We start from the raw sequence: 57,671 nt of genomic DNA, 5'->3' as shown, positions 1-57,671 counted from the left end.
ACCGTCTGCGGTCCAGCGATCGGGATCTGGACTGTGTCCGATCAGCGCGAGGCCGTAGGCGATCGACTCGAACTGGTCGCCCGACATCAGCCGCTCGTTGCCGAACCGGTCGGCGAACAGCTTTCGGACGGCGGGGACGAACGATGTGCCGCCGGTCAGAAACACCTTCTCCACCTCGCGCGCGGTGATGCGGGCTTCGCCCAGCACCTTGTCGACGGTCGCCCCCAGCCTGGCGATATCGTCGGCAATCCAGGATTCAAAATTCTTCCGCGTGATGGTCGAGCCGATATCGACGCCGCCGCCCTTGAAACGGAAGTCCACCTGATCCTGCGCCGACAGCGCGACCTTGGCGTTCGACACCGCGCGGTACAGCGAAAAGCCGAGGTCGAGATCGACGATGGTGATGAAATCCTCGAGCAGCTCCGGCTTCAGCGCGCTGCGCGCAAGCTCGCGGAGCTCGCGCAGATCGCCGTTGCTCTTCATCATCGCGAGCTGATGCCAACGCGCGAGGTTGGTGTAGTGGCCGCTGGGAACCGGCAGCACCTTGTCGAACGAGCGGAAGCTGGAGCCCTTGCCGAGCCGCGGCGAGACGACGTGGTCGACGATGCGGTAATCGAACGTGTCGCCCGCAATGCCGATGCCGGCATGACCGAGCGGCTCGGCGCGCAAGGCGCCGCCTTTGCGCGAGAAGCGCATCACGGAGAAGTCGCTGGTGCCGCCACCGAAATCCGCGACCAACACGGTGGCATCGCGCTCCAGCCGGCGGGCGAAGGAGAACGCGGCGCCCACGGGCTCGTAGACATAGCGCGCGTGGCCGGCGCCCAGGCGCTCGAACGCGGCCCGGTAGCGCTGCATCGCCAGCGCCTCGTCGGGATTGCCGCCGGCGAAGCGCACGGGACGGCCGACCGTGATCGTTGACGTCTCGAAGCCGAACCGGTCGCCGCCATGGCGCGCCAGCGTGCGCAGGAACGCCGCCAGAATATCCTCGAACTTGTAGCGCTGCCGGAACACCTGGGTGGTGTTGAAGCTGCTGCTCGCGGCGAAGGTCTTGAACGACTGGAGGAAGCGGTAGACGTGGCGTCCTTCGAGAAACTGCTCGATCGCCCACGGGCCGCCCTCGGCCTGGGCGCCGGCTCCCGGCCGGTCCTCCCAGAAGCACAGGGCCGACACATAGACGCTGTGGCGCTGTCCGCCGTGATCGAAGCGGATGGCCTCGACCCGGCGGTCGTCCGCCGCGAGGGCAATGACCGTATTGCTGGTCCCAAAATCGATGCCGATCGAGACGGCGGGCGAGGCGCTCGACATGAACCACTCTGACAGATGATTGGAAGGGGGCAGACCACTAGCGGCTTTGACTTGCCGTGCCAAGACCCGGCCCGCGGCTTGCCCCCGCCGGAATTCGTGCCCGTAGGGCGACCGTTTAAGCCAGTTGCGGCGGCAAACTGGGGCATTTCGGAGCCGGCAGCGCATTTCGGCTGCCCTTCCAGCAATTTTAGGCCCGGTGCGGCCCCTTTAACGGAGCATTATGCTGCAATGCGGGATGACGCATGCTGCTATGCAATGGCATGCATAGACATTGGCATCTGGTATACATAAATTCCCTTTCGAAATGAGACAGCGCTACTGACCGTCTCAAGAAAGGAATTCCGATGTCCAAGACCGCTTCCGTCGCCCTCGCCCCCTCCTCCACCCTGTTCGCGCGTTTCATGGCCGCGGTCGACCGCTTCCTGATGGCCAGCGCCGAGATCTCGAATCACAACGGCGACCTGCCGCGTTTCGGCCTGTAAGCGCGCGCTTCCTGCGCCGCGGGAGCCGCACGCCGGTTTCACAGGTGCCGACATGCTACTTTTGATGAATGGCCCCGCAGGACGGGGCCATTTCTACTTGTGCTGTCCTGAGTCACTGCCGCGGCCGGAGAAGGGTCCTGCGGCATTTGCGCACGGTGACCGGACCAGCGCTTGAACCTTGGCATAATGAATACAAGAATGCCTCTCCAGCGCTCGCAGAAAAATTAGAGGCGCCACGGGAGGCTTTATGACGGACATGGTGCAGGCAACGGCCCCTACAACCGCGCGCGTTAGCGACACGTATCGCTGGGCGCAATTGGCGATCGGTGTAGCGGCGATGGTGATGATCGCCAACTATCAATATGGCTGGACGTTCTTCGTCCCCGACATCCAGAAAAAGTTCGGCTGGGATCGCGCGTCGATCCAATGGGCCTTTACTCTCTTCGTGCTGTTCGAGACCTGGCTGGTGCCGGTCGAAGGCTGGTTCGTCGACAAATACGGTCCGCGCATCGTCGTGCTGGTCGGCGGCGTGCTCTGCGCCATGGGTTGGGCGATCAACGCACAGGCCACCACGCTCAACGGCTACTATCTCGGCATGATCATCGCAGGCATCGGCGCCGGCGGCGTCTATGGCACCTGCGTCGGCAACGCGCTGAAATGGTTTCCCGACAAGCGCGGTCTCGCTGCGGGCATCACGGCGGCCGGCTTCGGTGCAGGCTCCGCGCTGACGGTCGCGCCGATCCAGGCCATGATCAAGGACAGCGGCTTCCAGACCACCTTCCTGTATTTCGGCCTCGGGCAAGGCCTCATCATCTGCATCCTCGCCTTCTTCCTGCTGGCGCCGAAGCCTGGCCAGGTGCCGGTCGTCGTGGCGAACGCCGCGCTGGTGCAGACGCGTCGCAACTACCAGCCGACCGAGGTGCTGCGTCAGCCGATCTTCTGGCTGATGTACTTCATGTTCGTGATCGTCGGCGCCGGCGGCCTGATGGTGACGGCCAATTTGAAGCCCATCGCGGTTGACTGGAAGGTCGACAGCGTTCCGGTGACGCTGATGGCGGTGACGATGACCGCGGTGACCTTCGCAGCCACGATCGACCGCGTGCTCAACGGCCTGACGCGTCCGTTCTTCGGCTGGATCTCCGACATGATCGGCCGCGAGAACACGATGTTCATCGCCTTCGGCATGGAAGGTGTTGGCATCTGGATGCTCTACCTCTGGGGCCACGATCCCATCTGGTTCGTGCTGCTCTCGGGCTTCGTGTTCTTCGCCTGGGGTGAGATCTACTCGCTGTTCCCCTCGACCTGCACCGACACGTTCGGCGCCAAGTTCGCGACCACCAATGCGGGCCTGCTCTACACCGCAAAGGGCACGGCCGCGCTGCTGGTTCCGATCGCCAATTACATGCAGCAGTCGTCGGGGACCTGGGACAGCGTGTTCATCATCGCAGCCGGCGCCAACATCATGGCCTCGGCGCTGGCGATCGCGGTGCTCAAGCCCTGGCGCAAGGTCGTGGTGGCGAAGTCCACGGTCTGACGCGCTTCACCACACTTCATTCTGACGGGACGCCCGGCCTTATGGCCGGGCGTTTTCGTTTCGAGGATTCGGAACCCGTGTCCGAATGGAACTGCCGATTTTGTAACGGGCGAGCCAAGATTGGGCTTGCATTCTGGGATATGGTATACCAAGCTTCGGGCCGCGCTTGCGACGATAAGCCACAATATTTGCGACATCAGGTCATCTTGGCAACCGGTGTCGACCAGACAAGCGCGTTGGGAGGTTCTTGATGATTTCCAGCACGGACGGCGCCGTCACGGCCGCGCCTCTTCGCACAGGTTTCCGTTGGTTCCAGCTTGCCATGGGCATCGTCTGCATGGCGATGATCGCCAACCTGCAATATGGCTGGACGCTGTTCGTCGATCCGATCGATGCGGCCCACCATTGGGGACGCGCCGCGATCCAGCTCGCTTTCACCATCTTCGTCGTCACCGAAACCTGGCTGGTGCCGGTCGAGGCCTGGTTCGTCGACAAGTACGGCCCCCGCATCGTCATCATGTTCGGCGGCGTGATGATCGCGCTGTCCTGGGTGCTCAACTCCTACGCCGACTCGCTCACCCTGCTCTATGCGGCCGCGATCGTCGGCGGCATGGGCGCGGGCGCCGTCTACGGCACCTGCGTCGGCAACGCGCTGAAATGGTTTCCCGACCGCCGCGGCCTCGCCGCCGGCGCGACGGCCGCCGGCTTCGGCGCGGGCGCCGCGCTCACCATCGTGCCGATCGCGACCATGATCGCCGCTAGCGGCTATCAGAGCGCGTTCTTCACCTTCGGCATCGGCCAGGGCCTGATCGTCTTCGTGCTCGCCTTCTTCATCCAGCCGCCGCGGATCTCGATCCCGCCGAAGAAGAAGCAGCTCAACCTGCCGCAGACCAAGATCGACTTCACCCCGCCGCAAGTGCTGCGCACCCCTATTTTCTGGGTGATGTACCTCGTCTTCGTCATGGTCGCTTCCGGCGGCCTGATGACCGCGGCGCAGATCGGCCCGATCGCACACGACTTCAAGATCGCCGACACGCCGGTGACGCTCGCCGGCTTCCAGATGGCGGCGCTGACCTTCGCGATCTCGCTCGACCGCATCTTCGACGGCTTCGGACGTCCGTTCTTCGGCTGGGTCTCCGACACGATCGGCCGCGAGCACACCATGTTCATCGCCTTCGGCACCGCCGCAGTGATGCTGCTGACGCTGTCGGCCTACGGCCACGTTCCGATCGTGTTCGTGCTCGCGACCGCCATTTACTTCGGCGTGTTCGGCGAGATCTACTCGCTGTTCCCCGCGACCTGCGGCGACACTTTCGGCTCGAAGTTCGCGACCACCAACAACGGCATGCTCTACACCGCGAAGGGCACCGCCTCCCTGCTCGTTCCGCTCGCAAGCGTGATCTCGGCAACGTACGGCTGGAAGGCCGTGTTCGTGGTCGCGGTCGCCTTGAACGCGACGGCGGCGCTGACGGCGCTGTTCGTGATCAAGCCGCTGCGCCGCTCCTTCATCCTCGGCAAGGAAGCCGAGAGCGCAAGCCCTGCAACGGGCGACGCCAAGACCGAGACGGCGTGACAAGCCACAGACTTTGCACGGTTGAAAAAGGGGCGCAGAATGCGCCCCTTTCTTTTTGGCCAAGGTTTTTTGGCCGAGGCCGGAGGCACCGCAAACGTCAATAATGCTGTCGCAAGATTTTTCGGATCCGCCAAATCCAGCGCTTGACGACTGGCATTATGTATACCACACTTACCTCGTCATTCACCTAGGGAGGTTGCAATGCTGGTCGGAGACATTCTGCGCAAGAAGACGCCGCGCGTTGTCACGGTGCGAATGAACGAAACGGTGGGTATCGCCGCCAAGCTGATGCGCGCCAACAACATCAGCGCCCTCGTGGTGAAGGACGTGGTCCGATCCGAGGGCAACACCGCGGTCGGCATGTTCACCGAGCGCGACGTGGTGCGCGCCGTCGCCGAGCACGGCGCCAATGCCATCAACGTCAAGGTCTCGCAGCTCGTGTCGGTGCAGCAGCTCGTCTCCTGCACCTCGAGCGATACGATCGAGCACGTGCGGCATCTGATGAACCGTCATCACATCCGCCACCTGCCCGTGATCGACGATTACAGCCTCATCTCCGTCATCAGCATGCGCGACATCGCCGCTGCCGTTGACGAGGCGATCAACGGCACGCCGCAAGCAGCAGCTTAAAGCGCCACGACCCTTCCCCTGCGACTACCGGCCCCGGCTCGGATCCCTCCGCGCCGGACCGGATCCTTCGTCCCAAAATTCCGGTCACCCGCGAGGATTTCATGAAGATCTGCATCTACGGCGCCGGCGCAATCGGCGGATATCTCGGGGTTCAGCTGGCGCGCGCCGGCGCCGACGTCAGCCTGGTCGCACGCGGCGCGCATCTCGCCGCGATGCGCGAGCGCGGCCTGACGCTTCTCGCGGGCGACGAGACGCACACCGTGCATCCGCGCTGCACCGACGATCCCGCCGAGCTCGGCGTGCAGGACTACATCATCATCACGCTCAAGGCGCATTCGATCACCGGCGTGATCGAGAAGATGCAGCCGCTCTTGGGCCCGCACACCCGCATCGTCACCGCGGTCAACGGCATCCCCTATTGGTACTTCTACAAGCACGGCGGCAAATACGAGAATTCGACGCTGGAGAGCATCGACCCCGGCGGCCGGCAATGGCGCGAGATCGGCGCCGAGCGCGCCATCGGCTGCATCGTCTATCCCGCCACCGAGATCGAGGCGCCCGGCGTGATCCGCCACGTCTACGGCAACAATTTCCCGCTCGGCGAGCCCTCCGGCGAGATCACATCCGACGTGCAGCGCCTCGCCGATCTCTTCGTCGCCGCCGGCCTGAAGGCCCCGGTGCTCGACCGCATCCGCGACGAGATCTGGCTCAAGCTCTGGGGCAACGTCTGCTTCAACCCGATCAGCGCGCTCACGCACGCAACGCTCGACGTGATCTGCACCGATCCGGCCACGCGCGCGCTGTCGCGCGCGATCATGGTGGAGACCCAAGGCATCGCCGAGACGTTCGGCGTCAAATTCCGCGTCGATGTCGAGCGCCGCATCGAGGGCGCCCGCAAGGTCGGCGCGCACAAGACCTCGATGCTCCAGGACCTCGAGCGCGGCCGCCCGATGGAGATCGACCCGCTCGTCACCGTGGTGCAGGAGATGGGCCGCCTCACCGGCATTTCCACGCCCGCACTGGACTCGGTGCTGGCGATGGTGACCCAGCGCGCCCGCATCGCCGGTCTCTATGACGGTGTCTCCACGCCCACCGATCCCCGCGCGCTGGCGGTGGCGTGATGACCGGCGAGATCAGGAAATGGCTGCGCTTCCGGAATAATGGCACGACCGGTTTCGGCACGCTGACCTCATCCGGCATCAGCGTGCACGAGGGCGAGATGTTCGGCCGCCATGCAGCTACCGGCAGGACGCTGGCGCTGTCGGAGGTCGAGCTGCTCGCACCCTGCGCACCCAGCAAGATCGTCGCGCTCTGGAACAACTTTCACGCGCTCGCGGCCAAGCTGAACCAGCCCGAGCCGCCGGAGCCGCTCTACCTGCTGAAGGCCACGACCAGCATCGCGGCCCCCGGCGCGGTGATCCGCCGTCCCTCTTATTACGACGGCAAGACCACCTATGAGGGCGAACTCGGCATCGTCATCGGCAGGACCTGCGCCCGCGTCTCGCCTGGTGAGGCCGACAGCTTCATCTTCGGCTATACCTGCGTCAACGACATCACCGCCAACGACATCCTGACCAGCGATCCCACCTTCCCGCAATGGGCCCGCGCCAAGGGCATCGACGATTACGGCCCGTTCGGCCCCACCATCGCGACCGGCCTCGATCCGGCCAAGCTCGTGGTCCGCACCATCCTCAACGGCGCGGAGCGGCAGAACTACCCGATCTCGGACATGATCTTCAGCGCGCAGGAGCTGGTGAGCAGGATCTCCCACGACATGACCCTGCTCCCCGGCGACCTCATCGCGGTCGGCACCTCGGTCGGCGTCGGCGTGATGAAGGAGCCGGTGAATACGGTCACCGTCGCGATCGACGGGATCGGCGAGCTCACCAACGAGTTTCGGCTCTAGCTCTCCGTCATTCCGGGGCGGCGCAAGGCGCCGCGCCCGGAATCCATTTATCCGCAGTCTCTGCCGCCCGATGGATTCCGGGCTCGCGACTTCGTCGCGCCCCGGAATGACAGCGAAGGGCCGCAGCCCCCTCGGGAAAACTCGGCACCTCATGCCGCTCTCCACCGTTCAGCTGATGCAATCAGTCGTGGATCGCGCGGCCGGATACATACCGCTCCCCCGCGCGCCCCTTGATCTCGGTTCCGCTCTCCAATAGCAATCATGGCGAAAATGTGTGCCGGCGTGAGGAAGTCACGATGTGGCTGTTTTTCCTGGTTGCCTGGTTCGTCCTGCTCGCTGCCATCGCGATCTTCGCCCAGCAGGCGTTCGGTTACGACGTCACCCACCTGCCCGCCTTGTTTGCGGGCCTTCCCATGCCGCAGCGCATCGCGACCGGCGCGCTGCTGGCCGTGGCGCTGGCGCTGATCGGCGCAACCGCCTTTCGGCTCTCGCGCCAGGATCGGCGACTGGGCAAGCTGCGCGACCGCCTGAAGAAGACCCGCGAAGACGTCGTCGTCGCGCACGCCCTGCAAAACCACCTCGACGCCACCGTCCAGCACCTGATCGAGAGCGACCCGAGGGAGGCCGTCTCCGCCCTCCACGACAAGCTGGGCGAGACCGAGCAGCGCGCCCTGCTCCAGCAGGGCCGCAACGAATCCACCGACATGCACGACCAGCTCGCCGAGATCCGCCGCCGCCAGCAGGGCCTGCGCGAGATGGTCGGCAAGGTCGCCGAGCAGCGCCGCGCGGTTGAGCCGATTTTCACCGAGATCCGCGACCGCCAGAACCAGCTCGAACGGTCGCTCCACGACCTCGAGACCGACGACCGCAAGAACAACCTCGCCGACCGGCTCAAGGACATCGCGCACGACATCTCGGCGCTGCTCGCGCGGGTGAACACGGTCCAGGACACGTTCGCGACCCTGAACCAGTACAAGGAAGATCTGGCGAAATCCCACGCCGAGCTCATGCCGCTGCGATCGACGGACGCCGGTATCAACGCGCTGATCAGCGAGCTCGGCCTCAGCCACGACCGCCTCGCCAAGAGCATCGACGAGCTCGAGACCGGCGGCGAAGCGCCGCTCGGCACCCGCGTCGAGACGCTGTCGAAGAACAGGATCGAGATCGAGCAGCGCCTCGCCCGCATCGACGACAGCTTCAACATCCTCAAGACGATCCGCCTCGACTTCGAGGAGCTCGGCCAGCGCCAGGCCCAGCTCGAACGCTCGCTTGCGGAGATCGAGACCGATCCCGACGGCACGACCCTCGTCGACCGCCAGAACGCGCTGAACGATTTCGTCATCCAGTCGCGCCAGCGCCTCGGCGCGTTGCAGGAGACGCTGGCGACGCTGAACGCCTTCAAGACGGACTTGTCGAAGTCTCAGGCCGACCTCGTCCCGCTGAAGGCCCCGGTGTTCGGCATCGAGGCGCTGATCGCGGAAGTCGGCACCACCCGCGACCTGCTCGCCAAAACCGTCGGCGAGATCGAGGCGAACGGCGGCGTGCCCCTCGCCTCGCGCGTCGACGCGCTGGCGAAAAGCAAGCGCGACGTCGAAGACCGCCTCGCCCGCATTTTCGACAATTTCAATGCGCTCGATGCCTTGCGCAAGGACATCGGCGGCATCTTCTCGACGATCAGGAACAGCCTGAACCGGATCGGGTGAGGAAACGCTCGCGGCCGTGGACGCTGCCGAAACATCCAGACACATCACATCTCCGCGCGCCCGACATATGCCGCCAACATGTCCCGCGCGCGCCGCAACTTGGACGCATTCGGCCGCCCTTCTGTGAGGTGTGTCTGGGGGCACGGCACCGCCGTGTTTGGACCAAACCTTCAGGGGTATGACTGTGAAGAAGATTGTATTTGTTCTGGGTGCGACGCTTGCTCTGGTGACGGCTGCGAACGCTGCCGATTTGCCGCGCCGGCAGCCCGTGCCTGTCTATCCGGCGGAGCAGGCGCCGATCGGCAAGATGCCGATTGGCAAGAGCCCGGTTGGCAAGGCCCCGATCGGCAAGGCGCCCGGCCCGGTCGCGGCGCGCTACTGACGCACGGCGACATACGCGCAGCATCTGCGTAAGCGGCCGACAGTCGAGGGGGCACAGCGTGACGAACAAACCTGATCGATCGGGATCCTGCATCCTTGCGGGGTTCGCGCTCGCGGCGATGATCGCGTGCACGACGCCCTCGGCCTCGGCCCACGAAGCGAACAAGCGCATGGCCGACGCCAATGCGCTTGCGACGACCGACACCGCATCGCGACCGGCGCCGCAGTCGCGGCGGCCCGTCGCGCGTGCGGAGAAAGGCCCCTACTACGTCGACTTCCGCGCCCGGACGGCGGCGAGCTGGGGCCACGCCTTCGTCTGGTACGGCAAGACCAGCGAGCGCGCCGTCGAGGTCGCGGGCCTGACGCCCGCCGGCGACACCCTTGCTTACGTGCTCGGTCACCTCACCTGGGTGCCGTCAGAGACCGGCGCGAGCTACGGCGATCTCGATCCGGAATATCTGACCGCGAGCTATCGCGTCTATCTGAACGAAGCCGACGCCAAGCGCGTGTTCGCCTACATCAAGAAATTGCAGTCGAGCTCGCCGGTCTGGAACGCCGAGACCACCAACTGCACCGGCTTCATCGGCGACATCGCCGAGTTCATGGGCTTGAAGGTCCCCTATCGCTGGCAGCGCCCGGAGAACTTCGTCAACAGCCTCAAGGAAATGAACGGCGGCCGACAGATGGTGCGGCTGTCGGCGGAGTAGCCGAAGCCTCAAAGCCCTTGCGGGCTACGACATCTCGCGAACATTCGGGTCCCGTTATCACCCCCTGGCTGTCATTGCCCGCGAAGCGAAGCAATCCAGTATTCCAGAGGCGGCGCGGTAACACGGAGACGCCGCGGCGTACTGGATGCCCCGGTCAAGCCGGGGCATGACAGCGTAGGGTGGAGCGGCACCTCGCCCGTCGGGCAAGACACCCCGCACAAATCTCCCGCCTCGCCTGTCAATCCGCCGCCGCAGATATATTCCACTTTACCGAAATTCGGATTTATCGTACACACGAAACACCCTGGCCCGAGACAAGGGGCGGATCGCGATCGTCACGAACCGCGGGCCGGGCAGCGATGGACGCGACGGCGTCGGGCGCGGGCAGCATTGCAGGGCGGGAAACCGTGAGCAAGGCGCGCTCGCACGAACGACACGGCGCCGACAGCGTCTTCGCATGGCTTCGGGCGCGAGCACACGCCAGCTCTCGAAGTCCCAGCGAGGACGTGCGCGGACGGCGAAGTCGTGTGGTCCTGACGCCCGGGGTCTGTGCGTCAAGTCTTGTGGTGATATGCGCGGCCCGACCGGACCGCGTGCATCAGCCATCCGCAAGGCGACGGGGGCAATAGTGCATCGCTCCCCGGGGAGAGCACGAAGTAAGCCGTAACCCATCGCGCAGGGAAGGCCGGGCGTCCGGCGAGACCTGTGGTCCACCCCGTGTGCATCTTTTGTAGCGCACGGACTTGCGGGTGCCAGCCGCGCCCGGCCTTCCCTGCGCCCTTGTTCCGATGAGGGCAATGCGATGAAGCAAAGCTCGGGCGGGATGCGCCGCGAGAAGGCGAAGGTGTGCCTTGCGGTACGGGAGCGAGTTGCGGCCGCGAGCTCAATTTTATGACCGTCATGACGGGACGAATACTGCAGCCCCCCAATTATCCGCCCCACGGAATCCCCCCGCCTCCCGCATGATCGCCCCGCCGTCACCGCACGCTCCCGCAATAGACTTTTCGCGACCTCGGCGGCATCCTGCCGCCATCAATCGATAACAGGGCCTGCCACGCAGGCGGGGGAAACGCATCATGTTGCAGACACGGTTCACCAAGCTCGTCGGCGTCGAGCACCCGATCGTCCAGGGCGGCATGCAATGGGTCGGGCGCGCCGAGCTGGTCGCCGCCGTTGCGAATGCCGGCGCGCTCGGCTTCATCACGGCGCTGACCCAGCCGACGCCTGAGGATCTGACCAAGGAGATCGCGCGCTGCCGCGACCTCACCGACAAGCCGTTCGGCGTCAACCTCACCATCCTGCCCGCGATCAAGCCGCCACCCTACGCCGAATACCGCGCCGCCATCATCGAGAGCGGCATCACGGTGGTCGAGACCGCCGGCAACAAGCCGCAGGAGCATGTCGACGAGTTCAGGAAGCACGGCGTCAAGGTCGTGCACAAATGCACCAGCGTTCGCCACGCGCTCTCCGCCGAGCGCATGGGCGTCGACGCCATCTCGATCGACGGGTTCGAATGCGCCGGCCATCCCGGCGAGGACGATACGCCCGGCCTGATCCTGATCCCGGCCGCCGCCAACAAGGTCAAGATCCCGATGATCGCCTCCGGCGGCTTCGCCGACGCGCGCGGCCTCGTCGCGGCGCTGGCGCTCGGCGCCGAGGGCATCAACATGGGCACCCGCTTCATGGCCACCAAGGAGAGCCCGATCCACCAGTCCATCAAGGAGAAGATCGTCGCCAATGACGAGCGCGAGACCGAGCTGATCTTCCGCACCATGCGCAACACCTCCCGCGTCGCCAGGAACGCGGTCTCGACCAAGGTCGTCGCCATGGAGAAGGAAGGCGCCAAGTTCGAGGACATCCGCGAGCTCGTCGCCGGCGCCCGCGGCAAGATGGTCTATGCCACCGGCAACTCCGACGAAGGCATCTGGTCGGCCGGCCAGGTCCAGGGCTTGATCCACGACATCCCGAGCTGCGCCGAGCTCGTCTCCCGCATCGTGTCCGAAGCGCAAGCCATCATCAGAAGCCGGCTGGAGGGAATGGTCGTTCAGCCGCAACGCGAAGCGGCGGAATAATTCGCTGAAGTGATTTGAACACGACGCCCGCCACGCCGAAGGTATGCTCCCTCGCCCCGCTTGCGGGGAGAGGGTTGGGGTGAGGGAGAGTCTCCGCGCTGACGGTGACAATTGGACTCGCGGAGACTCCCCCTCACCCGCCGCGCGTTCCGCGCGTCGGCCTCTCCCCGCAAGCGGGGAGAGGCGAAGAACGGCTCCGCTCTTCACCTACAAACTCAATTGAGCTCCGAGGTAATGCATGAAGGCTTACGTCTACGGCCCTGAGGGCGCTAGGATTTCCGACGTCGCTCAACCAAAACCTAAGGGCACACAGGTGCTCGTCCGCGTCCGTGCCTGTGGCTTGAACCGTGCCGACACCGGCATGCGCAAGGGCCACGCCCATGGCGCAGCGGGCGGGGTCGGAACCGTGCTCGGCATGGAATGGGCCGGCGAGGTCGCCGAGCTCGGACCGGATGCCAAGGGCGTGAAGGTCGGCGACCGTATCATGGGCTCGGGCGGCGCGGCGTTTGCCGAGTACACGCTGGCCGATCACGGCCGGCTGTTCCGCGCGCCCTCGAACATGAATTTCGAGGAGGCCGCCACCCTGCCCGTCGCGCTCGCGACCATGCACAACGCGGTCGTCACCGTCGGCGGCGTGCAGGCGGGCCAGAGCGTGCTGATCCAGGGCGCCAGCTCCGGCGTCGGCCTGATGGCGATGCAGATCGCCAAGCTCAAGGGCGCCAAGCTGGTGATCGGCTCGTCGACCGACGCCTATCGGCGCGGCCGGCTGACGGAGTACGGCGCCGACCTCGCCGTCGACTCCTCCGATCCCAAATGGGTCGAGGAGGTGCTGAAGGCGACGAACGGCGAAGGCGTCGATCTCATCGTCGACCAGGTCTCCGGCAAGGTCGCCAACCAGAACCTCGCCGCCACCAGGATCAAGGGCCGTATCGTCAACGTCGGCCGGCTCGGCGGCACCCATGCCGATTTCAACTTCGACCTGCACGCCGCGCGCCGCATCGACTACGTCGGCGTCACCTTCCGCACCCGCACCATCGAGGAAGTCCGCGAGATCTTCGAGGAGGTCCGCAAGGACATCTGGGGTGCGGTGGAAGCGCGGAAGCTGCAACTGCCGATCGACAGGGTGTTTGGATTCGCCGACATCGACAAGGCGTTCGAGCACATGGAAGCGAACAAGCATCTGGGGAAGATTGTCGTGACGGTGTGAGGGTGGCCGTCATTCCGGGGCGGCTCGAAGAGCCGAACCCGGAATCTCGAGATTCCGGGTTCGCCCTTCGGGCGCCCCGGAATGACATCGTGACCGCTCCTGCAACTCACTAGCGACTACTCCTGTGGATCATCGCTTGATGTCCCGCGCCGGGCTGCTAAATCCCCCGCCATGACCTCCCAGCACAACAAGACCTCGGTCGCGGCCATCTCGATCTTCGCCAGCGGCGGCATGGCGGCGGCGAAGTTCGTGGTCGGCGTGGCGATCGGCTCGCTCGCGCTGATCTCGGAAGCCCTGCACTCCTCGGTCGACCTGGTCGCGACCATCATCACCTGGGCGGTGGTGCGGGTGTCCGACAAGCCGGCCGACGACGAGCACCATTACGGCCACGGCAAGCTGGAGAGCATCTCCGCGCTCGGCGTCACCGCCCTGCTCTACGTGCTCGCCGGCGGCATCCTGGTCGAGGCCTACAGCCGGCTGCGCGAGGGAACCCCGCCGCCGACCATTTCGGCCATACCGTTCGTGGTGCTGGTGATCGACATCGTCGTCAACCTGTGGCGCGCCCGCGCCCTGCACCGCGCCGCGCGGGAGACGCGCAGCCAGGCGCTCGCCGCCGACGCGCTCCACTTCGCCTCCGACGTCATGGGCTCCTTCGCCGTGATCGTGGGCCTGATCCTCGCCGCTCTCGGCTTCTGGTGGGGCGACGCGGCGGCTGCCGCGGCGGTCGCGGTGATGATCGCGGCGCTCGGCCTGCGCATGGCCGGCTCGACCGTGCAGACGCTGGTCGACCGCGCGCCGGAGGGCGCGCAGGAGAAGGCCACGGCCGCGATCCGCAGCGTCCCCGGCGTGATCGGCGTCGAGCGGCTGCGGGTGCGCATGGTCGGCGCGACCACCTTCATCGACACCATCGCAAAGGTGCCGCGGACCTATCCGATCGACCGCGTCGAGGAGATCAAGCGCAAGGTGCAGGCCGCCGTCGACAAGGCATTCGGCGATGCCGACCTCACCTTCACCCCGGTCCCCGTCGCCCGCGACAACGAGACCGTACGCGACCGCATCATGGTGATCGCCCGCAATTCGAGCCTCGCCGTCCACCACGTCACGGTGCACGACCTCGGCGCCAAGCTGATCGTCAGCATCGACCTCGAGGTCGACGCCGGCATGCGGCTCGACGCCGCCCACGACGTCGCCAACACGCTGGAGCGGAACATCCAGGAGGAGTTCGGCGCCGACGTCGAGGTCGACGTCCATATCGAGCCTCTGGAACCGGAACTGCCGTTCGGCGTCGATGCCACGCCGGAACGGGTGCAGACCATCGCCGCCGCGTTGGCCGAATTCGCCGGCGAGGGCGAGATCCACGACATCCACAATGTGCGCGTCCGCAACACCGATGCCGGCGAGATCGTCAACTTTCATTGCCGCGCCACGCCGTCGATGAGCGTGATCAAGGTGCACGAGCATGTCGACGCGATCGAGCGCGCGTTGCGCCGCGCGTTCCCGAGCGTGAAGCGCGTGATCAGCCACGCCGAGCCGCCGCGCACGTGACGCAGAATGTGCGAGGAGTCACACGTTCTCGTTTCGGACTCGTCACGCACGTGAGTTTGCGGGCATGCGACGCGCAAACTGCTCATTGGATAAGAATAAATTCGCGTTAACGATTCGTTGACTCTCGACAGCCCGGCAAAACTGGATTCAAATCGGTGTGATTCGGAAGCGATGTGGGGCTGCTTCCGAACTCAAGTTGCAAGCAAGTTTTCCAGGGGGCCGAAGGCATGTCGCGTGCAGACGCCGCGAACGCGTGCGTCCAATCCGATTCGATCAAAGGATTGGCGCAATCGATCGCGAAACCTGCCTATCACCGGCTGCTGATCGCGGAGCCGGCGCTGCGTCGCGCCGTGCCGACGCTCATCATCGCGTTCCTGATCACGATCTGCCTCGGCGCGTTCGTGCAGGTCGTCGACCAGACGCGCCAGAAGCGGCTGGTGATCCGCCATGACATCTCGGCACTCGCCGATTTGCTCGCCGAGCGCATCGACCGCCTCACCTCCTCGCGGCAGGAACGGCTGAAGAACATCGAAAGCCTGCCGGCGCTGCTGCCCGACCTGATCCCGTCCTGGGGCACGGCCACGGGCCGCCATGTCATAGTCACCTCGGCCGGCGTCGACCGCCGCATCCTCGCCCGCATTCCCGTCGACAGCGATCCCTCGGGCAACGATCGCCTGCTCGATTCCATCACCACGGCGCAGTTGCTCGCGGCGCCGCCGCGCGACGGCAACATCTCCGACATGACGCTGCCGAACGGCAACGCCGCGATGGCGATCTCGCGGCAGATCAAGTCGCTGCCCGGCTTCGTCACCGTGATCCAGGAGCGCAACGAGCCGATCTGGGGCTCGGACGCCGCGCTCTCGGTGACGCTGTCGGCCACCACCGGCTTCGTCGTCCTGATCCTCGGTTTCGCCTTCCACTGGCAGTCGACCCGCGCCCGCGAGGGCGATCTCATCAACGACGCGGTGCGCGGCCGCATCGACACCGCGCTCAACCGCGGCCGCTGCGGCCTCTGGGACTGGGACCTGTCGCGCGGCCGGATCTTCTGGTCGCAGTCGATGTTCTCGATGCTGGGCCTCGACGGCCGCAACGAGCTCCTGACCTTCGGCGAGGTCAACGCGCTGGTGAAGTCCGACGACATCGACCTGTTCGAGATCGCCGACCAGCTCATCTCCGAGAAGATCGACCACATCGACCAGACCTTCCGCATGCAGCATGTCGACGGTCACTGGATCTGGCTCCGTGTCCGCTGCGAAAAGACGAGCGGTGCGACCGACTCCAGCGTTCACCTGATCGGAATCGCCGTCGACATCACCGAGCAGAAGAGCCTCGCCGAGCGCACGGTGGAAGCCGATTTGCGCCTGCGCGACGCCATCGAGACCATTCCGGAGGCCTTCGTGCTGTGGGACGCGAGCGACCGCCTCGTGCTCTGCAACTCGCACTTCCAGCGCCTGCACAAGCTGCCCGACAGCGCCGTCATTCCCGGCACCTCCTACGAAACCGTGCTCGAGGTCGGCCGCATGCCGGAGGTGCGCACCCGCCACAACGAGACGGCTGCCCAAGGCCCGGGCGCGCGCACCTTCGAGGCGCAGCTCGACGACGGCAGCTGGCTGCACATCAGCGAGCGCCGCACCAAGGACGGCGGCTACGTCTCGGTCGGCACCGACATCACCCGCATCAAGGAGCACGAGCAGAAGCTGGTCGACAACGATCTGCGCCTGCGCGCCACCGTCATCGACCTGAAGCGCTCGCAGGCCGCGCTCGAACGCCAGACCAACGAGCTCGCCGACCTCGCCGAGAAGTATCAGCGCGAGAAGACCCGCGCCGAGGAAGCCAACCAGACCAAGTCGAAATTCCTCGCCAATATGAGCCACGAGCTGCGCACGCCGCTCAACGCCATCATCGGCTTCTCCGAGATCATGGGCTCGGGCCTGTTCGGCGAGCTCGGCAGCGAGAAGTACCAGGAATATTGCCAGGACATCCTGACCAGCGGCCACTACCTTCTCGAAGTCATCAACGACATCCTCGACATGTCCAAAATCGAGGCCGGCCGCATGAAGCTCGACATGGAGGAGCTCGACCTCGCGCGGACGCTCGCGGAATCCCTGCGCGTCGTCTCCGGCCGCGCGCAGGACAAGCACCTGACGCTCGATGCCGATATCGAGAAATCGATCTCCGTCGTCGCCGACCGCCGCGCCACCAAGCAGATCATCGTCAACCTGCTCTCGAACGCGGTGAAGTTCACGCCCGACGGCGGACGCATCGTGGTGCGCAGCCGGCAGCTCGACGACAGGATCGTGCTGATGATCGCCGACACCGGCATCGGGATCGCCCCGCACTCCCTGGCGCGGCTCGGACGCCCGTTCGAGCAGGTCGAGAGCCAGCTCACGAAGACCTATCACGGCTCGGGGCTGGGCCTCGCCATCGCCCGCTCGCTGGCGCAACTCCACGGCGGCTCGATGCGGCTGCGCTCGAAGATCGATGTCGGCACCGTCGTCCGCGTGACGCTGCCGCGCGACGCCGTCAAGGCGGCGTCCGGGATATCGGCCGCGGCCTGAAGCTACAATTGCAGCGTCGGCGCGACCTCGCGCGCGACATTGACCAGCGCCGCGATCAGCGGCGTCATCGGATCGCGCTGCGGGATCACCATGCCGATGCTGTAATTGACCTCGGGGTCGACAATCGGGATCGAACGCACGGTATCGGACAGGCCAAGCGTCTCGGCGAGCTTGGCCGGCATCACGCTCGCCCAGCGTCCCGTCTTCACGTGCGTGAACAGCACGAGCAGCGAGTTCGAGGTCAGCGTCGGCGTCGCCTCCGCGCCGACCGAGCGCAGCGCGCGGTCGATGATGCGGCGGTTCTGCATGTCGGGCGTGAGCAAGCACAGCGGCACCTGCCCGACCTCGGTCCAGGTCACCGTCTCGCGATCACCGAACATCGCATCAGGCGCGGTGAGGAGGCGATAGCTCTCGTTGTAGAGCGGAATGGTGCGCACCTTGCCGATCGGCTCGTTCTCGATATAGGTCAGCCCCGCGTCCACCTCGAGATTTTCGAGCAGCCCGAGCACCTCCGATGACGTTGTGGACTGGATCCGGAAGCGCACCTCGGGATGCCTGGCGCGGAACGGCGTCGTCAGCGCGGCAACCATGCCGAGCACGGTCGGGATTGCCGCGATGCGGATCTCACCGGAGAGCTTGTCCTTCAGCGAGTTGATCTCCTGGCGCATCGCGCGGGCATCGCCAACGATCCGCCGCGCCCAGTCCAGCGCCCGCTCGCCCTCGGGCGTAAAGCCCTGGAAGCGGGACCCGCGCTGGACCAGCATCACGCCGAGGATCTCCTCAAGCTGCTTGAGCCCGGTCGACATCGTCGGCTGGGTGACCCCGCAGGCTTCCGCCGCGCGTCCGAAATGCCGTTCCTTCGCCAGCGCCAGCAGCAGTTCAAGCTTGTCGATCAACCGGACGTCCCCTCGAATTCTGTCGTGGCATGCAAGCTAGCACGGCAGGTCCTTGCCAACACGGAAAAACCGGCAGGCGAAATGCGATTAATTGCACTTCCGTATCGATCGATTGCATCCGCCAATCGATCTGAATTCGCAATCGCAGCATGAGACAGCTTTATTGATCTTCGAATGATTCCAAATAGTTTGCGAGGCAGGAACGCTCAGGTTGAGAACAAAGAATGACAGCGACTTACGAGCCTTGTTACGAGCCTTGGGACGAGACGCGCGGCGCCGAGATCATCGCCGAACATGCAAGGCAGGAGGGCGCGACGCTGGTCATCCTGCATGCGCTCCAGGAGGCGTTCGGCTACGTGCCGGAGGCCGCCATTCCCATGGTGGCGCAAGCGCTCAATCTGTCGCGCGCCGAGGTGCATGGCGTATTCACGTTCTATCATGATTTCAGGCACAAGCCGGCCGGCCGCCACGTGCTGAAGCTTTGCCGCGCCGAGGCCTGCCAGGCTGCGGGCGGCGATGCGCTGGCCGCGCGTGCCGAGGCCAGGCTCGGCGTGTCGCTTGGCAACACGACGGCCGATGATCGCGTCACGCTGGAGCCGATCTACTGCCTCGGACTCTGCGCGACCGCACCGTCCGCGATGCTCGACGGCCGCCTCGTCGGCCGGCTCGACGAGAAGCGTCTCGATGCGCTGGTTGCGGAGGCACAGCGATGAGCATGCGTCTCTTCGTCTCACGCGACGCGGGTGCGTTGGCCGTCGGCGCCGACGAGGTTGCGCTGGCGCTGGAACAGGCTGCGGCCAAGCGCGGCGTCGCCGTCGAGATTATCAGGACCGGCTCGCGCGGCATGTACTGGCTGGAGCCGCTGGTCGAGGTCGCGACGCCGCAGGGCCGGATCGCGTTCGGCCCGGTCACCGAGACCGATGTACCCTCCCTGCTCGACGCGCTCGCCAGCAATACGCCGCATCTGCTGCGGTTAGGGGCGACCGACGAGATTCCCTGGCTGAAGCGCCAGACCCGCCTCACCTTCGCCCGCTGCGGCGTGATCGATCCGCGCTCGCTCGAGGACTACCGCGCCCACGGTGGCTACAAGGGCCTGGAGCGCGCGCTGTCGCTCGGCTCGGAGGCCATCCTCACCGAGGTCACCGCATCGGGCCTGCGCGGCCGCGGCGGCGCGGGCTTTCCGACCGGCATCAAATGGAAGACGGTTGCCCAGGCCAAGGCCGACCGCAAGTTCATCGTCTGCAACGCCGACGAAGGCGACAGCGGTACCTTCGCCGACCGCATGATCATGGAAGGCGATCCCTTCCTGGTGATCGAGGGCATGACCACCGCCGGCATCACCGTCGGCGCGACCAAGGGCTACATCTACATTCGCAGCGAATATCCGCACGCGGTCGAGGCGATGAAGGCCGCGATCCAGGCTGCGAAGCGCGGCGGTTATCTCGGCGACAAGATCGGCGGCTCGACCTACAGCTTCGACCTCGAAGTCCGCGTCGGCGCCGGCGCCTATGTCTGCGGCGAGGAAACATCGCTGCTGGAGAGCCTCGAAGGCCGCCGCGGCATCGTGCGCGCCAAGCCGCCCCTGCCGGCCCATCACGGCCTGTTCGGCAAGCCGACCGTGATCAACAACGTGCTGTCGTTCGCGGCGATCCCCTTCATCCTCGCCGAAGGCGCCAAGGCCTATGCCGATTTCGGCATGGGCCGCTCGCGCGGCACGATGCCGATCCAGCTCGCCGGCAATATCCGCCATGGCGGCCTGTACGAGACCGCCTTCGGCGTGACGCTGGGCGAGCTTGTTGACGACATCGGCGGCGGCACGTTCACGGGCCGCCCGGTCCGCGCGGTGCAGGTCGGCGGGCCCCTTGGCGCTTACTTCCCCCGCGCGCTGTTCGACACGCCGTTCGACTACGAGGCCTTTGCTGCGCGTGACGGGCTGATCGGCCATGGCGGCATCGTCGTGTTCGACGACAGCGTCGACATGCGCAGGCAGGCGCGCTTCGCGATGGAATTCTGCGCCGTCGAATCCTGCGGCAAGTGCACGCCCTGCCGGATCGGCTCGACCCGCGGCGTCGAGACCATCGAGAAGATCATCAACGGCGAGCGCGTCAGCGAAAACCTCGCGCTCGTCGAAGACCTCTGCAACACCATGAAATTCGGCTCGCTCTGCGCGCTCGGCGGCTTCACGCCATATCCTGTGCTCAGCGCATTGAAGCACTTCCGGGAGGACTTCGTCCCGGCGCCGACCACGCTTCAGGCCGCGGAATAGGAGAACGACAATGTCTCTGATCGAAGAAATCGACTTCGGCACGCCGCGCGCCAAATCGGGAACGATGGTGACGCTGACCATCGACGGCAAGGAGATCTCGGTGCCCGAGGGCACCTCGATCATGCGCGCGGCGATGGAAGCCGGCCACCAGATCCCGAAACTCTGCGCGACCGACATGGTCGATGCATTCGGCTCCTGCCGCCTCTGCCTCGTCGAGATCGAAGGCCGCGCCGGCACGCCGGCCTCCTGCACCACGCCTGTGATGCCGGGCCTCGTCGTGCACACCCAGACCGACCGGCTGAAGAAGCTGCGCAAGGGCGTGATGGAGCTCTATATCTCCGATCACCCGCTCGACTGCCTCACCTGCGGCGCCAACGGCGATTGCGAGTTGCAGGACATGGCCGGCGCCGTGGGCCTGCGCGACGTGCGCTACGGCTACGAGGGCGAGAACCACGTCTTCGCGAAATCCAAAGGCGAGGTCAACGCCGCCTGGATGCCGAAGGACGAGTCCAACCCCTACTTCGCCTACGATCCCTCCAAGTGCATCGTCTGCTCGCGCTGCGTCCGCGCCTGCGAGGAGGTGCAAGGCACCTTCGCGCTGACGATCTCGGGCCGCGGCTTCGACAGCCGCGTCTCGCCCGGCATGAGCGAGAGCTTCCTGGGCTCCGAATGCGTCTCCTGCGGCGCCTGCGTGCAGGCCTGCCCGACCGCGACGCTGACCGAAAAATCCGTCATCGAGATCGGCCAGCCCGAGCATTCGGTCGTCACAACCTGCGCCTATTGCGGCGTCGGCTGCGCCTTCAAGGCGGAGATGCGCGGCGAGGAAGTCGTGCGCATGGTGCCGTACAAGGACGGCAAGGCCAATCGCGGCCATTCCTGCGTCAAGGGACGCTTCGCCTGGGGCTACACCAACCACAAGGAACGCATCCTCAAGCCGATGATCCGCGAACGGATCGAGGATCCCTGGCGCGAAGTGTCCTGGGATGAGGCGTTCTCCTTCGCCGCCGCCAGGATGCGCGGCATCCAGAAGAAGTACGGTCGCGACGCCATCGGCGGCATCACCTCGTCCCGTTGCACCAACGAAGAGACCTATTTGGTGCAGAAGCTGATCCGGGCCGGCTTCGGCAACAACAATGTCGATACCTGCGCCCGCGTCTGCCACTCGCCGACCGGCTATGGCCTGTCGCAGACCTTCGGCACGTCGGCCGGCACCCAGGACTTCGACTCCGTGGAGAACACCGACGTCGCCGTCGTCATCGGCGCCAATCCGGCCTCCGCACACCCCGTCTTCGCCTCGCGCCTGAAGAAGCGCCTGCGCCAGGGTGCCAAGCTGATCGTGATCGATCCGCGCCGCACCGAGATGGTGGAATCGCCGCATGTGAAGGCGCTGCATCTGCCGCTGATGCCCGGCACCAACGTCGCGGTCGTCACCGCGCTGGCGCATGTCATCGTCACCGAGGGCCTCGTCAACGAAGCCTTCGTGCGCGAGCGCTGCGACTGGACCGAGTTCGAGGAATGGGCCGCCTTCGTCGCCCAGCCGAACAACAGCCCGGAAGCAACGGCGATCCTCACCGGCGTGGACCCCAAGGCGCTGCGCGAAGCGGCCCGCATCTACGCCACCGGCGGCAACGGCGCGATCTATTACGGTCTCGGCGTCACCGAGCACAGTCAGGGTTCGACCACGGTGATCGCGATCGCCAACCTCGCGATGGCGACCGGCAATATCGGCCGTCCCGGCGTCGGCGTGAACCCGTTGCGCGGCCAGAACAACGTGCAGGGCTCCTGCGACATGGGCTCGTTCCCGCACGAGCTGCCCGGCTACCGCCACATCTCGGGCGATGCCGTGCGCGACCAGTTCGAGGCGCTCTGGAACGTCAAGCTCAACCCGGAGCCGGGCCTGCGCATTCCCAACATGTTCGATGCCGCGATCGAGGGCACGTTCATGGGCATCTACGTGCAGGGTGAGGACATCCTCCAGTCCGACCCCAACACCTCGCATGTGGTGGCGGCGCTGTCGGCGATGGAATGCGTGATCGTCCACGACCTGTTCCTGAACGAGACCGCGAACTACGCCCACGTCTTCCTGCCCGGCTCGAGCTTCCTCGAGAAGGACGGCACCTTTACCAACGCTGAACGCCGCATCCAGCGCGTGCGCAAGGTGATGACGCCGAAGAACGGCATGGCCGACTGGGAAGTCACCATCGGCCTTGCCAAGGCCATGGGCTTCGAGATGAACTACAGCCACCCGTCCGAGATCATGGACGAGATCGCGGCGCTGACGCCGACCTTCACCGGCGTCTCCTACGCCAAGCTCGACGAACTCGGCTCGGTGCAGTGGCCGTGCAACGAGAAGGCGCCCGAGGGCACGCCGGTGATGCATATCGACGGCTTCGTCCGCGGCAAGGGCAAGTTCATCGTCACCGAATATGTCGCGACCGACGAGCGGACCGGCCCACGTTTCCCGCTGCTGCTCACCACGGGGCGCATCCTCAGCCAGTACAATGTCGGCGCGCAGACAAGGCGGACCGAGAACGTGGTCTGGCATGCCGAGGACCGGCTGGAGATCCACCCACACGACGCCGAGCAGCGCGGGGTGCGCGACGGCGACTGGGTGCGGTTGACGAGCCGCGCCGGCGAGACCACGCTGCGCGCGGAGATCACCGATCGCGTCGCGCCGGGCGTCGTCTACACCACCTTCCACCACCCGGACACACAGGCCAACGTCATCACGACGGACTATTCGGACTGGGCGACCAACTGTCCCGAATACAAGGTCACGGCGGTGCAGATCTCGCCGTCGAACGGCCCGTCCGACTGGCAGAAGTCCTATGACGCGCAGGCGCGGCACTCCCGCCGCATCGCGCCCGCCGAGGCTGCGGAGTAAGCGCATGCACGTGCCGGTCCAGGCCATCGACCGCGAGATCTGGCGCCACAGCGTTGCGTCCGAGGGCACGCGGCTGATCCCCGAGGAGACGCCGCTGGCGCTGACCTATAATGGCGGCACCTATGCCGTCATGATGGGGACGCCGCAAAACCTCGAGGACTTCGCAGTCGGCTTCAGCCTCAGCGAAGGCATCGTCAGATCGGTCGACGACATCCGGTCGCTCGAAATAGTCCGCCTCGACGACGGCATCGAGCTGCGCATGTGGCTTGCGCCGGACCAAGCCGCGCGCATCAGCGAACGGCGGCGTCATATCGCCGGCCCGACCGGCTGCGGCATCTGCGGCATCGAGTCCATTGCCGAAGCCGTGCGGCCTGCGGCCGTCGTGCCGCCGGGGCAGACCTTCACGCCGGCGCAGATCATGACGGCGATGCAGGCCATCGCGCCGCTGCAATCGATCAACATGCAAACCCGCGCCGTTCACGCCGCCGCGTTCTGGTCTCCTGCCGGCAACATCGTCGCGCTGCGCGAGGATGTCGGCCGCCACAACGCGCTTGACAAGCTTGCCGGTGCGCTGGCGCGCAGCCGGACGGATGCGCGCGGCGGCATGGTGCTGCTGACGAGCCGCGTCTCGGTCGAGATGGTGCAGAAGACCGCCGCGATCGGCGCCCCGCTGATGGTCGCGGTCTCCGCGCCGACCGCGCTCGCGGTCCGCACCGCGGAAGCCGCCGGCATCACGCTGATCGCCATTGCCCGGCAAGACGGGTTCGAAGTGTTTACGCATGGCGGCCGCATCGTCGCCTGCCATGCTACGGAGGTTGCCGATGTCGCCTGACCGCCTGATCTACATGGCCAACCAGATCGGCAGGTTCTTCCAGAGCCAGGGCCACGACAAGGCCGTGCCGGGAATCGCCGAGCATATCAAGAAGTTCTGGGATCCCCGGATGAAGCGCGCGATCTTCGCCCATCTCGACGCCGGCGGCGCGGGCCTGGAGCCCAATGTCCGCGAGGCCCTCACCTCGCTGAAGCCGGCGACGTCCCTTCCAGCAGCGCCCTGAACACGCGCCGCACCTCGCTCTGCGTCTCCTTCACACGCGCCTCCAGCGACGAGAAATCCGGCGCGTCGCCCGCACGCGCCATCACGCGTTGGAGATCGGTGCCGGCGGTTTCCGGCTTGAAGCGGTCGCTGACGCAGAGCCGCAGGATCTGCGTTAGGTCGTGATAGAGCCGCGCTGCAGCACGCAGGATCTCGGCCTCCGACTGCGGCAGCACGCCGAGCCTCGCCGCATTGTCCAGCACCTGAAGCGTGCTGACGTCGAGAATATCGGGCTTGTGATGGGCATGCACGAGCTGGAGATATTGCGCGATGAAGTCGATGTCGATCATGCCGCCGGCGGCATATTTGAGATCCCAATAGTCGGTCTCGCCCTTCTCCTGGGCGATCGCGCGCCGCATGTCGGCGACGTCGTTGGCGATGGTGGCAGGATCGCGGCGGCGGGTCAGGACATCGCGGATGACGCCCGCGATCCGCTCGCCGAATTCAGCCGATGCCGACACCACGCGGGCTCGCGTCAGTGCCATGTGCTCCCAGGTCCAGGCCTCGTTGGCCTGATAATCCGCGAAGGAGGCAAGGCTCGAGGCCACCGGGCCGGCCCGCCCCGACGGGCGCAGCCGCATGTCGATCTCATAGAGCACGCCGTAATTAGTGCGCGTCGTGAAGGCGCTGATCAGGCGCTGGGTGAAGCGCGCGAAATAATGCGCGCCCTGAAGCGATTTCGGCCCGTCCGAGTCCGGATTCTCGCTGTCGAAATCGTACAGCAGGATCAGGTCGAGATCGGACGACGCGGTCATTTCGCGGCTGCCGAGCCGGCCCATCGCGATGATCGCCGTCTCCTGCCCCTTAATCCGGCCGTGCTGGGCAGCAAAGCGATCGGCAACGAGGTCATGCACTGTGTGGACGACGCCTTCGGCGACGTCGGCAAAGGCCGTGCTCGCCTGCTGCGCCGAGACCGTGCCGGAGAGGATGCGCGTGCCGATCAGGAACAGGCTCTCCTGCCCGAACAGGCGCAGGCGATCGAGGAATTCCTCATATGAGGCGGCATCCTGCACGGTGGCGGCGAGCCGCCCCGACAATTCCCGCCTGTCCGGCATCGCGCCGAAGAAGCGCGGATCGATCAACCCATCCATGAGCTGCGGCTGCCGCGCCAGCATCTCGCCGAGCCGCGGCGCCGCGCCCAGCACCAGCGCCACGAGCGCGACGAGATCGCGGTTCTGGCCAAGCAGCGTGATCAGCCGGCCGCCACGCTGGAGCGCCCCAAGGAATTGATCGAACGCCACGACGGCGCGGTCCGGCTCCTCGGCGAGGGCGAGGCCGTCGATCAGGGCCGGCACGAATTCGATGAAGGCGCTTCGCGTCGCCTCGTTGCGGAACACGCGATAGTCGCCCGTGATCCAGTCTCGCACGGTCTGCGCCACGGCGGCAGGCTTCTTGAAACCGAGCGTCGTCAGGTGCTGGAACAGGCGCGGATCGTCGGGACCTGCACTGTAGTCGAGCGCCGGCAGCTTTGCCGTGCCGGTCGGGTCATCGCCCTCGAACAGCTTCTCGTAGTGCCCCTGCACGATCTCGAGCTGCCGCAGCAGGTCGCGCGCAAAGGCCTCGCGATCCGGATAGCCGAAGAACCGGGCAAAGCGCTCGACCGCTTCCTTGTCGTCGGGCAGCGCATGGGTCTGCTCGTCGGCGACCATCTGGAGGCGATGCTCGACCCGGCGCAGGAATTCGTACGCCCTGGCGAGTTCGTCACGCGCCGCAAGGGTGATCCAGTTGCTGCTGGCGAGCACATCGAGCGCGGCGAGCGTCGGCCGCACCCGCAATTCCGGATGGCGGCCGCCGGCGATCAGCTGCTGGGTCTGCGCGAAAAACTCGATCTCGCGGATGCCGCCGCGGCCGACCTTGACGTTGTGGCCTTCGACCGCGACCTCACTCTGGCCGCGATAGGTCTGCATCTGCCGCTTCATGTCGTGGACGTCGGCAAGCGCGGCGAAGTCGAGATGCTTGCGCCAGACGAAGGGGGCGATCTCGGCGAGCAGCGCCTCGCCTGCCCTGGCATCGCCGGCACAGGCGCGCGCCTTGATCATCGCGGCGCGTTCCCAGGTGCGCCCTTCCCGCTCGTAGTAATGCAGCGCGGCGTCCCGTGAGATCGCCACCTGCGTCGAGGACGGATCGGGGCGCAGGCGCAGATCGACGCGGAAGACATAGCCGTCATAGGTACGCTGCTGGAGAATGCGCGCCATGCCTTGCGTCACGCGGACGAAAAACGGCTGCGGCTCGATATCCGGCGCCAGCGTCGTGGCGTCAGGGTCGAAGAACACGATGAGGTCGATGTCGCTGGAATAGTTCAGCTCGCCCGCCCCCATCTTGCCCATCGCGAGCACGATCAGGCCGCAGCCCTCTTCCGGTGCCTCGGGATTAGGCGGGAAAAGCTTTCCTCGTGCGGCTTCCTGCCGCAGCAGGTACTGGAGCGCCGCCTGCACGGAGGAGACCGCGACATCGGTCAGCGCCGACGTCACCCGCATCACCGGCCATACCCCGCCGATGTCGCACAACGCGGTCAGGAGCGCCGCCTCCGCCTTCATGCGGCGAAGCAGCCGCATCACCTCGGCCTCGTCAGGTGCCGCGAGCACCGCGCCCCTCGCCTCCGCGATCAGTGCGGCGAGATGAGTATCCGGATCGCATTCGAGCAGCCGGATCAGGCGCAGCGGATCGGCGCGCACCAGATCGAACAGATAGGGCGAGAATTCCGCGATGCCGACGAGGATATTCCGGCCGAAGGGCTGAACCAGCAGCGCTTCGAGACGAGCCGATTGTGCCGGCTCGAGCTCGGCCAGCCAGCTTTCAAAACGTCGTTCGTCGGTTGTGGAAGCGGCAATATGGGGAGCCTCCGCGAAGCGTGCGGCCAGGCTCTCACCATGCTTGTCCGCGTTTCCCGGCGCGGAGTGGTTCATGCCACCTTCTGTGGCACATCCGGTATTGGAGGAGCAACCCTGTCGCCCGCGCCCGCGCGCGCCGGCAGCACCAGCGTGGCGACGAGGCCGGGATGGGCATCGCCCAGCCGCAATTCTCCGCCATGGAGCGTCGCAACTGCGGAGGCAAGGCTGAGGCCGAGGCCGGAGCCCGGCAGCGTACGGCTAGCTTCAAGCCGGACGAATCGTTCGACAGCATGTTTGCGGTCGGCTTCCGGAATACCGGGGCCGCGATCGGTGACGCTCAGCAGCACCTGGTCGCCCTCGCGCTTCGCCTCGATCATGATCTGCCCAGAGTCCATGCTGACCACGGTTCCGCCGGCCTGCGTGACCGGCTTGCCGTATTTGATGGCATTCTCGACCAGATTGGCGAGCGCCTGGCTGATCAGCTCACGGTTGCCGTGAACCGGCGTCGGATCGGCCTTGACCTTCAGGGTCATGCCGTCGTCCTCGGCGAGCGGCTCGTAGAGCTCGTGGATGCCGCCCGCGACATCGGCGGCATCGAAATCGTCCATGTTGCCGCGCGCCTGGCCGGACTCGGCACGCGCGATCATCAGCAACGCGTTGAAGGTGCGGATCAGGCCGTCGGATTCCTCGATGGTCCGCTCCAGCGCGGCGCGGTAGTCGGCCTCGCAGCCGGATTTCGCCAACGCTTCCTCGGCGCGGTTGCGCAAGCGTGTCAGCGGCGTCTTGAGATCGTGGGCGATGTTGTCGGAGACCTCCTTCAGCCCCGCCATCAGCGCCTCGATGCGCTCCAGCATGGCATTGAGGTTTTCGGCGAGGCGGTCGAGCTCGTCGCCGCTGCGCCCCACCGGCAGGCGCTCGCTGAGATCGCCGGTCATGATGCGGTGCGCCGTGCCGCTCATCGCGTCGATGCGCCTGAGCACTCTGCGCGCGACGAAGACGCCGCCGCCGAGCCCGAGCACGACCACGATCAGGACTGACCATTGCGCGGCCTTGGCGACGATGCCGAACAGACGACGCCGCTCGGCGAGGTCGCGGCCGATCAGCAGCCGGAAGCCGTTTTCGAGTTCGGTGACGCGCACGAGCGCGCGGTGATCGCGCTCGTCGGCGTCCTCGATCCGCCGATAGGCCGTCTCGGTCCAGCCGCGCGTTGCCATCACGCCCGGCGCCAGCGACCCGACATTGCCGGCCACCGCCTGCCCCGTCGGCGTCGTCACGAGGTAGAGATTGGCGCCCGGCCGCAGCGCCCGATACTCGATCGCGCGCACGAGGCCGACGAGGCCGCGGCGGCCGTAGATCTCGTTGATCTCCGAGGTCTCGGCATTCACCGTCTGCGTGATTTCCTCGGTGATGAGCCGCCGCGTATTCCAGGCGAAATAGGCGAGCAGCGAGGCTGCGAAAATCGCGAACAGAAACAGGTAGACCAGCGTCAGCCGGAATGCCGTGGTGCGGATCAGTTTACCGAATGCCGTCACGGATCATATACCCGGCGCCGCGGATCGTGTGCAGCAGCGGCCGCTCAAAACCCTTGTCGATCTTGGAGCGCAGCCGCGAAATGTGCACGTCGATCACGTTGGTCTGCGGATCGAAATGATAGTCCCAGACGTTCTCCAACAGCATGGTGCGCGTCACCACCTGGCCGGCGTGCTTCATGAGGTATTCGAGCAGGCGGAATTCGCGCGGCTGAAGCGTCAATTCGTCCTTGCCGCGGGCGACGCGATGGGAGAGCCGGTCGAGCTCGAGATCGCCGACACGATAGAGCGTGTCCTCGGCCGGGCCGCCGCGGCGGCGCGACAGCACCTCGACCCGCGCCAGGAGCTCGGCGAACGAATAGGGCTTTGGCAGATAGTCGTCGCCGCCGGCGCGCAGGCCCTTGATGCGGTCGTCGACCTGCCCGAGCGCGGAGAGAATCAGCACCGGCGCGGTGTTGCCCTTGTCGCGCAGCGCGCCGATCAACGACAGGCCGTCGCGCTTGGGCAGCATGCGGTCGACCACCAGCACGTCGTAATCCCCGTTCTCGGCCATGGCGAGGCCTTCCTCGCCGTCGGCGGCGTGGTCGGCAATGTGTCCGACTTCGCGAAACGCCTTCACGAGGTAGTCGGCGGATTCGCGGTCGTCTTCAATGATGAGGAGGCGCATCGTGCGTTCGGCGGCGGTCAAGGAGGTCACCTTCTCTAAACATGGCGCGAGCGGCAATCGCATGCAAGCCGAGTGGGAGAGTCTCGGGTCGAGAAAAAGGCGGGCGGTGAAGCTGGGGGGACCTCACCGCCCTAGGCCTTCCGACGGAGGGGGGCGTAATTCCACCGGAAGGTAGATTGGGGAAGCGAATGTTACGCTGCTCCCCCGAAGGGCGCCGGCGGCTGGGGCGACTGATGCCGGCGACACCCTTCATTGCGTAGCCTCCTGACGCTTACCCCTTGGCGAGGGGAATCGCGACGAAGCGCGACTGGCCGCCGCTCTTCACGCGCATCAGGACGCTGTTCTTGTTGTCGGTCCGCGCCGTGTTGATGGCCTCGCGGACATCGCCGGCGGTGCTCACGCTCTTGCCGCCGACTTCGAGAATCACGTCGCCTTCCTTGAAGCCGCGTTCGGCCGCGGCGCTCTTCGGATCGACTTCGGTAACCACGACGCCTTCCTTGCCGGCGCCGGCCACGGAGTTCGCGGGCGCAACGGTCATGCCGAGCTTGGGCACGTCGGTGCCCTTGGTCGCGCCCTTGCCGCTGTCGTTATCGGTATCGGCCTTGGCCTCGACCGTGTTCGGCAGCTGGCCGAGGGTGAGGTTCACGACCTTGTCCTGGCCCTTGTGCAGCACGTTGAGCTTCACGATCGCACCGGGCGCCATGCCGCCGATGGTGCGGGCGAGCTCGCGGGCGTCTTTGACGGATTCGCCGTTGACCGAGGTGATCACGTCGCCGGACTCGATGCCGGCCTTCGCCGCCGGACCGTTCGCCTGCGGCTCCGCCACCAGCGCCCCTTCGGCCTTCTTCATGCCGAGGCTGTCGGCGATATCCGACGTCACCGGCTGAATCTGCACGCCGATCCAGCCGCGGCTGACCGAACCCTTGTCCTTGAGCTGGGCAACAACCGTCTTCACGGTGTTGGCCGGGATCGAGAACGCGATGCCGACACTGCCGCCGGAGGGCGAGTAGATCGCGGTGTTGACGCCCATCACCTCGCCGTCGGTGTTGAAGGCCGGACCGCCGGAATTGCCCTTGTTCACGGGCGCGTCGATCTGGATGAAATCGTCATAGGGACCGTTGCCGATGTCGCGGCCGCTGGCCGAGACGATGCCCGCGGTCACGGTGCCGCCGAGACCGAAGGGATTGCCGACTGCGAGCACCCAGTCGCCGATCCGCGGCTTGCCGTCGGCAAGCTTTGCGAACGGGAAGTTCGAGCCGCCCTCGACCTTGATCAGGGCAAGGTCGGTGCGCTGGTCGGTGCCGATCACCTTGGCGGTATAGGTCTTGCCGTCGTCGGTGGTGACCTCGACCTTGTCGGCGCCGTCGACCACGTGGTTGTTGGTCACGGCAAAGCCGTCAGCCGAGATGAAGAAGCCGGAACCCTGGCCCTGCACGACGCGGCCACGGCCGCCCTTCATGCCCGGGATGCCATCCGGACCGCCGAAGCGCCGGAAGAAGCGCTCCATCGGCGAGCCCGGCTGGAACGGCGAGGAGGAATCGTCGCCGTCATCGTTGCTCGCGGTCTTTTCCTTGATGTTGACCTTCACCGAGATCACCGACGGCTTCACGCGCTCGACGATGTCAGCGAAGCCGACCGGGCGTTCAACCTTCCGGACCTCGTTGTTGACCTGCGCATGCGCCGGGCTCGAGAACAGGTCGGCCGGCGACACCGACGGGCTGAAGCCGTAGACGGCTGCGCCGAAGCCGGCGACGACCGAGGCCATCAGCGCGATCCTACGCGCGGAGAAGACCGACCGGCGCGGCTGCCGGTAGGACGGAAGGTTCGAAAGGTCGGGACGTTCGGTCATGCAGAGCTCTCCAGGGCCTTGAAATCCATTTGGTGCGGGATGGCAGCACCTTACGGACCTGAAGATGGGGGCTCGCGCCTTACCGTGCGCTGGCGGCGGGGTTAAACTTTCGTAATGAAGGGCGCCGTTGATGCGGCAGTTTAGCGCAGACCGAAAGTTGTGGTCTTACAGGAACTTATTCGAGTTCCGGTGACCGCCTCCCCGGCGAGGTTTCGGGCGACCTCAGCTTGCCCTGACGCTGACGATGAACTCGTCGACTTCACGCTTCAGGGTCTCGGCCTGCTGCGACAGATCGACAGCGGAATCCCGGGCCTCGGCCGCCATGCGACCGGTCTCGGCGGAGGTCGAGGTGATCTGGGCGATGTGGTTGGACACGTCGAGCGTGCCGCGCGCGGCGTCCTGGACGCTGCGCGAGATGTCCTGGGTGGCGTTGCGCTGCTGGGCAGTGTCGACCTCGATGCCGGACATGATCGACGAGATCTCCGACAGCGTCTTCGAGATGCCGTCGATCGCCCCGCGCGTCTCCGCGGTGATGCCCTGGATGCTGGCGACATGGGAGGTGATCTCCTCCGTCGCCTTGCTGGTCTGGTGCGCGAGGCTCTTCACCTCGGAGGCGACGACGGCAAACCCCTTGCCGGCCTCCCCCGCCCGCGCCGCCTCGATGGTGGCGTTGAGCGCCAAAAGGTTGGTCTGCGATGCGATCGCCTGCACGAGCTGCACGACCTCGCCGATCTTGTCGGCGGCGTCCGACAGCGTGTGGATGGTGTCGCGGCTCTTCTCGGCTTGCGCCGCCGCGCCCTCGGCGCGCTGGGTCGCATCGGTGACGCGTCGGCTGATCGTGCCGATCGAATTCGTCATCTCCTCGGCGGAGCCCGCGACCGTCTGCACGCTGGCGCTGGCCTGGCTCGCTCCGCTCGCCACCGCATTGGCCTTGGTGCTGGTGTCGTTGGCCGTCCGCGACAGCGTCTCGGCATTGCTCTTCAGATGCACGGCCGACGAGGCCACGCTATCGACGACGCTGGCAACGAGATCGTTGAAGCGCTTGATCCGGGCGTCCAGGAATTTCGACCGCTCGGCCTGGTGCTGCGCTTCACGCAATTGCTGCTCGGTGAGGCGGCGCCGTTCGAGCCCGTTGGTCTTGAAGACCTCCAGCGCGCCGGCGAGCAGGCCGATTTCGTTGGTGCCGCCGAGCCCCGGCACGGGGGTTTCGAACTTCTGGTCGGCGACCTCGCGCATGGCATGCACGATCGCCGCCAACGGACTGAGGATGCCGTTGCGCACTGCAAACCAGGTCGTGAGGCAGATCGCGCAGGCGACGACCGCGATCACGCCGCAGGCGATCAGGAAATACGAGAATGCGGCCTGTGCCTGCTGGTAGATCTGCATCGCGTGATCGCGTGCGGGCCCGCTCAGCGCAGCAAAGTCCGACGACAGGCTGGTGATCTCGTTGTTGAGATAGAGCACCGCGACGAATCCGGTGCCGCCGCCGATGCCCAGCAGGAACAATAATGCAGCGACGACGGCGCCGACCAGGAAGCGGATCGTCAGATTGCTGTTCGCGAACATCGGGGAACTCAGAGTCTGGAATCAAATCTCGGGACAAGCTTCCAGACAAAGGTCAACATAGCATGAAACACCCGGCGGCGGCCGGCAGATTACGTATCAATACGTAGCCGGGAGGATTTCACGTCGCTAGGACGATTTGGCCTCGTCCGACATCAATGCCGCGAGTCTCGCCTCTTCATCGGGCGTGAGCGGCGGCGCAGGTAGGTCTGCACCGCTCCGCGAGCGACGCCGGATTTGCAGCCACAGCGCCAGGCCACCGCCGGTCAGCAGCAGGGGGCCGAGCAGCCACAGCAGCAAGGTCTGCCGCTCGAAGCGCGGCTTGAGCAGCACGAACTCGCCATAGCGCGCGACCAGGAAGTCGAGCACCTGCGAGTTGCTGTCGCCGGCCGCGATGCGCTCGCGCACCAGGAGCCGCAGGTCGCGCGCCAGCGGCGCATCGGAATCGTCGATCGACTGGTTCTGGCAGACCATGCAACGCAGCTCGCGCGACAGGTCGCGCGCGCGCGTCTCCTTCGCCGGATCCGACATGATCTCGTCGGGCTGCACGGCATGCACCGCGGGCGAAGCCAGCAGCGCAAGCGCGACGAACGCGGCCATCATCCGGCGCATCGGATCACTCCGCCGGCTGCAGGCGCTGCTTGGCCCGCGCCGGTTTTGGCGCGCCGACCCGCAGGCGGCGATCGGACAGCGACAGCACGCCGCCGAAGGCCATCAGCACCGGACCCCACCAGATCAGCAGCACCAGCGGCTTGTGATAGATGCGCACGGCAATCGCGCCCTCGGCATTGGCATCGCCCAGCGAGATGTAGAGCTGGCTCGCACCGCGGGTCAGCAGCGCGGCCTCCGTGGTGGAGGAGCCGCGGGTGGTGAAGCTGCGCTTGGACGGCGTCATGACGCTCAGTGTCTCACCGTCGCGGCTGACGTTGAACTCGGCGATCATCTCGCGGTAGTTCGGGCCCTGACGCTGAAACAACCCGTCGAGCTTCACGTCGTAGCCGGCGACATGGGCGACGTCGCTCTGCTTCATCGTCGCGATATATTCGCTGTTCCAGGTGGTCTCGCAGACGATCCCGATCAGCGCGACGCCGAGGCCGGCATGCGCCAACGCCGCGCCCCAGGCCGAACGTGGCAGGCCGCGCGCCCGCTGCAGCGCTGTCGCGAGCGGCAGACGAACCAGGCCCGTCCGCTCGACCAGATCGGTGACGGCGCCGGCGATGACGAAGACGCCAAGTCCGATCGCGAGCGGTGCGAGCGCGCTGCCGCCACGCGTCCAGGCCCAGACGATCGCGACTACAACGAGCCCGGCAACGCCGGCCGCGAGCAGTCGCTGGGTGACGCCGAGCAGATCGCCGCGCTTCCACGCCAGCATCGGCCCGAACGGCACGGCGAGCAGCAACAGGGCAAACAGCGGTGCGAAGGTGAGGTTGTAGAACGGCGCGCCAACCGACATCTTGAAGTCGGCGAGCATCTCCATCGCCAGCGGATAGAGCGTGCCGAACAGCACGACCGCGCAAGCGACGGTCAGCAGCAGATTGTTCAGCACCAGCGCGCCCTCACGCGAGATCGGCGCGAACAGGCCGCCCTGCTTCAACGATGTCGCGCGGCCTGCGAACAGCGACAGGCTGCCGCCGATGAACAGGCAGAGGATCAGCAGAATGAACACGCCGCGGGTCGGATCGGTGGCAAAGGCATGCACGGAGGTGATGACGCCGGAGCGCACCAGGAAGGTGCCGAGCAGCGACAGCGAGAAGGTCAGGATCGACAGCAGGATGGTCCAGACCTTCAGCGCGTTGCGCTTCTCCATCACCAGCGCCGAATGGAGCAGCGCCGTCCCGGCAAGCCACGGCATCAGCGAGGCGTTCTCGACCGGATCCCAGAACCACCAGCCGCCCCAGCCGAGCTCGTAATAGGCCCAGTAGGAGCCCATCGCGATGCCGAGCGTCAGGAATATCCAGGCAACCAGCGTCCACGGCCGCACCCAGCGCGCCCAGGCGGCGTCGATCCGCCCCTCCATCAGCGCCGCGATGGCAAAGGAGAACGAGATCGAGAATCCGACATAGCCGAGATAGAGCATCGGCGGATGCACGGCGAGACCGATGTCCTGCAGCACGGGATTGAGATCGCGTCCCTCGATCGGCGGGTTGGCGATACGCAGGAACGGGTTCGAGGTCACCAGGATGAAGAGATAGAAGGCACTGGCGATCCAGGCCTGCACCGCGAGCACATGCGCGCGCAGCGACAGCGGAAGATTGTTGCCGAACGCCGCGACCAATCCGCCGAACAGCGCCAGGATCGACACCCACAGCAGCATCGAGCCTTCATGGTTTCCCCAAACGCCGGTGATCTTGTAGAGCAGCGGCTTCATCGAATGCGAATTCTCGTAGACGTTGGCGACGGAGAAATCCGAATTCACATGCAGCATCACCAGCGCCACGAACGAGGCGCCGACGAACAGCAGCTGCGCCAGCGCGGTGGAGCGCGCCACGCTCATCAGCGCATCGTCGCGCAGCCGCGCGCCGATCAACGGCACGATGGATTGGATCAGTGCCAGCCCGAGCGCCAGCACCAGCGCGTAATGCCCGGATTCCGCGATCACCGCACCGCTCCTTGCGGGTTGCCCTGCGCTGTCGTGGCCGCAGGCTTGACGCCATCAGAAGCCTTGCCGCCGTAATCGTCCTTCCAGTGCCCCTGCTTCTTCAGGGCATCTGCGACGTCCTTGGGCATGTAGGTCTCGTCGTGCTTGGCAAGCACCGTGTCGGCCTTGAACACGCCGTTAGCATCGAGCGCGCCTTCGGCGACAACGCCCTGGCCTTCGCGGAACAGGTCGGGCAGGATGCCCTTGTAGGCGACCGGCAGCTTGGCGTTGCCGTCGGCGACCTCGAAGCTTACCGCGAGATTGTCGCCACGCTGGAGCGAGCCCGGCTGCACCAGGCCGCCGAGGCGAAACCGCTTGCCGGCCTGAACGTGCTTTTCGGCGACCATGGTCGGGGTCGAGAAGAACACGATGGAGTCGCGCAACGCGTTGAGCACCAGCGCGGCGGCGAGCGCGAGCACGGCGAGTGAGCCGCCGATGATGGTCATGCGTCGCTGCTTGCGGGTCATGGCGTATCCGTTCTCTCGTCTCGTCCTGACATCGTCATCCGTCGAGCCCGAGAGTTTTGAGGCCTTCATTGAGCTGGCGGAGCCGTTCGGTATCCTTGGCGACCGCTTGACGGGCATCGCTCGACGCGCCGACCGCCTTGTCGCGATCGCCCATCACGAGATAGGCACGCACGAGGCGCAGCCAACCCTCGACGTCGTCGCTGTTCTGCTTCAAGCGCGTCGCCAGTCGCTCGACCATGCCGCGGACCATGGCGCCGCGATCGCCCTCGCTCATGTCCTTCGATGCGGCGATCGTCTCATCGGACAGTGCCGGCATCGTGCCGCCGCCGACCCGCACCAGCGAGGACTGCACCAGGGGCCGCCACGGCGCATCCGCCGGAGCCTTGGCCAGCAGCGCGCGCCAGATGGTGGCGGCATCGTCCTTGCGGCCGTCCTGCTCGGCGGCGAGACCGAGGAAGTAGTTCGCCTTGGGATCGTCCGCGTTCAGGGCATGCGCCCGTTCGAACTCGGTCTTGGCCTCGGCGGTCACCACGCCGCCCGCAGCGGCCGAGATTGCTTCGCCGAGATCGGATCTGCGCTCCGGGCTCTCACCATTGTAGGTAATCGAGTTGCGATAGGCCCGCACCGCATCGTCGAAGCGGCCGAGCCGCTCCAGCACCGGCGCGAGCACGTTCCAGCCGCGTCCATCGGTCGGATTCTTTTCCAGATGTTGCTCGACCTGCACGACGAGGTTCTCCAGAGATCCCGCCATGCCGGAGCCGGACCCGCGCTCCCGCTGCGCCAGCGGAAAGTCCTGAAGCCGGGGTGAGCCGAGCGGCATGTAGACGCCGATCGCAACGAGCGGCAGACCGACAAGCGCCAGCACCGCTGCCGCGCGGCGCCATTTGAGGCTCGATTTGGGCTCCGACACAGGCTCGCTGCCGGCGGCAGCGAGCAGCCTGCGGCTGATCTCGACACGCGCAGCCTCGGCTTCAGGCGCAGCGATCAGTCCCGAGGCAAGGTCTCGCTCGATCTCGGTCAACTGGTCCTTGTAGACGACGACCTCGCTGCCCTGATTTTGCGCGCGCGCGCTGCGGCCGAGCGGCCAGAGCACGGCGAAAATCGCCGCGACCGTCATCAGCGCGAACACGAACCATAACGTCATCTGGCAAGCTTCCGGCAGCGCGCCACCCGCGCCCATAGGTGGCTTTACACCACGGCCGGACGATGCGGCAATTGACAATTGTCAATTCGGCGCGACCGGCCACAGCCCCGAAACGGCGAAAATCCAACGGCTTAGCCGATCTCGAAGTCCACACTTCGAGCCGCGTCCTCGCCGTGACCGTTGAGGGCCTTCAGGAAGTATGTTCCCGGCTCGATGGCGTCAGGCAATCTGATGCGCAACGCTCCGACCGGAACCGGAGATGCAACCCTCGTGACCGTCTCAGGCAGTTGCCGACCGCTTGCCTTCTCGACCAGCACCACCTTCGCGCCGACCATCAGTCTTTGATATTTGGCAACAATGACGCGGTTCTCGATTTCGATGGAGCTGATAACGGGTTTCATGCGCCCACAAATAGAAATTCCCCGGACTTGCATCGGGACCGTAGGGCCCGTCACCGACAGCGTCAACCACAAATTGTGATCGCAAAAATATGCGCTTGAATCAGCTTGCGCGCGACGATTTGCGCTCGCCCGTGAGTGCGTTCTCCGCGGCGCGGCTCATCAGCGAGGCGTAGTCATCGCCGAACAGCACCTGGCAGAAGCGAATCGCAGCCTGCACCTGCTGTTGCCGATAGGTGCGGACCTTGAGATCGGCGGCGCGCAGCGACTGCACCAGCTGCTCGGTCGAGCGCTCGACATATTGCTGCAGGTCGGAATAGGTGCGCAGCGTCACCTCGTTGATCGCGAGCTCGCTGGCGTAGTTGCGGCAGGTCGCGACGAAATCGATCAGCGCCGCGGTTTCCTCCACCTCGGTGCTGTCGATCCGCGCGCCCGGCGGAATGTCCTTCTCGGGGCGCTGGCGCAGGATCCGGCGAACGCGGCCGGGAACGCTGTCGATCTCGGATTGCAGCGCATTGGAGATATCGGCCCGGATCGAGGTCAGTTGCTTGCCCCAGGCGGAATCGTTGCGCAGGTCGAGCTCGGTGCGCAGGCCGCGCACACCGTCGTGCAGCGCCTTGAGATTGTCGGCGACGTTGTCGAACTGGCCGCGCTTGATGTCCATGCGCAGGATCGCGGCGACGCAGGACAAATCGTGCAGGGCGATCGTGACGGCGACGCCATAGGGCGTTGCCGCCACGCGGATCTCGTCGTCGGATGCGGCAATCTTGATGGCGAGGCGGATGATCTGCCACGGCGCGGTCATGCGCTGCACGACGATCGACAGCGCGAAGGGCAGCATCTGCGGCGTCTGGAGGACGGGAATGTTGAGCGCCGACGTCACCGAGGCGATCTGGGAGTCGCCGAAGGCGCGCAGGAAGCGCGGCAGCTTCTCGTTCAGGGTGGCGATGGCCTCTCGGACCTGGAGTACCGCTCCGACCGAATAGAGGTCCTCGATCACGTTGGGCGGGCCGACGCGGGCCAGCGCGCGCGACTTGTCGCCGCCGCCCGGCCCCGTCAATTGGAAGATGGCGTCCGCAGCCACCGCCTGGAGCTTCTGGGCGAGCGCATCGACCTGGCCCGCACTGTCAGCGGCCGGCATGCGCGCCAGCGCCGCCTCGAATTCGTTCAGCTTGTCCGGAGCACCGTCACGGCCGAGCCATTGCCAGATCGGATGCAGCGAGGAGCGGCGGATCTGTCCGACCCGGATCGGGGCGCCCGCCTCGACGAGGAACGGTTCCAGCACCTGGAACAGGAGCCGCGACAGGTCGTCCGTCCGCGGGGGTGGGGTTTCGTCGGCCTCCGTCTTGCGGACGATCCTGCGCAGCTGCTCGAGCACCAGGGTCGCCACAGCCGTGTCCTGGCCGCGCTCGAGCGCGCGCTCGAACTCCCGCATCAGCAGCGCCTGCGACTGCGGCGGGAGCTGCGCGAGATATTCCCTCAGCCGCTCGATCGATGTCTGGCTCATGCGCCCAGGTAATGCACGGTAAAGTGGCGGACATGGGATGCGTCCGAGCGCGATCATAGAAGGCTGCGCCTTAAGAAGCCGTTGAGGACGTTGGCCCGAATCCTCCCGTTTGCTTGCGGATCGGCCGTCCCGGAACCAAAAAATCCTGTTGAAACAAAGGATTATATTCCGGGGAGGACCAACTCGGCCCGCAAGCCGCCGATTGGCGCGGCGCCGAGGGAGAGGCTGCCGCCATAGAGCGCGGCAAGGTCGACCACGATGGAAAGCCCGAGCCCCGAGCCGGGCTTGGACTCGTCGAGCCGCTGGCCTCGCCGGGAGACCTGGGTGCGCTCCGCCTCCGACAGGCCGCGGCCGTCGTCGTCGACAATGATCCTCAGGCGCGGACCGGCGCCGGCCTTATGCGGCACTTCCACCAGCACCTCGATGAAGACCCGGGAGGCCGCCCATTTGCAGGCATTGTCGACGAGATTGCCGACCATCTCCTCCAGATCCTGGCGCTCGCCCCGGAATTTTGCCGACGGATCGGCCTTGGCCTCGACCATGATGCCGCGGTCGCGGTGGATCTTCTCCATCGTCCGCCGCAGCGCCTCGATGGCGGGTGCCACCTCCGTCACGGTCGCGACGACCGAGACGCGCGCGGCGATGCGCGCCCGCTCCAGGTGATGGGCGACCTGGTCGCGCATCACGTCCGCCTGCTCCATCACCTTGGCCGCGAACGGATCGGCAGCGTGAACGCCGGCTTCGTTGACGATGACCGAAAGCGGCGTCTTGATCGCATGGGCGAGATTGCCGACATGGGTGCGCGCGCGCTCGACGATCTCGCGATTGGCATCGATCAGCGCGTTGGTCTCGCGCGCGAGCGGCGCGATCTCGACCGGGAATTCGCCCTCGAGCCGCTCTGCCCGCCCGGAGCGAATGTCGGCGATCGACTCCGAGATGCGCTTGAGCGGCGCGAGGCCGAAGCGGACCTGGAACACCGTGGTCAGGAGCAGCACGATGCCGAGCGCGGTGAAGGTGCCGCCGAGGTAATAGTCGAAGCTGCGCGTCTCGTCGAAAATCTCGCTGTCGTCGCCGGCGACGCTGACCAGATATTTGCCGTCGGCGCCGAGATCGACCGGCCGTTCCACCATCCGCAGGTTCTGCCCCTCGGGACCATCGACATAGCCGAGCCGGATGCCGGCGGCGGTGAGCTCGGCACCGTGCTCCTCCAGCTTCGGCAGCTTCTTGTCCCAGAGCGAGCGCGAGGAGCGCACCTCCGGCTTTTCGGTGTCGGTGCGCGTGATCTGCCAATACCAGCCGGACAGCGGAAGCTCGAACAGCGGCTCGCCGAGCGACTGGAACTGGCGGTCCGGGGGCTCGTCCGGGGTCGCGACCTCCGCGATCAGCGTGCGGAGATAGAGATTGAGCCGGCGGTCGAAGGCGCGTTCGGTCGCGTTCTTGTAGACCGACGACAGCACCACGCCGGTGATGGCCAGGATCACCACGAGCCACGCCGTCGCCGACAGGAACAGGCGGTTGGCAAGCGAGCTAGCGGGCATCGGAACGATCCCGGGAGGCGCAGGATGGCAGGGCGTCGGACGTCATAACCGGACCAAGGCCCCCTGTTCGGCCTCCCGTCAAGCCCGCAACGCCTCAGGCGCCCGGAGCGGGCGGCGGGGTCAGGAGATAGCCGAGGCCGCGGACGGTCTGGATGATGTCGACGTCGAGCTTCTTGCGAATGCGGCCGACGAAGACCTCGATGGTGTTGGAGTCGCGGTCGAAGTCCTGGTCGTAGAGATGCTCGACCAGCTCGGTGCGGGAGACCACGCGTCCGGAATGGTGCATCAGGTAGGCCAGAAGCCGATATTCGTGCGAGGTCATCTTGACGGGATTGCCGGAGACGCTGACCCGGCCGGTCCTGGTGTCGAGCGTGACCGGGCCGCAGCTGAGTTCGCTCTGGGCATGTCCGGTGGAGCGGCGCAGCAGCGCGCGGATGCGCGCCAGCACCTCCTCGAGATGGAACGGCTTTGCGACATAGTCGTCGGCGCCGGCATCGAAGCCCTGGACCTTGTCGCTCCAACGGTCGCGCGCGGTGAGGATCAGGACCGGCATGGTGCGGCCGTTGCGGCGCCAGGCCTCCAGCACCGAGATGCCGTCCTTCTTCGGCAGGCCGATGTCGAGTACGACGGCATCGTACGGCTCGTTGTCGCCGAGATAGTGCCCCTCCTCCCCGTCGAAGGCGCGGTCGACGACATAGCCGGCGTCCGTCAGCGCCTTGGTGAGCTGGCGATTGAGATCGGGGTCGTCCTCAACAACGAGCAGGCGCACGCTTCTCTCCAAAGATAGGCCGCATGAACAACAGCCTCAGATGAGCAATTCCGGCGTGAACTGAATATGAACGCGGGGAACCGGCCGCGTTACTTTTTGGTCATATACGCCCTGTCACGCGCCGACGCGACTGCGCCCGCCAGGCTGCCGGACGAGCCGGCGGCATGGCGGGCGCAATGTGCCGCGTTACGCGGCGAGTCGGAAGGCCCGTGACGTTCGGATCCGGCTGTCAGGTCCGGAAGAATACGAACCAGATGACGGCGAGGATCAGGATCGCGAGCCCGGTCGAGATGGCGAGCAGCGCGGCCACCGACGGCCCGGGTTCGCCTTGGCGCGCCTCGGTTGCAGTTTCGACGATCTGATGCTGGTCTCGCGTGGTTGCCATGATGCCCTCAATCTCTGCGTGTCGCCTCCGATGACCGCGACCGCCTCACGGCCCTGTGTCCTGAGGCAACGCCCGATCCGATACGATGTTCCGGCTTTTGCCGCGGGCTCGGGCAGCAACCGGACGCGGGGCGGCTGGTTAACGCAGTTGCAAGATTCCGCACCGCGCCGTGTTTGATTCGGTGTTCCCCGATGGTATCCTCATAAGTCTGTCCCCGTTGCGTTTGGAGTAGCCCATGGCCCCCCGCGCCAATTGGAAGGGTTTTTTGCGTTTGTCGCTCGTGACCTGCCCGGTCGCGCTCTATCCGGCCACTTCGGATACCGAGAAGGTCTCCTTCAACCAGATCAACCGCAAGACCGGCCACCGGATCAAGTACCTCAAGGTCGACGCCGAGACCGGTGACGAGGTGACCTCCGAGGACATCGTCAAGGGCTACAAGGTCGACACCGACACCTATATCGAGGTCACCAAGGACGAGCTCGACGAGATCGCGCTCGACTCGACGCACACGATCGAGATCGACGAATTCGTGCCGAAGGCCGACATCGACAATCGCTATCTGATCCGCCCCTATTATCTCGTGCCGGACGGCAAGGTCGGCCACGACGCCTTTGCGGTGATCCGCGAGACCATCCGCAGCATGGACAAGGTCGCGATCGGCCGCGTGGTGCTGACCAACCGCGAGCACATCATCGCACTGGAGCCGCTCGAGAGCGGCCTGATGGGCACGCTGCTGCGCTACCCCTACGAGGTCCGCAGCGAGAAGGAATATTTCGACGACATCCAGGACGTCAAGCTGACGAAGGACATGCTCGACCTTGCAAAACACATCGTCGAAAAGAAGTCGGGAGCGTTCGAGCCCGAGCTGTTCGAGGACCATTACGAGGCCGCGCTGATCGATCTCATCAACAAGAAGCGCTCGGGCGCCCCGATCGCGGCCAAGGCGGCGCCGAAGACGGGCGGCAACGTCATCAACCTGATGGACGCTCTGAAGAAGAGCCTCGCGAGCGAGAAGGACGCAGCTCCAGTGGCGAAGGTCGTCAAGGAGACCGTCAAGGGCAAGAAGCCGAAGAAGCGCGTCGAAGGCCAGCGCGAGATGCTGCTGCCGATCGCCGGCAAGGGCGGCAAGGAAGCTGCGGCGAAAACGGCCCCCAAGGAAGCCTCGAAGAAGGCCGACAAGCCGGTGCGCGCGCCGGCGCGGGCGAAGAAGGCCGGTTAGCGGCACGCCGCTTACGATCGCGCCGTGATGTCTCCCCTCGCCCGTCGGCCGGCCTGACATGCCCTGGTCGGCGGCGTTCGACGATCCGATCTCGCTGCGCAACGGGCGCAAGCTGCGGACGCTGCAACAGGCGGCCGATCACATCATGCAGCTGCCCGAGGACGCGCAGCACGCGAGCCACTGGCAGACCGCGATCGAGACCCTGATCCACGCGGCCGAGACGGGCGGCGGCTGGACGATGTTCGCCCGCATCGCGATGTTGCGGGCGCTGAACGCGGACGTCAGTCGCAAGTAAGCCCCACCTGGCGCGGTGGCGCTTGCAGCATTCGCCCTCCCTCGCCCCGCCGAGACATAGCCTCAACAATCGGTTAAGCGGCGCCATCGCCTTCGGCGCCCTCCGGCGAGGCAGCAAGTAATCCTACGGAAGACAAAATTAACCCTCGATTCCCATTGCGCACCACAAGGTCGCGCGGTCGATTGAACCAGGGTTTGCACGCGGTGCAGCAGCAGGACGCCAGAAAGAACTACATCGGCCTCGTGAACGACACGAGCGAGGACAAGCGCCTTGCAGACAGCGCGGCGCGGTCACAGCCGCGCGTCATGAGCTATCTGGTCGGACGCCTCGCAGCGGCGCTGAGACGCCCCGGCAAGGCCCCCCCTGGACGCGCGATCAAGTCCTGAAAGCAACGACGCCGTCAAATCCACCCGAGTTGGGTGACGAAACCTTAAGTCAATGAATGCCAGCATATAAGGCCTGAGGTCGGGACCGCCCCGCCAGCACTTTGACGCGCGCCCTGCGAAATTTAGTGAATCAATTTACCATTCCGAAAACGGCGCCAGCCTACGTTGGACGGATGAACGGGAGTTGACGATGGCATTGCTCAAGTCCTTTCTTGCCGATGAAAGTGCAGCCACCGCTATCGAGTATTGCCTGATTGCCGCCGGCATCGCGCTCGTGATCGTCACGGTCGTGAACAACACGGGCAGCGCGCTCCTGAACAACAAGTTCAACTCGATCGACGCGGCCACGAAATAGGCCGCATGCCCCGGCCCGAAGTCATCTTCTGACATCGGCGAGACCGTGCCGGCACGCAAGGCCTGCCGGCGTGGCAGACCATGATCTGGGTCAACAGCACCAAGGCGGCGACGGCTAAGCATGGAGGCCGAGCTTCCTCCCTGCCGGCCCGTCCATGCACCCAGACCTCCCCCACTCCCAACTGAAGATCCGCCGCGTTCGCCTCGATACCGGCCGCGAGAACGTCGTCGTCATCTCCAGGCAATCGAAGGCGCTGCGCGCAGAGATCTTCCGCGGCTTCAGCCGCGTCGAGCTCCGTCTCAACGGCAAGGTGCTGCTGGCGACGCTGCTGATCACTGACGACGACACTTTGGCCGCCCAGGACGAGATCGGCCTCTCCGAGCCCGCATTCCGCCGTTTCGCCGAACCGGTCGGCACGCTGGTCGCGGTGACGCCCGCCACGCCACCGGAGAGCCTTGAAGCGGTGCGTGCGAAGATCCGCGGGCGAACCTTGAGCCAGGCGGAGATCGGCGCGATCATCAACGACCTCGCGCATTATCGCTACTCCGACATGGAGATCGCCGCCTTCCTGATCGGTTCGGCGAGCTTCATCACCAGCGACGAGCTCCTGGCCCTCACCGGGGCGATGGCCCAGGCCGGCACTCAACTGGTGTGGCCGGACCCTGTGGTCGTCGACAAGCACTGCATCGGCGGCATTCCCGGCAATCGCACCTCGATGGTGGTGGTGCCGATCGTCGCCGCGCACGGCCTGCCGATCCCCAAGACCTCCTCGCGCGCCATCACCTCGCCCGCCGGCACCGCCGACACGATGGAGGTTCTGGCGCGGGTGAATGTCGGTGTCGAGGAGATGAAGGCGATCGTCTCGTCCTGTAACGGCTGCCTGATCTGGGGCGGCCACGTGAACCTGTCGCCTGCCGACGACGTCCTGATCTCGGTCGAGCGACCGCTGAGCCTCGACACTCGCGAGCAGATGGTCGCCTCCATCATGTCCAAGAAGATCGCGGCGGGCTCGACGCATCTGCTGATCGACATTCCGGTCGGGCCGACCGCGAAGGTCATTGGCGCCGTCGAGGCGATGCGGCTGCGAAAGCTGTTCGAATTCGTCGGCGACCGGTTCGGCCGCACGGTCGAAGTGATCACGACCGACGGCCGCCAGCCGATCGGCAACGGCATCGGGCCGGTGCTCGAGGCCAACGACGTGATGGCGGTGCTCGGTAACGATAAGGATGCCCCGCGCGACCTGCGCGAGAAATCACTGCGGCTCGCCGCCCATCTCTTGGAATACGATCCGAAGCTGCGCGGCGGCGCGGGCTACGCACGGGCGCGCGAATTGCTCGACAGCGGCGCGGCGCTGAAGCAGATGCAGAAGATCATCGACGCCCAGGGCCCGTCGACATGCAGCACCGAACTGGGATCGCTCAGCTTCGACATCAAGGCGGCGCATGACGGCACGGTGTCCGCGATCGACTGTCTGCGGTTGAACCGGCTCGCCCGCACCGCCGGCGCGCCGCTCGACAAGGGCGCCGGCATCCGCCTGTTCAAGAAGATCGGCGACCACGTCGAGCAGGGCGAGCCGCTCTACCGCGTCTACGCCTTCGATCAGCCGGAGCATGATCTCGCAGCCTCCGCCGCAGCGGCAGGGAACGGCTACGCCGTCGATGGTCACGACGCGCTCCCGGGCAAGACGGCGTCGTGAGCATGATCGCGTTCCAGACCCTGCCGTTCGGCACCGAGGCGGCGAAGCGTCTCGCGGCGCGGCTTGGGCTTGCCTCCGACGAGATGACCCTGCACCGCTTCCCGGACGGCGAGCTGCGCGTCACGGTCGCGCCCGCAGCCGACACCACCATCCTCTATGCCGCGCTCGATCAACCCAACGACAAGCTGATCGCCCTGCTGTTCGCCGCAGAGGCGCTGCGTCGCGGCGGCGCAAAGCGGCTGGTCCTGGTCGCGCCCTATCTGTGCTACATGCGGCAGGACATTGCGTTTCATGCGGGCGAGGCCATCAGCCAGCGCGCCATGGGCACTCTGCTTGCGACGATCGTCGACCGCGTCGTCACCGTGGATGCGCACCTGCACCGCACCCCCGACATCGCCGCCGTGTTTCCCGGCATCGAGGCCGAGAACCTGTCCGCGATGCCCGCGATTGCGAACGCGCTTGTCGCGGCCGGCATCGATCCCGCGACCGTCGTGATCGGCCCCGACGCCGAATCCGAGCCCTGGGTGAGAGACCTCGCGGGACGGCTGGACTTGCAGCACACGGTCGCGCGAAAGCTCCGGCGCGGCGATCGCTCCGTTGAGATCGATTTTGCCGACGCCGCCCTGCTCGCGGGACGGCCGGCGCTGATGGTCGACGACATCGTCTCCTCCGGGACGACGCTGATGGTCGCGGCGAAAACATTGCGAGCGATGGGCGCAAGCGCTGTCGATTCGGTCGTGACGCACGCGTTGTTTCCACCCGCGATGAGCGCGGCATTCGCCGACGCAGGCATCCGCTCCATTCGCTCGAGCGACAGCGTGCCACATCCGACCAACGCGATCGCGCTCGACGAAATTCTGGCCGCGGCTCTCAAGCGCGAGCTCAACACGATACTTCCGCCGGAGACAACGACATGAGCGTGACTGTTCGATTCTGCGGCGCCGCCCGCACCGTGACCGGCTCGAGCTACCTGTTCCAGACCGCGGCCGGGCGCTTCCTGGTCGACTGCGGCCTGTTCCAGGGACAGAAGACGCTCAAGGCACTCAATTACGGCGCCTTTCCCTTCCGCCCCGCCGACATCCAGGCGGTGCTGCTCACGCACGCCCATATCGACCACAGCGGGCTGCTGCCGAAACTCGTGCGCGAGGGTTTTGACGGACCGATCCTGGCGACGCGCGGCACCATCGACCTCTGCTCCTGGATGCTGCCGGACGCCGGCAGCATCCAGGAGTCCGAAGTCACGCAGCTCAACCGGCGCAACGCGGCACGCGGTCGGAACGAGGTCGAACCGATCTACACGCAGGCCGATGCGATCACCTCGCTGCAATCGTTCCGCCCGGTCGACTATGAGCGCTGGACCGACGTGATCCCCGGCGTTCGCTCGCGCTACTGGAACGCCGGCCACCTGCTTGGCTCCGCCTCGATCGAGCTGGAATTCGGCCAGGACGGCCGGGAACGCCCGTTGCGCGTCCTGCTCTCGGGCGACGTCGGGCCGGAAGCTAAACTGCTCCAGCCCGATCCCGAGGCGCCGGTGGACCTCGACTACGTCATCTGCGAATCCACCTATGGCGACCGCGTGCGCCCCGTCACCACGCCTGAGCAGCGCCGGCAGCATCTCGCAAGCGAGATCCGCGATGCCGCCGCGGCCAAGGGCGCCCTGCTCATCCCCGCCTTCGCGGTCGAGCGGACCCAGGAGCTGATCGTCGACATCGTCCACCTGATGGAGCGCGGCGAAGTTCCGGCAGCGCCGATCTTTCTGGATTCGCCGCTGGCGATCCATGCCACCGAAGTCTTCCGCGAGCATGCCGCGAGCCTCGATCCCGGCGTCGACGTCGACCGCCTGCTCAACTCGCCGCATCTCAAATTCACCGAGACGGTTGCCGAGAGCAAGGCGATCATGCGCCTGACCGGCTTTCACATCATCATCGCCGCCAGCGGAATGTGCGACGCGGGCCGCATCCGCCATCACCTCAAGCGCTGGCTGTGGAACGAGCGCGCGACTGTGCTCCTCTCCGGCTTCCAGGCGCACGGCACGCTCGGCCGCTTCCTCCAGGACGGCGCCAAGGCCGTGCGGATCCAGGGCGACGAGATCAGGGTCGCTGCGCGCATCCGGATGATCGACGAATATTCCGGACATGCCGACGCCGCCGGCATCGCCGGCTGGATCGCGGCGCGCCGCCCGATCGCCCGCGGCCTGTTCCTCACCCACGGCGAGCAGGATGCAATCGCCGGGCTTGCCGAACGACTGGGCGAACGTATTGTCCCGGCCGCAAAGATCTATCAGCCGGTGCTCGACGACATCTACGAGCTCGAGGCGCCCGAGCCGCGCGTGCTCGACGTCGACCATCGCCGCCGGCTGGCGCCCGAGGCCGTCACGCATCTCGACTGGCACAACGAAATGTCGGAGCTGATGCTCGACATCAGCGACAAGGTCGCAGCCGCCGCCGACGACCGCGCCCGCGGCGTCATCATCCGCAGGCTGCGGCGCGCGCTGCAGGAGAATGAGTAGAGCGACGCGGAATGTCGCCCTTGTCGGAAAGGGGCTAAAACGCGCGCGAATACAACGCGCGAGCCGTTTCCATTCGTCCGCTCGCGGTGAGGGCACGTTGCATTGTGACCCAGCTCAGGAGTGCGATCGCCAGACCCGCGGCCACATCGGAAAAGTAATGGCTTCCGTCCACCGGCGTGGCCGCAATCATCGCAACATTGAGCAGCACGGCGATCCAACCCACATATCTGACTGGCCAAAGCGCCAACAGGAAGAGAAGTCCAAGCGCGGCGTGCAAGCTCGGAAAGCTGATGATCCCTTCGGCGCCTTCCGCGACCAGATGGCGAAAGGTCCCGTCCCGCAATCCAAAGAATACGGGAAGCGGCAGATCTCGCGTCATCGGCACGATGGCAGGAGAATCGACTGCTGACAGATGCAGATGGCCCCAAACACCCTGCGCCGGCATAAAAGCGGAAACGCCGATGGTCAGAAGCGTCGTCAGAACGAAGCTCAGCATGAAGATGCGCAATCGCAGGGCATGGCCCGCCGCGGCCAATACGAGGACGACGGCCGTCGTTTGCACGGCAAAGCTCGCATACGCACCCGCCAGGATCCTATGCAGAAGCGGTGCCGCATTCATCGCCGCAAGCCACGCCATCCAGTCAAAGCCAAGCCGCTGGTCCAGTACGGCGAACTCGCTGTCCCATAGCGGAAATGCCGCGCTTGCCGCGACGTATGACAGCGGAGCTCCCACCGCCGCGAATGCGACGACCTGGGCGGCGCTGACCAGCGCGTCGGCGAGAGCCGCGTCCCTTCTGATGGTCGCATAGAACCAGCTCATCAATACGAGCAGGCCGGCAACGAGGGCGGGTTTCCAGAATGAAAGCCATTCCATCTGAAACGGCCCAAGCGTCGACGCGATCAACACAGCGCCGGCCGAGGCCCCGATCGCGATCCAGACGACACGATCGGCACGCTTCAATTGGACAAGGTGGATATCTGGCAGACTCAGCCTGTCTGGCATGGGGGCATCCGATCGCCGGCCTGGTCACCACGGCCCTGTCGCCACGCTAGCGAGGCAAAATTGAGCCTGCGTTAACGCAGCAACACGAACACGGCGGAATTTCCTTTTCATTAGTGCTGTGCCGACGGCAACGGCACCCTACTGCCGCGTGACGTTTGATCTTTACGATGTTCGCGTTATGGCGTTGTGTCGTGCAATTGCACCTTTGCAGAGCGTAGGCTCGAACTCCGGCAGCCCGATCACATGGCTTCTTCCGACAGGCCGACCTTGACGATCCGGGCTCGTCTTGGCTCGGACCGATCGGTGACGATCACCGTTCTTGCAATGCTCGCCGCCGTCTCGTTTCTTCCGGTGCTGCTGACCCCTATTCCCGCGATGGTCGATTATCCCAATCACCTCGCCCGCATGTACATTTTGAGCCAGAGCGGCACTCCCAACGCCAATCCGCATTACGAGGTGGCCTGGGCGTTCTATCCCAACCTTGGAATGGACCTGCTGGTCCCGCAGATGGCGCGGCTGATGAGCGTCGAGAGCGCCACACGGCTGTTCCTGCTCCTCAGCCAATTGTTGATCGTAGGGGGCGCGCTTCTGCTCGAATGGGCCCGCAAGGGACGTGTTCATCTCGCCGGCTTTGCGGCGCTCGCTTTCCTCTACTGTCTGCCGTTCAGCTGGGGCTTCATCAATTTCGAGTTCGGACTGGGCCTCGCCCTCTGCGGCATCGCCGTCTATCTGATGCTGGCAGAAGGCCGATGGCCAGCGCGCTTCGCCGTCAACGCGATCTTCGTCGCTGCGCTGTATGCGGCGCATTTCTTCTCCCTCGGCATCTACGGCGCGACGCTGGGCCTTTTCGAGCTCTGGCGCATCCGCCACCAGGGAATATCGTACCGGGCCGCGGCCGCGCGGCTTGGTGCGCTGGCCATACCGGCGCTCGTCCTGTTCGCCATCATGCATATGACTGCAGGCTCGATCGGAAGCGAAGGCACGAGCTGGTTCCTCGGATTCAAGCCGATCTGGCCGCTACGCATCATGAGCGGCTACAGCTTGACGGTATCGGCAATGACCGGACTGGCGCTGATGATCTCGCTGCTTTTCGCCGCAAGACGCGGCGTTCTCAAGCTCGAGCCGGCCGGAATCTGGCTCGCGATCGGCTTTGCGGTCTTGTACCTGGTCATTCCCTCGAAGCTGTTCGGAACCTCGTTTGTGGACCTCCGCGTGATTCCCGCCGCGGCCCTGATCCTGCCGGCCTTCTGCTCGCTGTCGCTGCCCAGCCGTGCCTGGAGAATGGCTGCGCTCGCTGTGATCAGCGGAATTACCCTGATCAATCTCGCCGTGGTCCTCGCGGTGTGGCTACCTTACCGCGCCGACTATGCTGCTATCGTCGCGTCGTTCCACAAGATCGATCGCGGCTCACGCGTCCTCGTCGGCAGCACGGGCGACGTTGGAGACCCGCCCTTCGCCGACCTCACGTCCTATCCAATGTTCTATGCGCCGACGCTGGCCGTGCACTATGCCAACGCCTTCGTGCCCAATTTATTCACGGAAGCGGGCAAGCAGCCGGTGCGGGCACGCGAGGCCGTGCGCCGTCTTGCCATTCCCTATGGAGGGCCGGTGCCGTCGGGCCTGCTAGCGGCGATTGCGACAGGCCGCCCGCCGGCGGACGCTCCGCCGTTCGTCCGGACCTGGTACCAGGATTTCGACTATCTCTATTTGCTTGGACCGCACGCCCCCAACCCGCTGCCGGATCTGCTGGACGATCTGGACGCTTCGGAACGATTTGTCCTCTACAAGATCCGCCGCAGGTCGTAGCGCGACGCCGCCGCTGCACGGTGTGGTTAACGGGACATCACCACCGGCTCCCGCCGGCCCCCAGCCGCCCGCGGGCGTCCGCATCGCCCGGGAGCCCTAGATCCTTAACAGTTGCGGCAAGGCCACCTTAACCACCCACGGATTAGGCTTCCGCCCCTGCAACCGAGTTGGACCCTCTCGCATGGCGGCCAGTTTCAAATCGATCCGCTACAGCCTCGTCATCCCCGTGTTCAACGAGGAAGCCGTGCTGCCGATCCTGCTGCGCCGGCTCGACCTGGTCTTGTCCCGGCTCGACGGGCCCGCAGAAGCGATCTTCGTCGACGACGGCAGCAGCGATTCCAGCTCTATCGTGCTGCGGGCGCTCGCCACGCGCGACCCGCGCTTCCGCTATATCGGCTTGTCGCGAAATTTCGGTCATCAGGTCGCCATCACCGCCGGCATGGACGCCGCGCAAGGTGAAGCGATCATCGTCATGGATGCCGATTTGCAGGATCCTCCCGAAGTGATCGAGCAATTGATCGCAAAATGGAAGGAAGGCAACGACATCGTCCACGCCCGCCGCCTGTCGCGCGACGGCGAAAGCCGATTCAAGCGTGCGACCGCACATCTCTTCTACCGGCTTCTCGGCAGGATGTCCTCTGTCGGCATCCCCGCCGATGTCGGCGACTTCCGCCTGATCGACCGCAAGGTGCTTGACGCACTTCGGCAGATGCCGGAGCAGGACCGCTTCGTCCGCGGCATGATCGCCTGGCTCGGCTTCCGGCAGGCCGAGGTCACCTTCCATCGTCTCGAGCGCGCGGCGGGCGAAACCAAATACCCGCTGTTCAAGATGGTGCGGCTCGCGATGAACGCCGCGCTTGGCTTTTCGGATCTGCCCTTGCGGCTTGCCATCTGGTGCGGATTGACGGTCTCCGGACTCGCACTCCTCTACGGCGGCTGGGTGATCCTGTTGTGGCTCAGCAAGGATAGTCATCTCGTGACCGGCTGGTCCTCGACGATCGTCGTCGTGTCCCTGCTGTGCGGAATCAACATGCTGATGACGGGCATCGTGGGGCTTTATGTCGGCCGCATCCATGCCGAGGTGAAACGCCGCCCGCTCTACGTGGTGCAGACGCGCGCCGGCTTCGATCGCAGCGAGGCGCCGGCCGCGGCACCCGCGATCCACGCCGTCAACGAGTGACCCGGCGCATGACCGAGCTCTTCGACGGCTATCACGACAACTACCGTGACGTGGTCCAATCATCGATCGACTTTTCGGGCTTGCCGCATCATTTCTTCATGCGCGCCAAGGCCGATCTCCTGCGCGATCTGATCGCGGAGCGGCTCGACGCAGAGCGGCCCGAAATGCTGGACGTCGGGTGCGGCGTCGGCAGCCTTCATCCCCTGCTGCACGGCATGGTCGGCCGCTTGAGCGGTATCGACGTGTCTTCGGCCAGCCTGGCGCAGGCTCGCGCCGACAACCGCGGGGTCGACTACCGTGAGTTCGACGGCCGCAGCTTTCCTTTCGACGACGCCAGCTTCGATCTGGTCACGGCCGTCTGCGTGATGCACCATGTCGTGCCGGCCGAATGGGCGCAGTTCATCGCCGAGATGCGGCGAGTGACGCGCCCCGGCGGGCTCGTCTGCGTGATCGAGCACAATCCGTACAACCCGCTGACACGCCTTGCCGTTGCGCGCTGCGAGTTCGACCGGGATGCCGTCTTGCTCAGCGCCGGCACGACCCGAAAGTTGATGGCTGCGGACGGTCTACGCGAGATCGGCTCGCGCCATTTCCTGCTGCTCCCTTGGGACACCAAACCGGCGCGGCGCCTGGAAGGTGCCCTGAGCGGCGTGTCGCTCGGAGGCCAATACGCGGCCTTCGGGACCGCTTGACTTATCTCAGCGGCGCATCTCGCCGCTTGTGCACGACCGCCACATCGTCGCTGTAGACGCGCTGCCACTGAGGCAGCCGGTCGAGCATCGCGACCGCCGGCGTCCGCGGTGCGAGCAGCGTGGCGCCGATCTTGTATTCATCGAGCAACTTGAGAAAATCTCCGAGGTCGACCAGCGCTACGGCGCGATTGTAGCGGTCGATGAACGGTCCCCCGTACAGTTCGCCGCGACCATCGATAAAGGTGGGAATGCCGGCGAAGATCAAATAGCCGCCGAAGGAATAGTCGTTGAGCACGGGCCCCGCCTTGGCGAGGTCGGCCTGAGCGATGGCAGCCTGAGGTGTGATGATCGGAGCCGGCCGGATGTCATGCGCCAGGGCCGCCGCGCTCACCGCGATCAACCCGGCGAACGCGGCCAGAGTCAGGCCGCGCGACGAGCCGGCCGCATCGTCGCCGGTCGGTCCGCCGAACTTCCGACCCAGCGGAGCCGCGAGGTAAAGCGGCGCCAGCATGGCCAGCAGATCCGCATTGCGTATCTGCGCCAAAGCGAAATGGAGCAGGCCGATCACCACCAGGGCCCGCACGAGCGGCAGCGTCACGCCGCGCGAGAGCGCAAAGATGCCGGCCAGCAGCAGCAGCTCGAAGCCGCCGATGCGGCTGAAATCCTGCGGCCGCCATTCCGAGATCCAGGCGAGCGCGGGGCCGAGGCCGAGTGTCGTCAGCGGCATCAGCAGCGGTTCCGGCCCGTAGGGCGTCAGGCAAGACGCAGCGAGCGCGAGCGCCGCGAATGGCAGCCATCGCAACAGCACGTGCGACCATCCGCTTCGCCCCTCACGCAGCAGCGCCTCGAGCACCGCCGGGCCGATCAGCCCAAGCGCCAGCACCACGCTGCCGTGCAGATTGGCCCACAGAACCAGCAGCGGCAGGGCCCAGTAGGGCGGAGGCCCCCCACGATCCATACAGCGCACCAGGGCAGCCGCCCAAGTCACCATCACCGGCAGCACGAGGACGTGTGGCCGCGCCAGCATATGCGGCGCCGACAGGATGACGGCCGCGATCACCATGAGCAGCGTCAGGGTTGGCGAGAGCTCGCGCAGCAGGAAGAACGTCAGCAGGCCAAAGGCGAGCGCGATCGCCGCAGCGGCGACGACGACGACGCCCGGCCAGCCGGACAGCGCATAGACTCCGGCGTAGACCATCTCCGAGAGCCATTCGAAGGTGATCCAGGGCGCGCCGTGCTTCGAAAAGGAGAAAGGGTCGCTCGCCGGCAGGGCGCCATGCGCCATGATCCAGCGCCCGACCTCGATGTGAGAATAGCTGTCGGGATCATTGAGCAGCCGCTGTCCGAGGATCAGCACCGTGGCATAGACGCCAAGGCTCACCAGCCAGGGGAGCGCCGCACGCGCCGAAAACGGTTGAACCTCGCTGTGCACGACCTGCTCACTCATGGCGAGCGCAACTTAAGGCCCAAGCGTTAAATTCTTCTTTGGTGCTCACCGCGCTGGTCCAGCGCAGGGCGGGCTGGTTACGGTTTGTGAACCATGTTCTTGACGCTGGGCGGACGCATCCTACCGGCCGCGAAGATCCATCAGCCGGTAATGCGGCGGCTCTCCGGAAAATCAAGCTGTTCTCAAGACAAACAAAAGCCCTCCCGAAGGATTCCACCAAGCTGGAACTTGCATCTCGGCCTACAGCCGTCGTCCGTTCACCCCGGTGGCATCGCAAAACGCGTCATGATCCTGCCATACGGTTCGTTCCGACGATGACGCGAGCGAGAAGCGCACATGGCTGTCACAGCAAACTTTTCCGCCGGAATTCTCACCACCTTTGGCAACGGCCAGAACAACACAATCGCGTTGGGCCGCAATGCGGCCGGAACGATCGTTGTCAACGGCGGCGCGGTCGCGATCAAAGGCGGACCCGCGACGGTCGCCAACACCAAGTTGATACAGGCCTTCGGCCAAGACGGCAACGACACCATCACGATCGACGAGAGCAACGGCGCGATGCTTGCGGCGAATCTGTTCGGTGGCGCCGGCAACGATACGCTGACCGGCGGGTCCGGCGGCGACATGCTGTTCGGGCAGTCCGGCAACGACACGCTGCTCGGCAAAGGCGGCAACGATCTGTTGTTCGGTGGCGCCGGCAATGACGTGCTGATCGGCGGCGACGGCAACGACCAGATGTTCGGTGAGGCCGGCAACGACCGCATGATCTGGAATCCCGGCGACGACAGCGACCTGATGGAAGGCGGCGAAGGCATCGACACCGCCGAGGTGAACGGCGGCAACGGCAGCGAGACCTTCTCCATCACGGCCAACGGCACGCGCGTGCGCTTCGACCGCGTCGACCCGGCGCCGTTCTCGCTGGACATCGGCACCACCGAAAACCTCGTGGTCCATGCCGGTGGCGGCGACGACACCATCACCGCCAGCGGCAACCTCGCCGCGCTCATCACGCTGACGCTCGACGGCGGCGCCGGCAATGACACGATCCTCGGCGGCAACGGTGCCGACTACCTGCTGGGCGGCGACGGCAACGATTTCATCGACGGCAACCAGGGCAACGACACCGCCATGCTCGGCGCCGGCAACGATACCTTCCAGTGGGACCCGGGCGACGGCAGCGACAAGGTCGAAGGACAGGCCGGAGCCGACACCCTGTTGTTCAATGGCTCGAACATCGGCGAGAACATCGTTGTTTCCGCTGGAAATGACGGACGCACGCTGCTGACCCGCGATGTCGGCAACATCACGATGGACCTGAACGGCATCGAGACCGTCACGATCAATGCGCGCGGCGGCAGCGACAACATCGTTGTCAACAATCTCGCGGGAACCGATGTCAAACAGGTCAATGTCGATCTCGGATCGACCGGGACCGGGGACGGCGCGGCCGATACGGTGACGCTCGACGGCACGAGCGCAGCCGATACGATCCAGGTGTCCGGCTCGGGCACGTCAATTTCGGTCACAGGATTGCCCGCCGCTCTCGCCATTACCAACGCGGAAGGCGCAAACGACGCGCTCGTCATCGACGGCCTCGGCGGCAACGACACGATCTCGGCGGCGACGCTTGCCGCGGGGGTCGTGCACCTGACGATCGACGGCGGCGCCGGCAACGATACGATCGTTGGCAGCGCCGGCGACGACACGCTGATCGGCGGCGACGGCAATGATTCCGTCGTCGGCGGCCGCGGCAACGACCTCGTGCAGCTCGGCGCCGGCCGCGACGTGTTCCAGTGGAATCCGGGCGATGGCAGCGACACCATCGAAGGCGGCGCCGGTGTCGACACGCTGCAGTTCTCCGGTGCCAACGTCGCCGAGAACCTCATCATAACGGCGAACGGCGATCACGCCCTGCTCACGCGCGACGTCGGCAACATCACGATGGACCTGCACGGGGTCGAGCACGTCGATATCCACGCGCTGGGCGGCGCCGACCATATCGTGGTGGGCGACCTGACCGGGACGGATGTGACGCGGGTGAACATCGACCTCGGCGGATCGGCCGGAACGCCGGACGGCGCCATCGACACCGTCACGGTCGATGCGACCCAGGGTGCCGACACGTTCGGCGTCGCAGGCAATGCCGGCGGCGTGACGGTCTTCGGCCTCCACGCGGCCACCAACCTGGCCTCCATGGACGCAACCGATCAACTGACACTCAATGGCCTCGGCGGCGGCGACGTGATCGATGCGAGCGGGCTTGCGGCCGGCGTGCTGCAACTCACGATCAACGGCGGACTTGGCAACGACACCATCCGTGGCAGTCAGGGCGACGACTTGATCAATGGCGGCGACGGAAACGACGTCGCGCTGATGGGTGCGGGCAACGACACCTTCGTCTGGAATCCAGGCGACGACAACGACACGATCGAGGGCCAGGGCGGCACCGACACGCTGCTGTTCAACGGCGCCAACATCGCCGAAACCATCAACATCTTCGCGAATGGAGGGCGTGCCGAGCTCACGCGGGACGTCGCCTCGATCACGATGGACACGCACGGCGTCGAGACGATCGCGTTCAATGCCCGCGGCGGCGCCGACACGATCAATGTCGGCGACATGAGCGGCACCGACGTGACGGAGGTCAAGATCGATCTGGGCGGCGTTCCCGGCACCCCTGGCGGCGACGGCGCGGCCGACAAGATCGTGATCAACGGCACGGGCGGGGACGACGTCATCTCGCTTTCGCTCAACAGCAATGGCGCGCTGGTGATTGACGGTCTCGCAAGCCAGATCGTGATCGAGAACTTCGACTTCAACGACACCATCACCATCAACGGCCTCGGCGGCGACGACGTGATCGAGGCGTCGGGCGTCGGCCCCGGCGGGCCGCACCTCGTTTTCGACGGCGGCGCCGGCGACGACCTGCTCCTCGGCAGCGCGGGCAACGATACGCTGCTTGGCGGGCTCGGCGACGACGTGCTGATCGGCGGCGGCGGCGTCGACGTGCTGGACGGAGGGCCCGGCGACAACGTCGTGATTCAGTCGTTGCTCGC

At 65.8% G+C, this 57,671-nt stretch carries 47 protein-coding genes (2 of these 47 cut by a window edge); 29 read left to right on the top strand and 18 right to left on the bottom strand.

All coding sequences use genetic code 11. The features are described from left to right. Positions 1-1,305, bottom strand: partial view of an Hsp70 family protein gene (locus AAFG50_RS14580; RefSeq protein ID WP_028172220.1) — the 5' portion only. Its footprint begins 27 nt before the window's first position; the window shows 1,305 of its 1,332 coding nt (coding positions 1-1,305); the start codon lies at positions 1,303-1,305; the stop codon falls past the left edge of the window. Positions 1,306-1,649: 344 nt separating this feature from the next. On the opposite strand from AAFG50_RS14580, the gene AAFG50_RS14575 reads away from it, so the two are divergent. From AAFG50_RS14575 to AAFG50_RS14515, 13 genes are all read left to right on the top strand, one after another. Continuing rightward, the gene (locus AAFG50_RS14575) at positions 1,650-1,787 is read left to right on the top strand and encodes a hypothetical protein (RefSeq protein WP_165448147.1); all 138 of its coding nucleotides are present in this window, start codon (positions 1,650-1,652) and stop codon (positions 1,785-1,787) included. Between the two features lie 247 nt (positions 1,788-2,034). Beyond that, positions 2,035-3,321 carry an oxalate/formate MFS antiporter gene (gene oxlT, locus AAFG50_RS14570; protein WP_011085934.1) on the top strand — a complete coding sequence of 429 codons (1,287 nt, stop codon included), beginning with the start codon at positions 2,035-2,037 and terminating at the stop codon, positions 3,319-3,321. Between the two features lie 250 nt (positions 3,322-3,571). Then, positions 3,572-4,894 carry an oxalate/formate MFS antiporter gene (gene oxlT, locus AAFG50_RS14565; RefSeq protein ID WP_028172221.1) on the top strand — a complete coding sequence of 441 codons (1,323 nt, stop codon included), beginning with the start codon at positions 3,572-3,574 and terminating at the stop codon, positions 4,892-4,894. A 201-nt stretch (positions 4,895-5,095) separates the two neighbouring features. Continuing rightward, the gene (locus AAFG50_RS14560) at positions 5,096-5,524 is read left to right on the top strand and encodes a CBS domain-containing protein (protein ID WP_028172222.1); all 429 of its coding nucleotides are present in this window, start codon (positions 5,096-5,098) and stop codon (positions 5,522-5,524) included. A 101-nt stretch (positions 5,525-5,625) separates the two neighbouring features. Beyond that, positions 5,626-6,645, top strand: coding sequence for a 2-dehydropantoate 2-reductase (locus tag AAFG50_RS14555; protein WP_028172223.1), 1,020 nt, complete (start codon positions 5,626-5,628; stop codon positions 6,643-6,645). Further along, positions 6,645-7,430 carry a fumarylacetoacetate hydrolase family protein gene (locus AAFG50_RS14550; RefSeq protein ID WP_039184114.1) on the top strand — a complete coding sequence of 262 codons (786 nt, stop codon included), beginning with the start codon at positions 6,645-6,647 and terminating at the stop codon, positions 7,428-7,430. The genes AAFG50_RS14555 and AAFG50_RS14550 overlap by 1 nt, the downstream gene beginning before the upstream one ends. Positions 7,431-7,726: 296 nt before the next feature. After that, positions 7,727-9,133, top strand: coding sequence for a hypothetical protein (locus AAFG50_RS14545; protein ID WP_028172225.1), 1,407 nt, complete (start codon positions 7,727-7,729; stop codon positions 9,131-9,133). A gap of 178 nt (positions 9,134-9,311) precedes the next feature. After that, the gene (locus AAFG50_RS14540; RefSeq protein ID WP_018647766.1) at positions 9,312-9,515 is read left to right on the top strand and encodes a hypothetical protein; all 204 of its coding nucleotides are present in this window, start codon (positions 9,312-9,314) and stop codon (positions 9,513-9,515) included. A 58-nt stretch (positions 9,516-9,573) separates the two neighbouring features. Next, a complete protein-coding gene (locus AAFG50_RS14535) occupies positions 9,574-10,221 on the top strand; it encodes a hypothetical protein (protein ID WP_028172226.1) in 648 nt (215 codons plus the stop codon). A gap of 1,076 nt (positions 10,222-11,297) precedes the next feature. Continuing rightward, a complete protein-coding gene (locus AAFG50_RS14530) occupies positions 11,298-12,293 on the top strand; it encodes a nitronate monooxygenase family protein (RefSeq protein WP_028172227.1) in 996 nt (331 codons plus the stop codon). 238 nt (positions 12,294-12,531) lie between these two features. Further along, positions 12,532-13,500 carry a zinc-binding dehydrogenase gene (locus tag AAFG50_RS14525; protein WP_028172228.1) on the top strand — a complete coding sequence of 323 codons (969 nt, stop codon included), beginning with the start codon at positions 12,532-12,534 and terminating at the stop codon, positions 13,498-13,500. 171 nt (positions 13,501-13,671) lie between these two features. Then, positions 13,672-15,045, top strand: a complete 1,374-nt coding sequence (locus AAFG50_RS14520) for a cation-efflux pump (RefSeq protein ID WP_028172229.1) — start codon at positions 13,672-13,674, stop codon at positions 15,043-15,045. A gap of 227 nt (positions 15,046-15,272) precedes the next feature. Next, entirely contained in the window at positions 15,273-17,603 is a 2,331-nt protein-coding gene (locus tag AAFG50_RS14515) for a PAS domain-containing sensor histidine kinase (protein ID WP_011085924.1), read from the top strand. A 2-nt stretch (positions 17,604-17,605) separates the two neighbouring features. Here the strand turns inward: AAFG50_RS14515 and AAFG50_RS14510 are convergent, their stop codons facing one another. Further along, complete coding sequence (locus AAFG50_RS14510; RefSeq protein ID WP_011085923.1) at positions 17,606-18,499, bottom strand: LysR family transcriptional regulator; 894 nt, start codon at positions 18,497-18,499, stop codon at positions 17,606-17,608. A gap of 224 nt (positions 18,500-18,723) precedes the next feature. On the opposite strand from AAFG50_RS14510, the gene AAFG50_RS14505 reads away from it, so the two are divergent. The 5 genes from AAFG50_RS14505 to AAFG50_RS14485 are packed head-to-tail and all read left to right on the top strand — an operon-like array spanning position 18,724 to position 24,704. Beyond that, on the top strand, positions 18,724-19,212 hold the full coding sequence (locus AAFG50_RS14505) for a formate dehydrogenase subunit gamma (RefSeq protein WP_028172230.1): 489 nt from the start codon (positions 18,724-18,726) through the stop codon (positions 19,210-19,212). Then, the gene (locus AAFG50_RS14500; RefSeq protein ID WP_011085921.1) at positions 19,209-20,765 is read left to right on the top strand and encodes an NADH-quinone oxidoreductase subunit NuoF; all 1,557 of its coding nucleotides are present in this window, start codon (positions 19,209-19,211) and stop codon (positions 20,763-20,765) included. Before AAFG50_RS14505 ends, AAFG50_RS14500 begins: the two co-directional genes overlap by 4 nt. 10 nt (positions 20,766-20,775) lie before the next feature. Next, positions 20,776-23,649, top strand: coding sequence for a formate dehydrogenase subunit alpha (gene fdhF / locus AAFG50_RS14495; RefSeq protein ID WP_028172231.1), 2,874 nt, complete (start codon positions 20,776-20,778; stop codon positions 23,647-23,649). Positions 23,650-23,653: 4 nt separating this feature from the next. Then, complete coding sequence (gene fdhD / locus AAFG50_RS14490) at positions 23,654-24,481, top strand: formate dehydrogenase accessory sulfurtransferase FdhD (protein WP_028172232.1); 828 nt, start codon at positions 23,654-23,656, stop codon at positions 24,479-24,481. Beyond that, positions 24,471-24,704: a formate dehydrogenase subunit delta gene (locus AAFG50_RS14485; protein WP_028172233.1), complete on the top strand. Its 234-nt coding sequence runs from the start codon at positions 24,471-24,473 to the stop codon at positions 24,702-24,704. The genes fdhD and AAFG50_RS14485 overlap by 11 nt, the downstream gene beginning before the upstream one ends. Here AAFG50_RS14485 and AAFG50_RS14480 read toward each other — a convergent pair. From AAFG50_RS14480 to AAFG50_RS14415, 14 genes are all read right to left on the bottom strand, one after another. Continuing rightward, complete coding sequence (locus AAFG50_RS14480) at positions 24,661-27,648, bottom strand: bifunctional [glutamine synthetase] adenylyltransferase/[glutamine synthetase]-adenylyl-L-tyrosine phosphorylase (protein WP_028172234.1); 2,988 nt, start codon at positions 27,646-27,648, stop codon at positions 24,661-24,663. The genes AAFG50_RS14485 and AAFG50_RS14480 overlap by 44 nt on opposite strands. Then, positions 27,645-29,105 (bottom strand): ATP-binding protein, encoded by a 1,461-nt coding sequence (locus AAFG50_RS14475; RefSeq protein ID WP_011085916.1) that lies wholly within the window; start codon positions 29,103-29,105, stop codon positions 27,645-27,647. The genes AAFG50_RS14480 and AAFG50_RS14475 overlap by 4 nt, the downstream gene beginning before the upstream one ends. Next, positions 29,089-29,769, bottom strand: a complete 681-nt coding sequence (locus AAFG50_RS14470) for a response regulator transcription factor (RefSeq protein ID WP_039185038.1) — start codon at positions 29,767-29,769, stop codon at positions 29,089-29,091. The genes AAFG50_RS14475 and AAFG50_RS14470 overlap by 17 nt, the downstream gene beginning before the upstream one ends. Before the next feature lie 271 nt (positions 29,770-30,040). Then, entirely contained in the window at positions 30,041-31,618 is a 1,578-nt protein-coding gene (locus AAFG50_RS14465; protein WP_028172236.1) for a Do family serine endopeptidase, read from the bottom strand. Positions 31,619-31,840: 222 nt separating this feature from the next. Beyond that, positions 31,841-33,184 (bottom strand): methyl-accepting chemotaxis protein, encoded by a 1,344-nt coding sequence (locus AAFG50_RS14460; protein ID WP_011085913.1) that lies wholly within the window; start codon positions 33,182-33,184, stop codon positions 31,841-31,843. Between the two features lie 126 nt (positions 33,185-33,310). After that, on the bottom strand, positions 33,311-33,793 hold the full coding sequence (locus AAFG50_RS14455) for a cytochrome c-type biogenesis protein (RefSeq protein ID WP_011085912.1): 483 nt from the start codon (positions 33,791-33,793) through the stop codon (positions 33,311-33,313). A 4-nt stretch (positions 33,794-33,797) separates the two neighbouring features. Next, positions 33,798-35,780 carry a heme lyase CcmF/NrfE family subunit gene (locus tag AAFG50_RS14450; RefSeq protein ID WP_028172237.1) on the bottom strand — a complete coding sequence of 661 codons (1,983 nt, stop codon included), beginning with the start codon at positions 35,778-35,780 and terminating at the stop codon, positions 33,798-33,800. Then, positions 35,777-36,286: a cytochrome c maturation protein CcmE gene (gene ccmE / locus AAFG50_RS14445; RefSeq protein ID WP_011085910.1), complete on the bottom strand. Its 510-nt coding sequence runs from the start codon at positions 36,284-36,286 to the stop codon at positions 35,777-35,779. Before ccmE ends, AAFG50_RS14450 begins: the two co-directional genes overlap by 4 nt. Before the next feature lie 34 nt (positions 36,287-36,320). Continuing rightward, positions 36,321-37,430, bottom strand: coding sequence for a c-type cytochrome biogenesis protein CcmI (gene ccmI / locus AAFG50_RS14440; RefSeq protein WP_011085909.1), 1,110 nt, complete (start codon positions 37,428-37,430; stop codon positions 36,321-36,323). Positions 37,431-37,561: 131 nt separating this feature from the next. Beyond that, a complete protein-coding gene (locus tag AAFG50_RS14435) occupies positions 37,562-37,831 on the bottom strand; it encodes a hypothetical protein (protein ID WP_028172238.1) in 270 nt (89 codons plus the stop codon). A gap of 100 nt (positions 37,832-37,931) precedes the next feature. After that, complete coding sequence (locus AAFG50_RS14430; RefSeq protein ID WP_028172239.1) at positions 37,932-39,335, bottom strand: hypothetical protein; 1,404 nt, start codon at positions 39,333-39,335, stop codon at positions 37,932-37,934. 161 nt (positions 39,336-39,496) lie between these two features. Beyond that, a complete protein-coding gene (locus tag AAFG50_RS14425; RefSeq protein WP_011085906.1) occupies positions 39,497-40,873 on the bottom strand; it encodes a sensor histidine kinase in 1,377 nt (458 codons plus the stop codon). 94 nt (positions 40,874-40,967) lie between these two features. Next, positions 40,968-41,642 (bottom strand): response regulator transcription factor, encoded by a 675-nt coding sequence (locus AAFG50_RS14420; protein ID WP_011085905.1) that lies wholly within the window; start codon positions 41,640-41,642, stop codon positions 40,968-40,970. A gap of 229 nt (positions 41,643-41,871) precedes the next feature. After that, the gene (locus tag AAFG50_RS14415; RefSeq protein WP_165448146.1) at positions 41,872-42,027 is read right to left on the bottom strand and encodes a hypothetical protein; all 156 of its coding nucleotides are present in this window, start codon (positions 42,025-42,027) and stop codon (positions 41,872-41,874) included. A 235-nt stretch (positions 42,028-42,262) separates the two neighbouring features. Here AAFG50_RS14415 and AAFG50_RS14410 point away from each other — a divergent pair, with 235 nt between their 5' ends. The 7 genes from AAFG50_RS14410 (at position 42,263) to AAFG50_RS14380 (ending at position 48,487) form a co-directional block, all read left to right on the top strand. Beyond that, on the top strand, positions 42,263-43,246 hold the full coding sequence (locus AAFG50_RS14410; RefSeq protein WP_028172240.1) for a Ku protein: 984 nt from the start codon (positions 42,263-42,265) through the stop codon (positions 43,244-43,246). 58 nt (positions 43,247-43,304) lie between these two features. Next, positions 43,305-43,541 (top strand): hypothetical protein, encoded by a 237-nt coding sequence (locus AAFG50_RS14405; protein ID WP_028172241.1) that lies wholly within the window; start codon positions 43,305-43,307, stop codon positions 43,539-43,541. A gap of 182 nt (positions 43,542-43,723) precedes the next feature. Continuing rightward, positions 43,724-43,927 (top strand): hypothetical protein, encoded by a 204-nt coding sequence (locus tag AAFG50_RS14400; RefSeq protein ID WP_249793073.1) that lies wholly within the window; start codon positions 43,724-43,726, stop codon positions 43,925-43,927. Positions 43,928-44,117: 190 nt separating this feature from the next. Further along, the gene (locus AAFG50_RS14395) at positions 44,118-44,282 is read left to right on the top strand and encodes a Flp family type IVb pilin (protein ID WP_011085902.1); all 165 of its coding nucleotides are present in this window, start codon (positions 44,118-44,120) and stop codon (positions 44,280-44,282) included. Positions 44,283-44,436: 154 nt separating this feature from the next. Beyond that, the gene (locus AAFG50_RS14390; protein WP_028172243.1) at positions 44,437-45,978 is read left to right on the top strand and encodes a thymidine phosphorylase family protein; all 1,542 of its coding nucleotides are present in this window, start codon (positions 44,437-44,439) and stop codon (positions 45,976-45,978) included. 2 nt (positions 45,979-45,980) lie between these two features. Next, a complete protein-coding gene (locus AAFG50_RS14385) occupies positions 45,981-46,895 on the top strand; it encodes a ribose-phosphate pyrophosphokinase (RefSeq protein ID WP_038965715.1) in 915 nt (304 codons plus the stop codon). Continuing rightward, positions 46,892-48,487: an MBL fold metallo-hydrolase gene (locus tag AAFG50_RS14380; protein ID WP_028172244.1), complete on the top strand. Its 1,596-nt coding sequence runs from the start codon at positions 46,892-46,894 to the stop codon at positions 48,485-48,487. Before AAFG50_RS14385 ends, AAFG50_RS14380 begins: the two co-directional genes overlap by 4 nt. A 34-nt stretch (positions 48,488-48,521) precedes the next feature. On the opposite strand, the gene AAFG50_RS14375 is transcribed toward AAFG50_RS14380, so the two are convergent. Beyond that, positions 48,522-49,490, bottom strand: coding sequence for a phosphatase PAP2 family protein (locus AAFG50_RS14375; RefSeq protein ID WP_049832421.1), 969 nt, complete (start codon positions 49,488-49,490; stop codon positions 48,522-48,524). 243 nt (positions 49,491-49,733) lie between these two features. Between AAFG50_RS14375 and AAFG50_RS14370 the strand changes: the two genes are divergently transcribed. The 3 genes from AAFG50_RS14370 (at position 49,734) to AAFG50_RS14360 (ending at position 53,168) form a co-directional block, all read left to right on the top strand. Next, positions 49,734-51,296, top strand: a complete 1,563-nt coding sequence (locus AAFG50_RS14370) for a hypothetical protein (RefSeq protein WP_049832422.1) — start codon at positions 49,734-49,736, stop codon at positions 51,294-51,296. 181 nt (positions 51,297-51,477) lie between these two features. Further along, entirely contained in the window at positions 51,478-52,476 is a 999-nt protein-coding gene (locus tag AAFG50_RS14365; RefSeq protein ID WP_028172246.1) for a glycosyltransferase family 2 protein, read from the top strand. 8 nt (positions 52,477-52,484) lie between these two features. Continuing rightward, positions 52,485-53,168, top strand: a complete 684-nt coding sequence (locus tag AAFG50_RS14360) for a class I SAM-dependent methyltransferase (protein WP_028172247.1) — start codon at positions 52,485-52,487, stop codon at positions 53,166-53,168. Position 53,169: 1 nt separating this feature from the next. On the opposite strand, the gene AAFG50_RS14355 is transcribed toward AAFG50_RS14360, so the two are convergent. Then, positions 53,170-54,615 carry a hypothetical protein gene (locus AAFG50_RS14355; protein WP_028172248.1) on the bottom strand — a complete coding sequence of 482 codons (1,446 nt, stop codon included), beginning with the start codon at positions 54,613-54,615 and terminating at the stop codon, positions 53,170-53,172. 336 nt (positions 54,616-54,951) lie between these two features. Between AAFG50_RS14355 and AAFG50_RS14350 the strand changes: the two genes are divergently transcribed. Continuing rightward, positions 54,952-57,671, top strand: the 5' portion of a protein-coding gene (locus AAFG50_RS14350) for a calcium-binding protein (RefSeq protein ID WP_028172249.1). The gene runs 34 nt beyond the window's last position; the window shows 2,720 of its 2,754 coding nt (coding positions 1-2,720); the start codon lies at positions 54,952-54,954; its stop codon lies beyond the right edge, outside the window.

This window comes from Bradyrhizobium sp. B039 (assembly GCF_038965675.1).
In the GTDB taxonomy this organism is placed as follows: domain Bacteria; phylum Pseudomonadota; class Alphaproteobacteria; order Rhizobiales; family Xanthobacteraceae; genus Bradyrhizobium; species Bradyrhizobium diazoefficiens.
This window is presented reverse-complemented; position numbering and strand designations above follow the sequence as displayed.

Excerpts from the sequence above, each read along its gene's own strand:
- AAFG50_RS14385 (WP_038965715.1), top strand. The coding sequence starts at position 45,981 with ATGATCGCGTTCCAGACCCTGCCGTTCGGCACCGAGGCGGCGAAGCGT.
- AAFG50_RS14465 (WP_028172236.1), bottom strand. The coding sequence starts at position 31,618 with ATGACCGAACGTCCCGACCTTTCGAACCTTCCGTCCTACCGGCAGCCG.
- AAFG50_RS14430 (WP_028172239.1), bottom strand. The coding sequence starts at position 39,335 with ATGAGCCAGACATCGATCGAGCGGCTGAGGGAATATCTCGCGCAGCTC.
- AAFG50_RS14500 (WP_011085921.1), top strand. The coding sequence starts at position 19,209 with ATGAGCATGCGTCTCTTCGTCTCACGCGACGCGGGTGCGTTGGCCGTC.
- AAFG50_RS14395 (WP_011085902.1), top strand. The coding sequence starts at position 44,118 with ATGGCATTGCTCAAGTCCTTTCTTGCCGATGAAAGTGCAGCCACCGCT.
- AAFG50_RS14470 (WP_039185038.1), bottom strand. The coding sequence starts at position 29,769 with ATGCGCCTCCTCATCATTGAAGACGACCGCGAATCCGCCGACTACCTC.
- AAFG50_RS14550 (WP_039184114.1), top strand. The coding sequence starts at position 6,645 with ATGACCGGCGAGATCAGGAAATGGCTGCGCTTCCGGAATAATGGCACG.
- AAFG50_RS14545 (WP_028172225.1), top strand. The coding sequence starts at position 7,727 with ATGTGGCTGTTTTTCCTGGTTGCCTGGTTCGTCCTGCTCGCTGCCATC.
- fdhD (WP_028172232.1), top strand. The coding sequence starts at position 23,654 with ATGCACGTGCCGGTCCAGGCCATCGACCGCGAGATCTGGCGCCACAGC.
- AAFG50_RS14515 (WP_011085924.1), top strand. The coding sequence starts at position 15,273 with ATGTCGCGTGCAGACGCCGCGAACGCGTGCGTCCAATCCGATTCGATC.
- AAFG50_RS14485 (WP_028172233.1), top strand. The coding sequence starts at position 24,471 with ATGTCGCCTGACCGCCTGATCTACATGGCCAACCAGATCGGCAGGTTC.
- AAFG50_RS14525 (WP_028172228.1), top strand. The coding sequence starts at position 12,532 with ATGAAGGCTTACGTCTACGGCCCTGAGGGCGCTAGGATTTCCGACGTC.
- AAFG50_RS14505 (WP_028172230.1), top strand. The coding sequence starts at position 18,724 with ATGACAGCGACTTACGAGCCTTGTTACGAGCCTTGGGACGAGACGCGC.
- AAFG50_RS14560 (WP_028172222.1), top strand. The coding sequence starts at position 5,096 with ATGCTGGTCGGAGACATTCTGCGCAAGAAGACGCCGCGCGTTGTCACG.
- AAFG50_RS14555 (WP_028172223.1), top strand. The coding sequence starts at position 5,626 with ATGAAGATCTGCATCTACGGCGCCGGCGCAATCGGCGGATATCTCGGG.
- AAFG50_RS14480 (WP_028172234.1), bottom strand. The coding sequence starts at position 27,648 with ATGAACCACTCCGCGCCGGGAAACGCGGACAAGCATGGTGAGAGCCTG.
- AAFG50_RS14460 (WP_011085913.1), bottom strand. The coding sequence starts at position 33,184 with ATGTTCGCGAACAGCAATCTGACGATCCGCTTCCTGGTCGGCGCCGTC.
- AAFG50_RS14370 (WP_049832422.1), top strand. The coding sequence starts at position 49,734 with ATGGCTTCTTCCGACAGGCCGACCTTGACGATCCGGGCTCGTCTTGGC.
- AAFG50_RS14410 (WP_028172240.1), top strand. The coding sequence starts at position 42,263 with ATGGCCCCCCGCGCCAATTGGAAGGGTTTTTTGCGTTTGTCGCTCGTG.
- AAFG50_RS14455 (WP_011085912.1), bottom strand. The coding sequence starts at position 33,793 with ATGCGCCGGATGATGGCCGCGTTCGTCGCGCTTGCGCTGCTGGCTTCG.
- AAFG50_RS14360 (WP_028172247.1), top strand. The coding sequence starts at position 52,485 with ATGACCGAGCTCTTCGACGGCTATCACGACAACTACCGTGACGTGGTC.
- AAFG50_RS14375 (WP_049832421.1), bottom strand. The coding sequence starts at position 49,490 with ATGCCAGACAGGCTGAGTCTGCCAGATATCCACCTTGTCCAATTGAAG.
- AAFG50_RS14380 (WP_028172244.1), top strand. The coding sequence starts at position 46,892 with ATGAGCGTGACTGTTCGATTCTGCGGCGCCGCCCGCACCGTGACCGGC.
- AAFG50_RS14520 (WP_028172229.1), top strand. The coding sequence starts at position 13,672 with ATGACCTCCCAGCACAACAAGACCTCGGTCGCGGCCATCTCGATCTTC.
- AAFG50_RS14405 (WP_028172241.1), top strand. The coding sequence starts at position 43,305 with ATGCCCTGGTCGGCGGCGTTCGACGATCCGATCTCGCTGCGCAACGGG.
- oxlT (WP_011085934.1), top strand. The coding sequence starts at position 2,035 with ATGACGGACATGGTGCAGGCAACGGCCCCTACAACCGCGCGCGTTAGC.
- AAFG50_RS14390 (WP_028172243.1), top strand. The coding sequence starts at position 44,437 with ATGCACCCAGACCTCCCCCACTCCCAACTGAAGATCCGCCGCGTTCGC.
- ccmE (WP_011085910.1), bottom strand. The coding sequence starts at position 36,286 with ATGACCCGCAAGCAGCGACGCATGACCATCATCGGCGGCTCACTCGCC.
- AAFG50_RS14415 (WP_165448146.1), bottom strand. The coding sequence starts at position 42,027 with ATGGCAACCACGCGAGACCAGCATCAGATCGTCGAAACTGCAACCGAG.
- AAFG50_RS14425 (WP_011085906.1), bottom strand. The coding sequence starts at position 40,873 with ATGCCCGCTAGCTCGCTTGCCAACCGCCTGTTCCTGTCGGCGACGGCG.
- ccmI (WP_011085909.1), bottom strand. The coding sequence starts at position 37,430 with ATGACGTTATGGTTCGTGTTCGCGCTGATGACGGTCGCGGCGATTTTC.
- AAFG50_RS14530 (WP_028172227.1), top strand. The coding sequence starts at position 11,298 with ATGTTGCAGACACGGTTCACCAAGCTCGTCGGCGTCGAGCACCCGATC.
- AAFG50_RS14365 (WP_028172246.1), top strand. The coding sequence starts at position 51,478 with ATGGCGGCCAGTTTCAAATCGATCCGCTACAGCCTCGTCATCCCCGTG.
- AAFG50_RS14435 (WP_028172238.1), bottom strand. The coding sequence starts at position 37,831 with ATGAAACCCGTTATCAGCTCCATCGAAATCGAGAACCGCGTCATTGTT.
- AAFG50_RS14540 (WP_018647766.1), top strand. The coding sequence starts at position 9,312 with ATGACTGTGAAGAAGATTGTATTTGTTCTGGGTGCGACGCTTGCTCTG.
- oxlT (WP_028172221.1), top strand. The coding sequence starts at position 3,572 with ATGATTTCCAGCACGGACGGCGCCGTCACGGCCGCGCCTCTTCGCACA.
- AAFG50_RS14575 (WP_165448147.1), top strand. The coding sequence starts at position 1,650 with ATGTCCAAGACCGCTTCCGTCGCCCTCGCCCCCTCCTCCACCCTGTTC.
- AAFG50_RS14355 (WP_028172248.1), bottom strand. The coding sequence starts at position 54,615 with ATGAGTGAGCAGGTCGTGCACAGCGAGGTTCAACCGTTTTCGGCGCGT.
- fdhF (WP_028172231.1), top strand. The coding sequence starts at position 20,776 with ATGTCTCTGATCGAAGAAATCGACTTCGGCACGCCGCGCGCCAAATCG.